The organism is Paraburkholderia phenazinium, assembly GCF_900100735.1.
Taxonomy (GTDB): domain Bacteria; phylum Pseudomonadota; class Gammaproteobacteria; order Burkholderiales; family Burkholderiaceae; genus Paraburkholderia; species Paraburkholderia phenazinia.
Window position 1 is genome coordinate 57187 of sequence record NZ_FNCJ01000012.1, and the last position, 54474, is coordinate 111660.

Annotated in this window: 58 protein-coding genes and 3 pseudogenes (2 of these 61 cut by a window edge); 31 read left to right on the plus strand and 30 right to left on the minus strand. The window is 62.1% G+C overall.

Annotated features, from left to right (window positions below):
- The 4 genes from BLQ92_RS24265 to BLQ92_RS24280 all read left to right on the plus strand — a co-directional run.
- A protein-coding gene (locus BLQ92_RS24265) for a BCAL1086 family glycoprotein (RefSeq protein WP_090687332.1) crosses the window boundary here: on the plus strand, positions 1-242 show its 3' portion. 169 nt of this gene lie to the left of the window's left edge; 242 of the gene's 411 nt are visible here — the last part of the coding sequence; the start codon falls outside the window, past its left edge; its stop codon occupies positions 240-242.
- Positions 243-387: 145 nt separating this feature from the next.
- The gene (locus tag BLQ92_RS24270; protein ID WP_090687334.1) at positions 388-843 is read left to right on the plus strand and encodes an Rrf2 family transcriptional regulator; all 456 of its coding nucleotides are present in this window, start codon (positions 388-390) and stop codon (positions 841-843) included.
- A 191-nt stretch (positions 844-1034) separates the two neighbouring features.
- Positions 1035-1682 carry an NAD(P)-dependent oxidoreductase gene (locus tag BLQ92_RS24275; protein ID WP_090687336.1) on the plus strand — a complete coding sequence of 216 codons (648 nt, stop codon included), beginning with the start codon at positions 1035-1037 and terminating at the stop codon, positions 1680-1682.
- A 353-nt stretch (positions 1683-2035) separates the two neighbouring features.
- Positions 2036-4486: a mechanosensitive ion channel family protein gene (locus BLQ92_RS24280; protein WP_425194923.1), complete on the plus strand. Its 2451-nt coding sequence runs from the start codon at positions 2036-2038 to the stop codon at positions 4484-4486.
- Here BLQ92_RS24280 and BLQ92_RS24285 read toward each other — a convergent pair.
- Entirely contained in the window at positions 4483-5148 is a 666-nt protein-coding gene (locus tag BLQ92_RS24285; protein WP_090687341.1) for a cysteine dioxygenase family protein, read from the minus strand. The genes BLQ92_RS24280 and BLQ92_RS24285 overlap by 4 nt on opposite strands.
- A 130-nt stretch (positions 5149-5278) precedes the next feature.
- On the opposite strand from BLQ92_RS24285, the gene BLQ92_RS24290 reads away from it, so the two are divergent.
- Positions 5279-5746: an Lrp/AsnC family transcriptional regulator gene (locus tag BLQ92_RS24290; RefSeq protein ID WP_090687832.1), complete on the plus strand. Its 468-nt coding sequence runs from the start codon at positions 5279-5281 to the stop codon at positions 5744-5746.
- Positions 5747-5912: 166 nt separating this feature from the next.
- Here the strand turns inward: BLQ92_RS24290 and BLQ92_RS24295 are convergent, their stop codons facing one another.
- Together BLQ92_RS24295 and BLQ92_RS24300 are read right to left on the minus strand one after the other, a co-directional pair.
- Positions 5913-6317: an Hsp20/alpha crystallin family protein gene (locus BLQ92_RS24295; protein ID WP_090687343.1), complete on the minus strand. Its 405-nt coding sequence runs from the start codon at positions 6315-6317 to the stop codon at positions 5913-5915.
- Positions 6318-6331: 14 nt separating this feature from the next.
- Positions 6332-6772 carry an Hsp20/alpha crystallin family protein gene (locus tag BLQ92_RS24300; protein ID WP_090687346.1) on the minus strand — a complete coding sequence of 147 codons (441 nt, stop codon included), beginning with the start codon at positions 6770-6772 and terminating at the stop codon, positions 6332-6334.
- Between the two features lie 263 nt (positions 6773-7035).
- Between BLQ92_RS24300 and BLQ92_RS24305 the strand changes: the two genes are divergently transcribed.
- On the plus strand, positions 7036-7422 hold the full coding sequence (locus BLQ92_RS24305; RefSeq protein ID WP_090687348.1) for a hypothetical protein: 387 nt from the start codon (positions 7036-7038) through the stop codon (positions 7420-7422).
- A gap of 479 nt (positions 7423-7901) precedes the next feature.
- Here the strand turns inward: BLQ92_RS24305 and BLQ92_RS24310 are convergent.
- Positions 7902-8297: pseudogene (locus tag BLQ92_RS24310) on the minus strand (SDR family NAD(P)-dependent oxidoreductase); the annotation flags it as partial.
- Between the two features lies 1 nt (position 8298).
- Here BLQ92_RS24310 and BLQ92_RS24315 point away from each other — a divergent pair.
- From BLQ92_RS24315 to dmeF, 3 genes and pseudogenes are all read left to right on the plus strand, one after another.
- Positions 8299-8925, plus strand: a pseudogene (locus tag BLQ92_RS24315) (AraC family transcriptional regulator); the annotation flags it as partial.
- Positions 8926-9147: 222 nt separating this feature from the next.
- On the plus strand, positions 9148-9423 hold the full coding sequence (locus BLQ92_RS24320; RefSeq protein WP_090687365.1) for a metal/formaldehyde-sensitive transcriptional repressor: 276 nt from the start codon (positions 9148-9150) through the stop codon (positions 9421-9423).
- An 8-nt stretch (positions 9424-9431) separates the two neighbouring features.
- On the plus strand, positions 9432-10709 hold the full coding sequence (dmeF, locus tag BLQ92_RS24325) for a CDF family Co(II)/Ni(II) efflux transporter DmeF (RefSeq protein WP_090687367.1): 1278 nt from the start codon (positions 9432-9434) through the stop codon (positions 10707-10709).
- A gap of 153 nt (positions 10710-10862) precedes the next feature.
- On the opposite strand, the gene BLQ92_RS24330 is transcribed toward dmeF, so the two are convergent.
- The 3 genes from BLQ92_RS24330 to BLQ92_RS24340 form a co-directional block, all read right to left on the minus strand.
- Positions 10863-11885, minus strand: coding sequence for a MerR family transcriptional regulator (locus tag BLQ92_RS24330; protein ID WP_090687369.1), 1023 nt, complete (start codon positions 11883-11885; stop codon positions 10863-10865).
- A 116-nt stretch (positions 11886-12001) separates the two neighbouring features.
- A complete protein-coding gene (locus BLQ92_RS24335) occupies positions 12002-12571 on the minus strand; it encodes a nucleotidyltransferase family protein (RefSeq protein WP_090687372.1) in 570 nt (189 codons plus the stop codon).
- A gap of 5 nt (positions 12572-12576) precedes the next feature.
- Positions 12577-12999, minus strand: a complete 423-nt coding sequence (locus BLQ92_RS24340) for a DUF3224 domain-containing protein (protein WP_090687374.1) — start codon at positions 12997-12999, stop codon at positions 12577-12579.
- Between the two features lie 70 nt (positions 13000-13069).
- Between BLQ92_RS24340 and BLQ92_RS24345 the strand changes: the two genes are divergently transcribed.
- The gene (locus BLQ92_RS24345) at positions 13070-13945 is read left to right on the plus strand and encodes an AraC family transcriptional regulator (protein ID WP_090687376.1); all 876 of its coding nucleotides are present in this window, start codon (positions 13070-13072) and stop codon (positions 13943-13945) included.
- Between the two features lie 8 nt (positions 13946-13953).
- On the opposite strand, the gene BLQ92_RS24350 is transcribed toward BLQ92_RS24345, so the two are convergent.
- On the minus strand, positions 13954-14925 hold the full coding sequence (locus tag BLQ92_RS24350; protein WP_090687378.1) for a tetratricopeptide repeat protein: 972 nt from the start codon (positions 14923-14925) through the stop codon (positions 13954-13956).
- Positions 14926-15322: 397 nt separating this feature from the next.
- Between BLQ92_RS24350 and BLQ92_RS24355 the strand changes: the two genes are divergently transcribed.
- The 4 genes from BLQ92_RS24355 to BLQ92_RS24370 all read left to right on the plus strand — a co-directional run bounded on the left by BLQ92_RS24355 (position 15323) and on the right by BLQ92_RS24370 (position 19248).
- Positions 15323-16597 (plus strand): MFS transporter, encoded by a 1275-nt coding sequence (locus BLQ92_RS24355; RefSeq protein ID WP_090687380.1) that lies wholly within the window; start codon positions 15323-15325, stop codon positions 16595-16597.
- Positions 16598-16891: 294 nt separating this feature from the next.
- Positions 16892-17719: an aminoacyl--tRNA ligase-related protein gene (locus tag BLQ92_RS24360; protein WP_090687381.1), complete on the plus strand. Its 828-nt coding sequence runs from the start codon at positions 16892-16894 to the stop codon at positions 17717-17719.
- A gap of 174 nt (positions 17720-17893) precedes the next feature.
- A complete protein-coding gene (locus tag BLQ92_RS24365; protein WP_090687383.1) occupies positions 17894-18352 on the plus strand; it encodes a hypothetical protein in 459 nt (152 codons plus the stop codon).
- Between the two features lie 182 nt (positions 18353-18534).
- Positions 18535-19248 carry a GNAT family N-acetyltransferase gene (locus tag BLQ92_RS24370; RefSeq protein ID WP_090687385.1) on the plus strand — a complete coding sequence of 238 codons (714 nt, stop codon included), beginning with the start codon at positions 18535-18537 and terminating at the stop codon, positions 19246-19248.
- Positions 19249-19325: 77 nt separating this feature from the next.
- Here BLQ92_RS24370 and BLQ92_RS24375 read toward each other — a convergent pair whose 3' ends face one another.
- The 9 genes from BLQ92_RS24375 to BLQ92_RS24415 form a co-directional block, all read right to left on the minus strand.
- A complete protein-coding gene (locus BLQ92_RS24375) occupies positions 19326-19712 on the minus strand; it encodes a BON domain-containing protein (protein WP_090687387.1) in 387 nt (128 codons plus the stop codon).
- A 30-nt stretch (positions 19713-19742) separates the two neighbouring features.
- Positions 19743-20888: a porin gene (locus tag BLQ92_RS24380; RefSeq protein WP_090687390.1), complete on the minus strand. Its 1146-nt coding sequence runs from the start codon at positions 20886-20888 to the stop codon at positions 19743-19745.
- Between the two features lie 92 nt (positions 20889-20980).
- Complete coding sequence (locus BLQ92_RS24385; RefSeq protein ID WP_090687393.1) at positions 20981-22609, minus strand: 3-(methylthio)propionyl-CoA ligase; 1629 nt, start codon at positions 22607-22609, stop codon at positions 20981-20983.
- A 42-nt stretch (positions 22610-22651) separates the two neighbouring features.
- Positions 22652-23014, minus strand: coding sequence for a Rieske (2Fe-2S) protein (locus tag BLQ92_RS24390; protein WP_090687395.1), 363 nt, complete (start codon positions 23012-23014; stop codon positions 22652-22654).
- Positions 23001-23561 carry an RBBP9/YdeN family alpha/beta hydrolase gene (locus BLQ92_RS24395; protein WP_090687397.1) on the minus strand — a complete coding sequence of 187 codons (561 nt, stop codon included), beginning with the start codon at positions 23559-23561 and terminating at the stop codon, positions 23001-23003. The genes BLQ92_RS24390 and BLQ92_RS24395 overlap by 14 nt, the downstream gene beginning before the upstream one ends.
- Positions 23562-23601: 40 nt before the next feature.
- Positions 23602-24450, minus strand: coding sequence for a TauD/TfdA dioxygenase family protein (locus tag BLQ92_RS24400; protein WP_090687399.1), 849 nt, complete (start codon positions 24448-24450; stop codon positions 23602-23604).
- A gap of 10 nt (positions 24451-24460) precedes the next feature.
- On the minus strand, positions 24461-25441 hold the full coding sequence (locus BLQ92_RS24405) for a quinone oxidoreductase family protein (protein ID WP_090687402.1): 981 nt from the start codon (positions 25439-25441) through the stop codon (positions 24461-24463).
- Positions 25442-25475: 34 nt separating this feature from the next.
- A complete protein-coding gene (locus tag BLQ92_RS24410; protein ID WP_090687404.1) occupies positions 25476-26792 on the minus strand; it encodes an MFS transporter in 1317 nt (438 codons plus the stop codon).
- A 30-nt stretch (positions 26793-26822) separates the two neighbouring features.
- The gene (locus BLQ92_RS24415; RefSeq protein ID WP_090687405.1) at positions 26823-27878 is read right to left on the minus strand and encodes a beta-keto acid cleavage family enzyme; all 1056 of its coding nucleotides are present in this window, start codon (positions 27876-27878) and stop codon (positions 26823-26825) included.
- 245 nt (positions 27879-28123) lie between these two features.
- Here BLQ92_RS24415 and BLQ92_RS24420 point away from each other — a divergent pair, with 245 nt between their 5' ends.
- The 4 genes from BLQ92_RS24420 (at position 28124) to BLQ92_RS24435 (ending at position 31842) form a co-directional block, all read left to right on the plus strand.
- Positions 28124-29125, plus strand: coding sequence for an AraC family transcriptional regulator (locus tag BLQ92_RS24420; protein ID WP_090687407.1), 1002 nt, complete (start codon positions 28124-28126; stop codon positions 29123-29125).
- A 112-nt stretch (positions 29126-29237) separates the two neighbouring features.
- The gene (locus BLQ92_RS24425) at positions 29238-29867 is read left to right on the plus strand and encodes a helix-turn-helix transcriptional regulator (protein WP_090687409.1); all 630 of its coding nucleotides are present in this window, start codon (positions 29238-29240) and stop codon (positions 29865-29867) included.
- On the plus strand, positions 29857-30828 hold the full coding sequence (locus tag BLQ92_RS24430) for an ornithine cyclodeaminase family protein (protein WP_090687412.1): 972 nt from the start codon (positions 29857-29859) through the stop codon (positions 30826-30828). The genes BLQ92_RS24425 and BLQ92_RS24430 overlap by 11 nt, the downstream gene beginning before the upstream one ends.
- A gap of 51 nt (positions 30829-30879) precedes the next feature.
- On the plus strand, positions 30880-31842 hold the full coding sequence (locus tag BLQ92_RS24435; RefSeq protein ID WP_090687414.1) for a threo-3-hydroxy-L-aspartate ammonia-lyase: 963 nt from the start codon (positions 30880-30882) through the stop codon (positions 31840-31842).
- A 157-nt stretch (positions 31843-31999) separates the two neighbouring features.
- Here the strand turns inward: BLQ92_RS24435 and BLQ92_RS24440 are convergent, their stop codons facing one another.
- Positions 32000-32803 (minus strand): DeoR/GlpR family DNA-binding transcription regulator, encoded by an 804-nt coding sequence (locus BLQ92_RS24440; protein WP_208449355.1) that lies wholly within the window; start codon positions 32801-32803, stop codon positions 32000-32002.
- A 32-nt stretch (positions 32804-32835) separates the two neighbouring features.
- Between BLQ92_RS24440 and BLQ92_RS24445 the strand changes: the two genes are divergently transcribed.
- Together BLQ92_RS24445 and BLQ92_RS24450 are read left to right on the plus strand one after the other, a co-directional pair.
- On the plus strand, positions 32836-33435 hold the full coding sequence (locus tag BLQ92_RS24445; protein ID WP_090687417.1) for an NUDIX hydrolase: 600 nt from the start codon (positions 32836-32838) through the stop codon (positions 33433-33435).
- Positions 33432-33809, plus strand: coding sequence for a DUF4406 domain-containing protein (locus BLQ92_RS24450; protein WP_090687420.1), 378 nt, complete (start codon positions 33432-33434; stop codon positions 33807-33809). The genes BLQ92_RS24445 and BLQ92_RS24450 overlap by 4 nt, the downstream gene beginning before the upstream one ends.
- Positions 33810-33819: 10 nt before the next feature.
- On the opposite strand, the gene soxR is transcribed toward BLQ92_RS24450, so the two are convergent.
- Positions 33820-34305 carry a redox-sensitive transcriptional activator SoxR gene (gene soxR / locus BLQ92_RS24455; RefSeq protein WP_175772357.1) on the minus strand — a complete coding sequence of 162 codons (486 nt, stop codon included), beginning with the start codon at positions 34303-34305 and terminating at the stop codon, positions 33820-33822.
- 85 nt (positions 34306-34390) lie between these two features.
- Between soxR and BLQ92_RS24460 the strand changes: the two genes are divergently transcribed.
- Positions 34391-35431, plus strand: coding sequence for a questin oxidase family protein (locus tag BLQ92_RS24460; protein WP_090687425.1), 1041 nt, complete (start codon positions 34391-34393; stop codon positions 35429-35431).
- A gap of 50 nt (positions 35432-35481) precedes the next feature.
- Here BLQ92_RS24460 and BLQ92_RS24465 read toward each other — a convergent pair whose 3' ends face one another.
- Entirely contained in the window at positions 35482-35862 is a 381-nt protein-coding gene (locus tag BLQ92_RS24465) for a tautomerase family protein (RefSeq protein WP_090687427.1), read from the minus strand.
- A 139-nt stretch (positions 35863-36001) separates the two neighbouring features.
- On the opposite strand from BLQ92_RS24465, the gene BLQ92_RS24470 reads away from it, so the two are divergent.
- Complete coding sequence (locus tag BLQ92_RS24470; protein WP_090687429.1) at positions 36002-36196, plus strand: hypothetical protein; 195 nt, start codon at positions 36002-36004, stop codon at positions 36194-36196.
- 90 nt (positions 36197-36286) lie between these two features.
- Here BLQ92_RS24470 and BLQ92_RS24475 read toward each other — a convergent pair whose 3' ends face one another.
- Entirely contained in the window at positions 36287-38782 is a 2496-nt protein-coding gene (locus tag BLQ92_RS24475; RefSeq protein WP_090687431.1) for an FUSC family protein, read from the minus strand.
- Between the two features lie 178 nt (positions 38783-38960).
- Entirely contained in the window at positions 38961-39602 is a 642-nt protein-coding gene (locus BLQ92_RS24480) for a VC0807 family protein (RefSeq protein WP_090687433.1), read from the minus strand.
- 206 nt (positions 39603-39808) lie between these two features.
- Here BLQ92_RS24480 and arfB point away from each other — a divergent pair, with 206 nt between their 5' ends.
- Positions 39809-40213: an alternative ribosome rescue aminoacyl-tRNA hydrolase ArfB gene (arfB, locus tag BLQ92_RS24485; protein WP_090687435.1), complete on the plus strand. Its 405-nt coding sequence runs from the start codon at positions 39809-39811 to the stop codon at positions 40211-40213.
- Between the two features lie 26 nt (positions 40214-40239).
- On the opposite strand, the gene BLQ92_RS24490 is transcribed toward arfB, so the two are convergent.
- Together BLQ92_RS24490 and BLQ92_RS24495 are read right to left on the minus strand one after the other, a co-directional pair.
- Positions 40240-41523, minus strand: a complete 1284-nt coding sequence (locus BLQ92_RS24490) for a sensor domain-containing phosphodiesterase (protein ID WP_090687437.1) — start codon at positions 41521-41523, stop codon at positions 40240-40242.
- A gap of 12 nt (positions 41524-41535) precedes the next feature.
- On the minus strand, positions 41536-41922 hold the full coding sequence (locus BLQ92_RS24495) for a hypothetical protein (RefSeq protein WP_090687439.1): 387 nt from the start codon (positions 41920-41922) through the stop codon (positions 41536-41538).
- Between the two features lie 39 nt (positions 41923-41961).
- Between BLQ92_RS24495 and BLQ92_RS24500 the strand changes: the two genes are divergently transcribed.
- Positions 41962-42252: a putative quinol monooxygenase gene (locus tag BLQ92_RS24500; RefSeq protein ID WP_090687441.1), complete on the plus strand. Its 291-nt coding sequence runs from the start codon at positions 41962-41964 to the stop codon at positions 42250-42252.
- Positions 42253-42375: 123 nt separating this feature from the next.
- Here BLQ92_RS24500 and BLQ92_RS24505 read toward each other — a convergent pair whose 3' ends face one another.
- The 3 genes from BLQ92_RS24505 to BLQ92_RS24515 all read right to left on the minus strand — a co-directional run bounded on the left by BLQ92_RS24505 (position 42376) and on the right by BLQ92_RS24515 (position 44130).
- A complete protein-coding gene (locus BLQ92_RS24505) occupies positions 42376-42633 on the minus strand; it encodes a DNA-binding protein (RefSeq protein WP_074264996.1) in 258 nt (85 codons plus the stop codon).
- 163 nt (positions 42634-42796) lie between these two features.
- A complete protein-coding gene (locus tag BLQ92_RS24510; protein ID WP_090687443.1) occupies positions 42797-43054 on the minus strand; it encodes a hypothetical protein in 258 nt (85 codons plus the stop codon).
- Between the two features lie 356 nt (positions 43055-43410).
- Complete coding sequence (locus tag BLQ92_RS24515) at positions 43411-44130, minus strand: YdcF family protein (RefSeq protein ID WP_090687444.1); 720 nt, start codon at positions 44128-44130, stop codon at positions 43411-43413.
- Positions 44131-44402: 272 nt separating this feature from the next.
- Between BLQ92_RS24515 and BLQ92_RS24520 the strand changes: the two genes are divergently transcribed.
- The gene (locus BLQ92_RS24520) at positions 44403-44717 is read left to right on the plus strand and encodes a hypothetical protein (RefSeq protein WP_090687447.1); all 315 of its coding nucleotides are present in this window, start codon (positions 44403-44405) and stop codon (positions 44715-44717) included.
- Positions 44718-45026: 309 nt separating this feature from the next.
- Here BLQ92_RS24520 and BLQ92_RS24525 read toward each other — a convergent pair whose 3' ends face one another.
- Together BLQ92_RS24525 and BLQ92_RS24530 are read right to left on the minus strand one after the other, a co-directional pair.
- On the minus strand, positions 45027-45278 hold the full coding sequence (locus tag BLQ92_RS24525; RefSeq protein ID WP_090687449.1) for a hypothetical protein: 252 nt from the start codon (positions 45276-45278) through the stop codon (positions 45027-45029).
- Between the two features lie 280 nt (positions 45279-45558).
- Positions 45559-45954: pseudogene (locus BLQ92_RS24530) on the minus strand (transposase); the annotation flags it as partial.
- Between the two features lie 410 nt (positions 45955-46364).
- On the opposite strand from BLQ92_RS24530, the gene BLQ92_RS24535 reads away from it, so the two are divergent.
- The 4 genes from BLQ92_RS24535 to rluB all read left to right on the plus strand — a co-directional run bounded on the left by BLQ92_RS24535 (position 46365) and on the right by rluB (position 52215).
- Positions 46365-47267 (plus strand): LysR family transcriptional regulator, encoded by a 903-nt coding sequence (locus BLQ92_RS24535; RefSeq protein ID WP_090687451.1) that lies wholly within the window; start codon positions 46365-46367, stop codon positions 47265-47267.
- A 214-nt stretch (positions 47268-47481) separates the two neighbouring features.
- Entirely contained in the window at positions 47482-48681 is a 1200-nt protein-coding gene (locus tag BLQ92_RS24540; RefSeq protein WP_090687453.1) for a pyridoxal phosphate-dependent aminotransferase, read from the plus strand.
- Between the two features lie 417 nt (positions 48682-49098).
- Complete coding sequence (gene scpB, locus BLQ92_RS24545; RefSeq protein ID WP_090687455.1) at positions 49099-50283, plus strand: SMC-Scp complex subunit ScpB; 1185 nt, start codon at positions 49099-49101, stop codon at positions 50281-50283.
- A 60-nt stretch (positions 50284-50343) separates the two neighbouring features.
- A complete protein-coding gene (rluB, locus tag BLQ92_RS24550) occupies positions 50344-52215 on the plus strand; it encodes a 23S rRNA pseudouridine(2605) synthase RluB (protein ID WP_090687458.1) in 1872 nt (623 codons plus the stop codon).
- A gap of 111 nt (positions 52216-52326) precedes the next feature.
- On the opposite strand, the gene BLQ92_RS24555 is transcribed toward rluB, so the two are convergent.
- Positions 52327-52584, minus strand: coding sequence for a hypothetical protein (locus tag BLQ92_RS24555; protein WP_143016661.1), 258 nt, complete (start codon positions 52582-52584; stop codon positions 52327-52329).
- Between the two features lie 112 nt (positions 52585-52696).
- Here BLQ92_RS24555 and rimP point away from each other — a divergent pair, with 112 nt between their 5' ends.
- Both rimP and nusA read left to right on the plus strand, forming a co-directional pair.
- A complete protein-coding gene (gene rimP, locus BLQ92_RS24560; protein ID WP_090687462.1) occupies positions 52697-53155 on the plus strand; it encodes a ribosome maturation factor RimP in 459 nt (152 codons plus the stop codon).
- On the plus strand, positions 53152-54474 hold the 5' portion of the coding sequence (gene nusA, locus BLQ92_RS24565) for a transcription termination factor NusA (RefSeq protein ID WP_090687464.1). 153 nt of this gene lie beyond the right edge of the window; the window shows 1323 of its 1476 coding nt (coding positions 1-1323); its start codon is at positions 53152-53154; the stop codon falls past the right edge of the window. Before rimP ends, nusA begins: the two co-directional genes overlap by 4 nt.

Below are 54474 nucleotides of genomic sequence, written 5' to 3' on the forward strand. Positions count from 1 at the left end.
TCGAGTCCGCCTCGGCGCCGGCCATCAGCGTCGATCCATCGGCACTCGCCTCGAGCGCACAAGCCAATCTGCAAGGCGCGGCCAGCGCGGCGAGCGCCGAGCTTGGCAAGGCGGCCTCGCTGACCGGCGCCGGCCTGCAGAACGCGGGCCGCAAGCTGCAGCAGTGGTCCGACAGCACCGCAGGGGCGTCGTCGGCCTCGGCCGCATCGAGCGACAGCAACAGCAACGACGCCCAGAAGTAGCTGGACAAATGACGACAGGGTGGCTGCAGCAGGTCGGCAAGGACGTCATGACGAGGCGCCGGCGGATCGGCGGTGGACGGGGTTTGACAACGGAATTAAATGTAATTACTATGGTTACATATTGTCGTAGCCGGGCAGGTGCGTTTTGAATACCAGTAGCCGGTTTGCCTTTGCGGTTCACGTGCTCTCGCTGCTGTCGTTGCAGGAGGGCGTGCCACTTTCGTCGGAGATGATTGCCGGCAGCGTGAACACCAATCCCGCGCTGATCCGGCGTCTGCTGACGATGCTAGCCGACGCGGGGCTCACCACCGCGCAGCTTGGCGCGGGCGGCGGCGCGCTGCTGGCGCGGCCACCTGATGAGATTACGCTGCTCGAGGTCTATCACGCGGTCGACGATGCGCAACTATTCGCCATGCATCGCGAGGAGCCGAATCCGGCTTGCATGGTGGGGCGCAATATTCAAACGGTGCTGCGCGGCATCATTAGCGAAGCACAGCAGGCCATGGAGGCATCGCTGGCGTCACGCACGCTGGCAGATGCGACCACTGACCTGGTCAAGGCCGAACGCCTGCGCGAACGCAAGCGTCGGCCGGCAGGATAGGGCGGTGAAACGGAACTACCGGCGTGCGCTGCGCGAGCAGGGGCGCCGGAGCGGTTCGAACAGCAGCACACACGGCAGCAATGCCGGTGGCAAGCTGGAAGCAAGCTACAAGCGGGGGGCTGAGCCCCTCTTTTTTCGACGTTATATGTAATCAATGTGGTTACATATAAGCAAATCACAGGAGAATATCCATGAGCAAGGCATTGAAGATCGCACTGATTGGCGCAACCGGCATGATTGGATCGCGGATCGCCGCAGAAGCAGCGCGTCGCGGCCACCAGGTGACGGCGCTCGTGCGCAATCCGGAACGGGTGCCGGCTGATGTCGCCAATCTGAAGGCAGCACAGGTCGATCTGCTGGACCCCGCCAGCGTCGCGGCGGCAGTGCGCGGCAACGACGTCGTGGCGAGCGCCTATGCGCCTCCGCGCGACGATGCAACGACCCTCACGAAGGCGACTCATGCGCTCGTCGAAGGCGTGCGTGCCGCAGGTCTGAAGCGTCTGGTGATCGTGGGCGGCGCGGGTTCGCTGGAAGTGGCGCCGGGCAAGCAACTGGTCGACACGGAAGGTTTTCCGGACGTCTATAAGGCGGTGGCGCTGGCGCACCGCGAGGGGTTCAAGTACCTGCGCACGCTGACCGATCTCGACTGGACCTTCTTCGCCCCTGCAGCCTTGATCGCCCCCGGCGAGCGAACCGGCACATTCCGCAGCGGCGCCAATACGCTGATCGTCGACGCCGAAGGCAATAGCCGTATCTCGGCTGAAGACTATGCCGTGGCGTTTGTCGACGAACTGGAACAGGGCCGTTTCGTGCGCCAGATCGCGACGGTTGCTTATTGATAGCAGTAGTGCGGGTGGGACGGGGCGGAGCTTGCTGGACGGGGCTTGCCGCGTAGGCTATGCGACGGCCGGTCGTCACATCCCACCCGGGCGCGCAAGCCCCCTAACATTCCGTTACGCATGCAACTGCGCTACTGCGGCAACTGAGGCTACACTTGGCGTCTCCCGTTTTGTTGCGGATTGCCATGAAGTCATGCCTACAGCGGTGTGAATCCGGGGCTGCGCCGTCTACCGGCGGGCCACGGGCGTTTCGCACTGCCGCTTATTTTTCTCGTCGTCTGGATTCCGACCCTCACAGCGGCCCCGCAGGGCCGGTGCGGTCGCGGTCGCTCGCATGGCCGCTTTATCTGTGGATGTGCGTGCTTGCATGTGTCACCTGTTTTTCGTGGACGCCGGCAGTCGCGCAGGCTGCCGCCACGCCCGTCATTCCGGCGTTGCAGAGTCTCATCAACAGCGCAACGGCCACGCCTGCCTCCGCGGCATCGGCGGCCGATGCCGCGTCCGCACCGTCGCCGGCCAGCCAGGCCGAGCTGACGCGCTCGCTCGATAGCGTCATCTCGACACTCGACAACGATCGCCAGCGCAGCGCGCTGGTCGCCCAGCTCAAGAAGCTGCGCGACGTCAGTCGTACCGTTGCGCCCGCGGCGCCGGCGCAACCGAGCCCCGGCCTGCTGGGCGCCATCGCATCCGGCATCGCTTCGTTCGAGACCGGCGTGCATCAGGGTCGCACGCCCTTGCGCTATTGGGCCGGGCGCTTTAACGCCGCCGGCAACGAGTTCTATACGATCGTCTCGAGCCAGGGGCCCGAGAGTCTCGGCAAGATCCTGCTCGACATGGTGGCGATGCTGGCCGGCTGGGGCGCCTGCGCATGGCTTTTGATCTACGGGCAGCGCCGGCTGCATACGCGCTATAGCGTGGATGCGAGCCTCAAACCGAATCCATCGACCGGCGAACTGCTGATCTTCGCGCTACGGCGAGTCGGCCCGTGGATCGTCGCGTTCCTCGCCGCGCTGCTGTTCGCGCGGGCCATGCCCGATGCACTTGGCCGCACGCTGGGGATGGTGGTGGCCTATGCGATCGTCGCCGGCGCGGTGTTTTCCGCGATCTGCCTGATCATGTTTTCGCTGTTCGGCTCAGGCCACCGGCGCGTCGCCGTGCGTGTGCTGCTCGAGCATGCGCGCCGCCTGCTGTTTGTGATCGGCGTGTGCGGCGCGCTCGGCGATGCCGCAGTGAACTACGACGTTGCCCATCAGCTCGGATCGAATCTCGCCGAACTGGTCTCGACCGTGGCGAACATGACCGCGGCCGTGCTGACCGCCTATTTCGCGCTGGCGTTTCGCCGGCCGGTGGCGCACCTGATCCGCAATCGGGCCTACGAACCGCGTCATGACCATAAAGCGGCAACCGACGCGTTCGATGTGCTCGCTTCGCTCTGGCATGTGCCGGTGCTGGTGCTCGCGAGCGCGTCGGTGGTCGCCGTGATCGGCGGCTCGGGCGCGAACGAGAACGTGCTGCAGATCTCCGTGGTCACGGCGCTGTTCCTGGTGCTGGCGTTCTTCCTGTCGGCCATCGTGCTGCGCGCGACGCGACCGCGCAATATTCGCAGGCACCGCCGCTCGCCTTATCTGAGGAGACTGCTGCGGTTTGCGGGGACGCTTGTGACACTGGTCATCTGGCTCGCCTTCATGGAACTGGCGGCGCGACTGTGGGGCGTCTCGTTGGCGAGCGTTATCGAGGAAAACGTCGCCGCGCGCGGCATCGCCCATGCCGTAATGGCGATTTTTGCCACCTTGTTCATTGCCTGGCTGCTGTGGATCCTGATCGACACTGCGATTACCGAAGCGCTGAGCCCTGGCGGCGGTCCACGCAACAAATCACGCAATGCCAGCACGCGCGCCCGCACCATGTTGCCGCTGGTGCGCAATGCGCTGTTCGTCACGATCGTGACGATCGCCGGCATTGTGACGGCGGCGAATCTGGGTATCAACGTGACGCCGCTGCTCGCCGGCGCGGGCGTGATTGGCCTCGCGATCGGCTTCGGTGCGCAGTCGCTCGTGACCGACCTGATCACGGGCCTCTTCATCATCATCGAAGACACGATCTCGGTGGGGGACTGGATCGATGTCGACGGCGGCCACGCGGGCACGGTCGAACATCTGTCGATCCGCACCGTGCGGCTGCGCGACGGGCAGGGCGCGATCCATGCGATTCCATTTTCGCAGATCAAGATCGTGAAGAACCTGTCGCGCGATTTTGCGTATGCAGTGTTCGAAGTCCGAATGAGTTTTTCGGCCGATGTGGATCAGGTGACGCAACTGATCCGCGAAGTGGGCGCGGACCTGATGGCCGACTTCCGCTACCGGCGTGAGATGCTGGGCCCGATCGAGGTGTGGGGACTCGACCGGTTCGACCCGAACTGGATGGTCGTGAAAGGGCAGATCAAGACGCGGCCGCTGCAGCAATGGAGTGTGGCGCGCGCCTTTAACGCGCGCCTGAAGCGCAAGATGGACGAAGCGGGCATCGAGATTCCGGTGCCGCAGATGCGGATCTATACGTCGTCGAAGGATGACGAGGGGCAGCCGTTGGCGGCGGATGAAGCGCCGCTGCATGGGCATGGCGCCGAGCCGGGTCATGGGGCGGCGCATGCCGCACCGCATGGCGGTCCGGCTGCGGGTGCGCGGGCAGCGAATCTGGCGGTGGCGCGTGACGTCTCTCATGAGCCGCGGCCCTCGCCACCGTCTACCGGCACCGCCCCGGTGTCGCCGCAGATTCCTACGGCGGGTGAGGCGGGGAAAACGTCTTAGGCGATGGCCTGTTCCAGGGCAGGCTGTGAGCGCTCGGCGACCTGCAGCAGATCGTTCACGTGGGTGCCGATCTGCGAACCTTCGACGCCGTAGATATGCAACGAGACGGCCGGCGCATCGCTCGCGTTGCCGAGCCGATGGATGCCGCTGCGGCCGGCGCGCACGAACGACACAGCGCCGCTGGCGCGCGGGTGCGTGCGGGTTTCGCTGGCAAGCTGTTGCGACTCGTCCCAGGCAAACACCGTTTCCGACAAGGTGCCGTCCAGTACGGCGTAGCCGCACCACGTGTGATGGGCGTGGACGTGGCTCGCCTGTCCCGGCATCCAGACCAGCGCGGCGATGGCATAGCGGCCTTGGGGATCGGCGGCGAGCAGATGACGCCGGTATGTTTCGGCCGATCCTTCGCGCTGCGACGGCGCGAGCAGCCCCGGGTCCGCGGCAGCCTCGGCGAGCGCGGTTCTGATGCGTAGTGCAAAGCCTGACCGTTGTGAGGGATCGGCGGCGCCGCGCTCTTGCTCGAAGGCGGCATCCAGTGCCTCGCACAGGCGAAGCACCGGTGCGGCCGCTGCCGGCGCCTGCGGCCGGGCTTCGCTGCGCATGGAGAACGGCGCGTGCGGGGCGGTGGAGCGGTCGATGGGCGACAGGGTGGTTTCGTGGCTCATGAGGGCTTGGGAGGCGCTTGAATTCGGTTATCGGGTACGGATATTTATACCGGTTTGCGCGGAGAAAGAGTTTTCATATAATTCCCCTTGGGTTGTCAAAAGTAGAATAATTTTCTACCTTGGGGTGCGTATGGGAATGGATGTCATCGATCGCAAGCTGCTCGAACTGCTTCAGGAGGACGCGACCCTGCCGATCGCCGAACTGGCGGAGCGCGTGAATCTGTCGCAGACGCCGTGCTGGAAACGGCTGCAGCGGCTCAAGGAAGCAGGGGTGATCCGGGCTCAGGTGGCGCTGTGCGATGCGCGTAAGCTGGGGGTGGGGACGACGGTGTTTGTTGCCGTGCGGACTAACCAGCATACGGAGGAGTGGGCGGCAACGTTTACACGGGCTGTGCAGGACATTCCTGAGGTGGTGGAGGTGTACCGGATGAGCGGTGAGACGGATTACTTGTTGCGGGTGGTGGTGTCGGATATCGACGATTACGATCGGGTGTACAAGCTGTTGATTGGGGCTGTGCCGCTTTATGACGTGAGCTCTAGTTTTGCTATGGAGCAGATCAAGTATTCGACGGCGTTGCCGGTGAGGTATCCGCGCTAATCGTTGATTTTACGATTAGCAGCGCCTTATCCGGTGCTGCTGCATCATCGGGGCATGTTGCCAATTTGGGGCGCCGACTCGCGTGCATGCCCGCGCGGGAATATCTGCGCAGCCGTCCACCGGACAGCTGCGCTCGTACCCGTGTCGGCCGCGGCCTTTCACTCCGTTAATCCACCCGTATATCAATGCGGCGCGGACGCGCTTCTTCGCGACGCGGGATGCTGAGTTTCAGCACGCCGCCCTGCAGATTGGCGTCGACCTTGGACGTATCGAAATCCTCGCTCAGGGTGAAGGCCCGCGCGAAATGCGGCGCGCGAATCTCTGCATGGTGCAGCCGCAGGTCGCCTGGCGTGGGCACCACTGCCTCCGCTTCGATATACAGCCGCCCATCGTGCACCTTCACATCAAGCTTGTCGCGCGACACACCCGGCAGGTCGGCCCACAGGGTGATGCCGTGGCTGTCCTCGATGATGTCGACGGCCGGCGTAAGCGTTAAACGGCGAGCGCTGTCCTGGTTACTACGGGCCACACTGCTGGTATCTCGCTGTGCGATTTGAGTCGTGTCGTTCATGGCATCCTCCTCGATTACTGGATGGTGATGGCGCGTGGCTTCGAGGCCTCGCGCTTGCCGATCCGGATGGTCAGGCAACCGTTCGAATAGCCAGCCTCGACCTTGTCCGGATCAGCGTTCTGCGGCAGCTCGATCACGCGTCGGAACGTGCCGAAAAAGCGCTCCTTGGCGTAGGCGCGGGTTTCGCTCCCCGCCGCCAACTCCGGCGCTTTGCGCTCACCGGCAATGGTCAAAGTGCCCTTGTCGACGGTCACTTCGAACGTGCCTGGATCAATGCCTGGTGCGAATGCAACGATGTTGATGGACTCGTCGGTAGTGCCGATGTTAAGAGGCGGGAATGCGTCCGTGCGGCTCGAGCGGATGCTCGATGGAAGGTTGCCGAACAGCGCAGACATCTGCCGTTGCAGACGATCGAGTTCCCCAAACAGGTCGTTGCCGAAGTAGAAGTCACTCATGATTCAATCTCCCGTGATGCGAAATGATCAAAGGCGTCCACCTGCCGCCGCGCCGCGTCGAAGCGCACGCGCTCGCACTTCCTGAAGACACTGTATGGGCGGCGCGCAGCGGCCTTTGCGGCCCAAAAATAGGCGCTTGCCCAAGACTTTCAATATCAGCAGATCGAATATTGACTGCGCCTCAATATATTCCGCCGGATATATTGAAACACCTGGCGGGAGCCCTTATTTGCACCGCGCGGATTGTTCTGGAAGGAGGCAATATGGAGTTCGATACTGACTGGGTGACGCTTGGCAAACACCGTGTCCGGCTGCATGCGACTCGCGGCTTTCCAGCCGAACGGCTGCGCGTCATGGCCGAGGTCGCGCGGCTGGCCATTGAAAGCAATATGAGCGCGCGGGCGCGCCTCGTGGAAGTGGTGTTTCGCGATCAGGACGGCGCGTATGACATCTCCGTCGGCACGACCATCGCCGAAGACCGCACGTGCGCGGCGCCGATCGAAGCTGCCCTTGCCACGATCCTCGGCCTCACCCCCGAACAGGTAGTGTTGACGGTAAAGGCCGTCTCTCAGGATGAGGTGGACTTGAGCTTCGGCACTTACGAGCGGTTGCTGGCGCAGAAGATCGGCGCCACCGCCCCGATCCAGTAGTTCGTTCGCGCTAGCGCGCGGCACTTGAGCGTTACCACGGAGTTCAATACGGCCGCTCTGACGCCGCGCTATTGTTGATTTCGTATCGACCTGGTCCGAACTTGCAGCGCCTGGCATCCGTTAGCCGGGTGCGCCTGCAGATTCGACCGGCAGTAGCAAGCTTGTGAACGGCCACTCAGGAACGCGGGGTGAACGTATCAAAGTGGCCGGTTGCCGTCGAACGGGTCATCGCCATCGGGAGGAGTCGCGGTGCCATGGAGGTGCCATGCGTGCGAGTCACGGAGCCATGCATCTGATCCGCAATGATTTTTTGGAGGAATCGAGCAGATCAAGTACTCGACGGCGCTGCCGGTGCGGCATCCGAGCTAATCGCTGGTTTTACGGATAGCAGCGCCTTATCTAAGCGCCAGCCCGTCATTGGCACGGGGCGCCGCTTTCTTGCAGCGAATCTGTCGAGATTGCCGCCCCGCCAGCGGTCCTCAGCCATCAGTCGAGACCGTAACAGCCTCCCAGTCACAGATCTCATTCTCCAACGCGGACAACTTGTCCCTCACGAGCCCGAGCGCATCGCTACCGAGCAAAAGGTGCGTGGGAGGGCGATCCGCGGCGATTGCGGCGAGCATCGCGCGTGCCGCTTTCTGGGGATCTCCCAATTGCTTGCCGCTTTTCTCCTCACGAGTTTTGCGGATGGGGTCGAAGATACGGTCGTAATCCGCAATCGAACGGGGTGTTCGTGTCATCGAGCGACCCGCCCAGTCGGTGCGGAACGAGCCTGGCGCGACGGCTGTTACGGCGATGCCGAAAGGCTTGACCTCTTTGCCCAGCGCCTCAGAAATACCCTCCAGCGCGAATTTGCTTCCGCAGTAGTAGGTGATTTTCACATTGGCCGCTGAACTGGCGGTACAGATCGACCGTGAAGACGCAACGGAATACGGGCAGGCGCCTCAGAGCATGACGTCAACCCCGATGGATGATGCGATGCAGGCGTCCGTGTTGCGCTTCCTTGAGGCGATGCATCGGCCGCTCGAAGCCGCTGTATTGGGCCCGGGCCTGCTGCGCGAACTCTATTTCCGTGTACTCACCGGAAAGCAAGGAAGCTCGATGCGCGAGTCTTTGGCGATGAGAGGGCAGTTCGGCCGGATAGGCAGATCGCTGCGCCTCATCCATGCCGGCTATGCGCAGCCGTTGGACGTGATGCAGTTGGCCGCGGAAGCGGGAATGAGTATTCCCAGCTTTCACAGCCACTTCAAGGCAATCACACGCGTCTCGCCGACGCAATACGTGAAGTCAACGCGTTTGCATCAGGCTCGTCTGTTGATGGTCCGCCAGGATTTGACTGCGGAGGCCGCGAGCCACGCAGTGGGTTACACAAGCACGTCCCAGTTCAGCAGAGAGTTCAAGCGGCTTTTTGGTTTGACGCCAGCGGCAGAGGCGAAGCGCATGCGCGAGAGCTTCGCCATTCCGGCAGCGTTCGGCGATGCGACGTACGTTGCGTCACACTGAGTTTTGACGGCTACACGCCTCAACCCGGTAACAAACGAGACGGTGGTTGTGTTCCATCTTCTCCCGAGTGCCCGGAATCAAGTGGACTGTCACGATTCCCTGGAAGGCGAAGCGAAGCCGAGGGCAAGCAAAATCTTTCAACAACCCTTCGGTCACGACGAATTTAGTATACCCCTCCACCCTATTTTTATATACTCCCCTAGGGTATATCGGAGGCCATCAATGAGTCACACCATTCGCGAGAAACAGAAGCTTCTCAACCGCGTCCGCCGCATCAAGGGACAAGTGGAAGCCATCGAGCGGGCGCTCGAGGAAGAGCGGGGGTGCGTCGACGTGCTGCAGCAGATAACCAGTTGTCGCGGAGCGATGAATGGCCTGCTGGCGGTAGTGCTCGAGGACCATATCCGCAGTCATCTCGTCGACGCCGACCATCACGAAGAGCCAGGCGGCAGCGCGACTGAGCAACTCATCGAAGTCGTTCACAGCTATTTCAAGTAGAGCAGAACATGAGTGATTTCAAAGACGCCGCGTTTGGCGCGGGACACGACCACATCTTTCTGGGTGCGGCCCATGAGCAGAATGAGCGTAGGACATGGGCGGTCATCGCGCTGTGCAGCGCAATGATGCTGGCTGAAATCGTCGGCGGCAGTATGTTCGGATCGCTGGCGCTCGTTGCCGACGGTCTGCACATGTCGACGCATGCAGGGGCAATGCTCATTGCGGCACTCGCCTACACCTACGCGCGCAAGCATGCGGCCGATTCCCGCTTCGTGTTCGGTACCGGCAAGCTTGGCGACCTCGCGGGCTTCACGAGTGCCATCGTGCTTGCCATGATCGCAGTGCTGATTGGCTACGAAGCTGTGGCGCGTTTTCTGTCGCCAGTGCCGATTCATTTCGGCGAAGCGATTCCCATCGCCGTGGTCGGCCTGCTGGTCAACCTGGCAAGCGTTTGGCTGTTGAGCGGCGACCATCACGGCCACAGTCATGGTCATAGCCATGGGCACGGCCATGGCTATGACGAGCACGCTCACGAAGACGAGGTGCAGAAGATTTTTGCTCCGTCAGGTGTGTTTGCGGTTTCCATCTTCGAAGAGGGTGTGCCTCCTGTGTTCCGCATTACGCCAGCGACGCAGCGTTCGCGCCTGGACTCGTCGGCGGTGTCTGTGACAACCGTGCGGCCTGATGGGACGCAACAGGTATTCGCTCTTGCGGACCGTGGGGGCTATCTGGAATCAATGGAAGACATTCCTGAACCACACGCCTTCAAGGCCATTGTGCGGATGCCGGACGGCGAGCACGAGGTCGAATTCGAAGAGCACGAGCACGGCCATGACGCTCAAGATGCCGCGACCCGGGATCACAATATCCGGTCGGCCTACATCCACGTAATAGCTGACGCAGCGGTCTCCGTGCTGGCGATCATCGGTCTCGTACTCGCGCACACGTTTGGTTGGCTTTGGATGGACCCGCTTGCCGGCGTCGTTGGCGCATTGGTGATTGCGAACTGGTCATACGGCTTGATGCGTGACACCGGGGCAATCCTGCTCGACATGAATCCGGATCGCCGCATGGCCGAGAACGTTCGCCACGCTATCGAGGACCGTGGCGACAAGGTGGTCGACTTGCATGTGTGGCGGCTGGGTCCAGGCCACATGAGCGCGGTCGTATCTGTCGCGACCAGCGAATCGCAGCGGGATTCACGTTTCTATCATACGTTGCTTGAACGCTTCAAGGGACTGTCGCACCTCACGGTCGAGGTCCAGCCTGTTCAGGCGCTGGCGTGATCCACGGCAGTCAAGTCACCGTGTATCGACGTGATTGTCGTCTCGCCGGGTTCTCGCGGAGGCGGCACGGCGAAGGCCAGTCGCCTCCACAACAATCGAACGGCGATCGATCAAACGCCCCTTCGACGCTCGTATGAAGTCGGAAGGCAGGGATCACGTCGTTTCAGGCTGACGCGCGATCCTCGCCCGTACCTCCGGTGATGCCAGGCACGTAGCCACAGCCTCGTAACCTGGCGCACCTGGGTAAGGTGCTACGCGAGTGGGAGGACTGTGATTCGCCGGGCAAAGAATAACGGCCTCGTCTGGTCCGATTGCCGCCAGGTCCAGAATCGCAGAAGAGCGCGTCAGCATGAAGATAGGCCGCCCCCCGGTTCTCGCCTGGTGGCGAAGATGGGTAATCAATGCCTCCTGAGTGGACTGTTCCAGATCCTGTTCGATCATGTCCACGACCAGGACGTCAGGGCCGTTACTTTCCAGAACGACGAGCAACGTGATCAGGGCGGCGGATTCTGTTGCGCCCTCGTCGACGAGCCACCCCAAGGCTCGATCGACGCGCGACTTGAGAGCCGGGTCGGCGTTCAGCAAATCAACTGCCGCGGCACCCCCATCTTCCAGTCGGTCCAGACCAAGGAAGACCGCATTAGGCAAAGTCTCTGCCAGACGACGGGCCAGCCTGGTCTTGCCACTGCCCAGCGAACCGATGATGTAATTCAATGGCCGGATATCGCGAAGTTCGAACCATTCACCACCCCACGGCCATGGAAGCTCAAATGCCACGCTGATCTCAGTTCGATCGAGCAAGCGCGGCAGCTCTCCGTCGGCAGGCATCTGACCGCGTGCAAGATCGGAGCGGATACTCCGGACCTTGTCGAGCTTACGAACAAGCTCATGAATTTCATCATCGAGTGCGGTCTCGTGCGCAGCTAAAGCAGTGCCCAAACTTTGAGGGTCACCATCCAGTACTCGTCCAACGTGGGCAAGACTAAGACCGAGCGCGCGCAGGGCCACGACCTCGGCAGCACGAGCCATAACGTCGGGTCCATACACTCGGTATCCTGCCGCGGTACGGCCGGGCGTTACCAGTCCTTGCTGCTCATATAGCCGCAGGGCTTTGATCGATACGCCGAGGCGTCTGGCCGCTTCCGACGCGTTCAAACAGGGGGTGGAAGAATACATCAGTCACCTCTTTGTTGTTGACGGGCAGAAGTCAGCATGAGGGTGACCCCAAGGGCCGGGTCAACGAGATTTTAGAACGTCTCTGAGGGGGCGTGCCGCAGCCTTACATTCACTGCCTACCAAGGTTCCCGCTGAAGATGTGGCCACTCGCGTTGCCAGCGCTCGGTTTTTTCGGCGTATACGTCAGGTATCGGAAGTGCGCGATTGGGTTTCAACGCACCTTCGAATAGAGCCGTTAGGCCGAAGGGGGAGTAGACCTCGAACTTCTCATGCACGCGCTTGATCCCGACTGCAACCGTCGCGCACGGGAATCGGTCTATGCCATCCGAGGCCTGGTTCACGGGGCCAAATGGAATTCCAAACTTCGTCTCGTACCACAGTGGAACACGGGCCTGGTTGCGCACCTGTACTTCAACAGGGATGTCAGAAAATATCTGCCTCGCTTTACAGATCGCGTCGTTTTCCGCATCCCATGATGTATCCGGATCGTAGTAGAACAGGTCGTAATCGCGAATGCCCGCGTGGACATCTCGTTCGCAAGCGAAATTCCAGATGGATTGCGCAATACAGCCGGCGGTCAACCACCAATCCTCAAAGCCAAGTTGTGCTGCTCTGCCCAGAATCAGCGCGTTCCATCGATTCGTTTGTACAACCTCAACAAGGCGGTGCTCCAAGGTCGCGGACATTCGCCTTAGCCTATGCGGTAATTTAACGTGTAGTGATGCGTGCCGGATTCGCGTCGTATGAGGAGTTCCCCGCGTATCCCGGCTAGTTCGCCGGTACCGGAGCCTGGCGCGATGCTGATACGCAACTCCTCACTGCCTGCGGACATTTGCCCGAGATGGGCCAGCGCGAATCCACCAACGCGACCGTTCAACGTACCAGAAAATGATTCGAGCGCGACGTATGTCGCTTCGCCCAGTTGCGGTTGGCCAGCAGTGAGCATTTCGCCGAAGGCGTGGCCTTTCAGGCCGCCGTGGTACTCTTTTTCGAGCGCATGACGGCCGACGGCGGATGCACCGGTCGGCACCGGAATCATATCTGGCGCGCCAATTTTCACGTCAAACTCGCCAACCGCGACTAACGACTCTGCATTGGAAGAAGCTACGCTCACAGGACCTCGCACAAGAAAATTGCAACCATAGACAAGACTGCTCCGACGTCGCTAATTGAAAGATTCATAGATGGCATCATCATTGATCAAAACTCAGCCTATGTCTTGTAGAAAGCCGACATCGGAGTTTGACACGACGCTGACGCAGCGCGCTGTGCTGTTGCCCCAGCACGTTGGTCAGCGATTCCGGATCAACCGGTATCCGGTGGGCGAGGCATTGGCCCCATGGGCGGAATTTCACTGGATCGTCGAATGGGATCTACTGGACAACGATCTGCACACCCAGCGCGTCATGCCGTATCCCAATGCCAATCTAGCCTTCGAGGCCGGGCAGACGGCCATTCATGGCCCATCCAGGGGGCTCTTTACGCGGCAATTGCGAGGTCGTGGAAGGGTACACGGCGTGCGATTCAAGTGTGGTGGCCTGCGCCCGTGGATCGATTGTTCGATGTCCACGCTGAGCGATACTCAGGTTTCGCCTCTGTACTGCCTGCCGCACAGTGCGGATATCACCGAGGTCGAGGAGAACATCCTGAATCTCAAGGATCACCGGGACGCTGTTGCGTACGTCGAGCGCTTGCTGTCGACGCAAATACCGTCAATTGATCCGTTAGTCGAGCGCCTCGACAATGCTGTCCAGGCAGTGCAAAGAGACAGCAGCATCACTCGCGTACCTGCGTTACAGGAGCTTCTGGATCTAGACGAGCGTGCGTTGCAACGCTGCTTCTCAAACTATTTGGGGGTGACACCCAAATGGCTCATTCAACGCGCCAGAATCCACGACGCGCTGCAGTCTCTTGCCGTGGACGCAGAAACACCGCTTGCCCATCTCGCCTTGCGCTTAGGCTTCTTCGATCAGGCGCACTTCAATCGTTGTTTCCGGCAGCACACCGGCCAATCCCCTCAGCAATATCGCCAGGCACTCCATCTAATGCATGGCGCATAAAATGCGTATCACTGATTGGTATCAGGGTGGGCTGCCTGGTACGCTTGCAGTCGGCTCGCGTATGCGGCGGCATCGCGCTCGTCGCCCGTGGCCCGATAGATTTCCTTAAGTTCATCCAGCACGTCCGGATTCGTTGTTCCGTTGGCGTCGTATTCAGCAAGCAGGTGTTGCTGGATCGCTAGCGCTTCGGCATTCCTGCCCAACAGGCGCAGCGTCCAACCGACAGAGCACCAGGCTTGACGGGTCGCCTCCGCGTCGCCGGCTCGTTCACGCAGCGCGAGCGCGATGCGGAATTGGTCGAGCGCTTCCTGGTGGCGATTGAGATCGTTGAGCGCGTTTCCAATATTGTTGCGCAGGGACGCTTCCCAATGCTGTGCCTTGGGATCGGAAGAGTCCAGAGCGAGTGACAGCGCGCGGTCGTCCCAGCGCAACTGATCCGCGGGAGCGGTATCGACGAAGGCCATCATGTGCAGAGCGTCCACGGCCAGCGCATCGAGATGATATTGGCGTGCCAGGCGAAAGGCGTTTGCATAGTCTTCGCGCGCTTCGCGCATCGTTTCCGGCGAGGCTCCTCCAGCCGTGGATACGGCCGAGGCGAACGTGCGGCCACGCTCCAGGTAGTAGCGTACTTGCGCCTCCGGTGAAACGCGGGCCAGTTTGGGTTTGAGATCATCGAGGATCTGGCGTGCCTGGGCGAACTGTCCACGTAAGCCATAGGTTCGCGCGATCTGGGTCTGCAAAATGAAGCTCTGGTTGGCATCGGCGCCTGCTAGTGCGGCGCGGAAGCGCTCCTCGCTGGTGGCCGGCGAATCCCAGTTCCAAAGCTGATCGACATCGATAGGGGCGGCCTGGAGCAGCCTGGAAAGGCTGATCGCGACGACGAACGCGAGCAGGGTATATAGCGGGAACAGGCCGCGCGATCGCGTTGCTGAATGGGCGCGATTGTCGTGCAAATCTTGGGTGGCTTTGGTCTGGTTCATGGGTTGCCAGTTTAGAGAGCCTGGGGGCAGGACCGTATGCTAACGCCGAATGACTGCGCAAAATATTCCGGGGCCATTCGGTTTGGTAAAGACTGCGTCGCGTGTATCGATTTCGATCATTCTGACTTGCGTAAATATTCGCATTGCATGAGGCAGGCGGGACCTAATTCGGTCATTCGATGCGGGCTCTGAAATGACGGTCTAACGTCTAACTGTTAGTCGACACGGCAGGCTGTATCGCCGATAATTTAGTGCATCTTCATCTGCCGACGCGAAGCGCGTCGAGGCCATCTCGGCAGTTTGCGAAACACGCGAATCTATTCAAGACTCGCTTGAATTCACGCTCCGCGCGAACCGTTAATCAGGCGTAGCCAATGCCGACCAGGGGTGTCGCTCCATGGATTCAGGAATAACTTCGGGCGGAGAAACGCGAGCGCCGGCGTTTCGCTGGTTCTGGCTCGCGAACCTGGCGATCCAGGTCGGCGGCCGCGCATGGACTCTGGCACTACCGGTTCTCGCCATCCAATACCTCTCGGCCGACAGTCGCCAGGTAGGCTACCTGACGGCGGCCGAAACGGTAGGCCCCATGCTGTTGCTGTTGCCCGCTGGCGTATGGATCGATCGAATGTCCAAACGTTACGCGATGATATTCTCGGCGGTGAGTCGCGCGTTACTGATCGGGACCGTCCCGGTCATATGGCTGAGCGGGTGGCTTGGCATGCCGTCTCTCTACGTCATTGCCCTGTTCGTCGGCGTGGCAAGCCATTTCTACGGTATCGCCTATCAGGCCTACGTACCGCTGCTCGTCGGATCTGGCGAGAGCTATCGGGCCAACACGCTGCTCACGACATCATCCAGAGCGGCTGATGCGAGCACTCCCATTGTGATCGGGTTCGTGATGAAACTCATCGGCGCACCTGTCGTGGTTCTGCTGGATTCCGTCGGGTATCTCGTCTGCGCAGCGATCCTCACGCGCGTACCGCATAAAGAAGAGGTGCACGCCGATACGAGCAAGCGGGGTCTGCGTCAGGGAATGATAGAAGGGCTCCGTTTCGTCTGGTCCGAACCTGCCTTGCGCGTCATCGCACTCGCTATGCTTCTCTCGAACTTCTTTGCAACGGCGATCACCACACTGACGCCCATCCTGGTGCTTGAGACCCTACGTCTTGGGCCAGCCGGGTTGGGGGTCGTCTACTCATCGGTCACGGCAGGTGGCCTGGTGGGCGCACTGCTTCTCGGTCCAGCGCGGCGCAAGTTCGGCATCGGTACGCTGCTCACGGGGGGATTGGTCGTCGCGGCCGGCTTCTGCATACTGACGCCGCTCGCCGCGAGCCTGCCGGTCAATGAAGCGCGGTTTGGCCAGGCGGTGCTGATGGTCTCGATGTTCGGCACGGCCTTCGGCGGGGTCTTCTTCGCCGTTTCCCAGATCAGCCTGCGCCAGATGTTGTGTCCAAAGGATCTGATGAGCCGCGTCAACGCAACGATGCGGTTCGTGGTTTGGGGCACGATGCCCCTCGCTAGCATGGCGGCCGGCCTCAGCGCACATATGTTCGGTCTTGTGCCGACGATGTGGATTGCCGCGCTGGGTACGATCGTCACGGTGTTTCCAATCCACGGCATCTCCCGGCATGTCCCGTCGCAGTTCGGCGACGCGGCGAAATCCCTTGGCTGATACGCTGATACTCGGACGTTCGGGCGATTGATTCCTTGCAAATGAGCCGATATCCAGGTATTTTTGTGGAACAGCGGGTGTGTTCCTGCTGAATAGCAAAGGGAGCAAGCAATGGACGCTATGCGTCATTGGGTCAACCAGCGAGGTTTTGGCGGTACATAACCGCCAACGCCTGTTTTTGCTTGTTTGTTTTGCACAATTTCGGCGCTGGCAAGGCGCCGAATTCTTTTGCTTTCCATTTTCTGCGTCTTGCGAGCTCCGGTAACCACCGACGATCTCATGAGGCGTAATCAAATGGAACAGGTCTATGAATTGAACAATTTCCTCTTCTATGACGAGGAGGACATCCGCTTGCGAGAGCAATTCACGCGTAGCATGCCGGCGCAGATTTCAACGATTCTCACGCAACTGAATTCGGCATGGACCTTCGAACGAATAGAGGCGCCGTCGCTGATTCCCCGTGACCTGTTGAGCGCGGAATACAGTGACAACGATATTTGGGCGCAACCCATCAGAGAGCAAGAGACTCCCCTGGCGCTCAAGCCTGAGACCACACCATCGACATATGCTTGGATGGTCAAAAAACTGGAAGCACGCTCACGAAAGCTGCCTTGGTGCGTTTGGCAATTATCCAAGAGCTTCCGTAGGGAGCAGGACCAGCCCAGCCGGCACATGCGTCTGAAGGAGTTTTGCCAAATGGAGTTTCAATGCCTGTACGCCGTCGATTCCAAGTGCGACTACATGCGGGAAGCCATGGAGCCACTCGCGGAATGGTTCTCTCGTGAGCTCTGCGTGCCGACTCGTGCGGTTCAAAGCGATCGCTTACCGGCCTATTCCGAGAGGACATGGGACATCGAAGCGTGGAATGCCGACAAATGGATGGAGGTCTGCTCTGTCTCGTTACGCAAGGATTTCCCCATTCAACCGAGAGTGAAAGATCGTGCGGTCGAATGCCGGGTTCTGGAAATCGCCTGCGGCCCGGATCGGATGGCGTACTGCAAGAGACAGTCGCTTTTGGCGGTGCCTGCGCTGCGGCCTCACATGCTGCTGGATATGGCGGTTGATGCGCTTAGCCAAGAGGCGCCAATAGAATGCTCGGCGGACTTAACGCTCCGAACGTAAAGGTAGCCGCGGAATTCAGATGGTCTACGCGGTCTATGGGTGTTCGAGCGGTAGGGACGGCCATGGATCGGCGTTCGCCAGCACTGCCGCACGGACGTTTAGGTGGCCGTCAGCCAACCCACTGCGAATGACGGTTACACTGGATACCCCATCTTCATGTGCCAGGAGACTGCTATGAGCAAGCGTACCCTTGTATCGACTGCCGCCACGTTGCTGTGCGTGGGTGCCCTGACGGGCTTGACCGCCATCCCGGCTCAGGCAGGCGGCGCGCCGGTGAAATGCCATCTGACCTTCAGCATGTCCGGATGGTCGGCGATTTATCAGCATGCCGAAGGACGGGGCAGAGTAACTTGCGATAATGGGCAAAGGGCCGCTGTCACGATCAGCGTGCATGGCGGTGGCCTGACGGCCGGCAAGTTTCACGTCAACGGCCACGGCGATATCACCAATGTCTACAGCATCAGGGATGTGTACGGCAGTTATGCGCAGGCCGGTGCTTCGGCCGGTGCGGGAAGTAGCGGTACTGCCCAGGTGTTGACCAAGGGAACGACGTCGATGGCGTTGAGCGGCAGCGGCGAAGGCGTAGACCTTGGTGTAGCGGTCGATGCTTTCAAGATCGAACCGGTCCACTGAGACACCAGAGATGCTGTGATGTATTCCCTACGCCGGGCGTCATAGCTTTCAATCACTATTTTCGCCCAGTGCTCGAGTCGAGCATCGGGCAATATGGATGGCACCTGAAAGGTGTTTCGAACCGCCGGGATGTTGGAGCACCGAGATTCTCGGCGGCCGGCTATGTCACTGGAACGGATTGGATGAAAGTATCGACAATGGAAATGCCAAAACCCCTGGCCGTTCATCGGGTTGATCCGCTGATCGTCGAGGCGTGGGTGACGGGCTGGACGCTGTCGCGAAGAACGCCCGCTCCGACGGTGTTACCAATTGGTTTTCGGGTCGACGTCGGATTGCCTCAAGAAAAAACACGTTACGTGCTGCCGGAATTTCGACCAGAAGTCGTTACGGATCTGGCTTCCCGCATCCATACTCCATGGACTTTCATCAAGGTTTGCGCCGAGCCGAGGACTGTGGCTGAGGTCCTTCCGCAGGCCTGGACCGTACAAGCGCCTTTATTCATGATGGCGACAGCGTTGGCCGGCAACGAAGCTTCGCAAGGCGAGGGCATCCTCCCAAAAGGGTATGTCGTGCGCGTATTTGACGAGGGGCCAATTATCCGGGTGCAGGTCGAGGACGCTGCGGGTGAGATAGCCGCGAGCGGTCAGTGCGCCCTGAACGGAGAGTCGTGCATATTTGACCAGATCGTCACGCATGAGTTACACCGAAGACGTGGCTTGGGAAGCGTAATCATGACGCTATTGAGCGACGAGGCTGTGGCGCGGGGAAAGCGGCAAGGCGTTCTGGTGGCGACGGCCGATGGGCTTGCGCTGTACCGTGCCATCGGATGGACTGTCCACTCGCCCGTCACCTCTGCCGTAATCATTCCCGCTGATGAACGCGCAGCCGGGAAATAGCTCTCCGGCAGCGGCCGTGAAATCTTCCACGCCCCAGGTGGAGGACCTCACCGCACTCCGCACCAGACTAAGGCCGCTTACATTCCGCCCAACGGTTTCTTCACCGTCAGCTTGTTGGTGACAGATGTCACCCCGGAAACGCTCCTCGCGATCGCCTCAGCCTTGCCGATCTGGGCGGCTTCCGTGACCGTGCCATTTAGTGTCACTGCGCCGTCTTTTGCGATAACACTGATGTCGCCGGCACTGATTTCCTTGTCCTTCCCGATAGCGGCATAAACCCTGCGGCGCAGGGCACGGTCCGCTTTCCGGCCCGCGGGGGCCGCGGCGCCCGATGCCATCATCCCGGACGCACCCTGCGCACTGTTGGGTGCACTGCTTGCTTCACCGGATTGGGACCATGCCGTTGTGGATGCTGCAACAAACAATGCGGCGATCGCCAGCTCGAGTGTCTTGATTGTTTTCATGGATGACTCCGGTTCATTAAGGTGACGAAATCAGAAGCTATGGCGAATGCCGATCATGGCCGCAGTAGTGGAGACACCGGGTGCAACCGGGGCTCCATAGATGATCGTCTGGTTCATCGTCCCCTTGTTGTTGACATACCCGACCTGTGCATACGCCTTGGTCCTCACGGACAGGTTGTATTCCGCACCCACTGCGAACTCGCTCGAGTGATTCGCTGAATTGTTGCGGTCCTTGAGGTAGTAGTAACCGGACGTGATCTTGAAGGCGGGATTGAACTGATAGCCAAGGCCGCCCGACGCCATTTCGAAGTCGACGCTATTGCTCTTCGCCGGGTTTCTGGCAATGGCATACGAGGCGGATACCGAAAATCCGCTGATCGTGTACATCGCACCGAAGTAGTAGAAGCGGTTATTGTCCAGGCCTGTCGCTGGCGTGGCCGGAGCCGCTGGATACGTCAGCGGAAACGGGTTGGTGTCGTGTCCGTTGTAGTACACCGCAGACAGGTTCAGACCGTAATTCGAATACTTGAGCACGGCCGACTCGCGTGTGCCTCCCTGGAACTGTCCCGCGACCCCGCCCGGCGCGTACTCGAGCGCAAGCGTCGTGCCATAGAATTTCGGCGAATTGTAGACCAGCGCGTTGCTGTCATACAGGGCGCCAATTGGAGCGTTCGTGCTGGTGCCGGGCCAGCCGGCCGCCTGATTGACGCCCAGCCATGCAGTCAGGATGCTGCCGAAATACTGTGCGCCGCGTACGTCCGTTTCCGCCATCGCATAGATCATCGGGACGATCTGCCGACCGGCGTCGAACGTGCCAAACGGCCCGCTTGCCCCAACCGTCGCATACTGGTTGAAAATTGCGGTCGTGCCGGGCGTGTCGGATAGCCCAAACTTGCCGTTCGTGGTGTTGAACGTGCCTTGCAGCTTGAACGTGATCTTGTAGCCGCCGCCGATGTCTTCGCTTCCCTTCAGGCCCCAGTAGCTGGAGTAGATGCCGCCGTCCTTGAGTTCATAGACATGCCCCTGATTCGGTGCGTGTGGCTGAAATGTTGCGGCCGAAGTGCTCTGATACAGGAGTCCACTGTCGAGTACGCCGTAGAGCGTAACCGAGGACTGGGCATGAGCTGTCGCCGAAAAGACGATCAGCACTGCCAGGCTACTTGACTTGAATTTCATTGCGTCTCCTCCAGGTGTGGGGCGCGCCGGGTGGCCCCGGCTGCTAATGGCTTGTTGCTCGAATGAAACTGGGCTGTTACTACGTCGGTGTCTCAGGCCGACAGGTAGTAATCGCCAAACTGATTCCGTAACTGATTCTTGAGCACCTTGCCGGTTGCGCCGAGCGGAACCGAGTCCACGAACACCGCGGCGTCTGGCTTCCACCACTTCGCAACCCGGTCGTCAAAGAACGCGAGCAGTTCATCCGCGGCGAGCGCGCTGCCGGGTTTCTTCACGATCAACAGCAGCGGTCGCTCGTCCCACTTCGGATGCCGCGCGGCGATGCAAACCGCCGTCATGACTTCGGGGTGCAGATACGCGACATTTTCGATGTCGGTCGAACTGATCCATTCCCCGCCGGACTTGATGACGTCCTTGCTGCGATCCGTAATCTGCATGAAGCCGTCGGGATCGATCTTTGCGACGTCGCCGGTCGGAAACCAGCCGTCGCGCAGTGGCGATCCGCCGTCGTCGCCGAAGTACTCCTGGGCGACCCAATGACCGCGCACAAGAAGGTCGCCCGTTGCGCTGCTATCCCACGGCAGATCGTTGCCTGCGGGGTCGACGATTCTCATGTCGATGCCGAACACAGGGCGCCCCTGTTTTGCCTGAAGGGCGTAGCGCTCCTCCATAGGCAGGGACACCTGATGCGCCTTGAAACTGCAGACGGTGCCGAGCGGGCTCAATTCCGTCATGCCCCATGCATGCATGACCTCAACGTGATGGCGCTGCTGGAACGCCGTCGTCATGGCTGTGGGGCAGGGAGCTCCGCCGATAATCGTGCGCTTCATCGACGAAAACGAACCCCCGATTGCGTCGACATGCGCGAGCAGTCCCTGCCAGACCGTCGGCACGCCGGCCGACAGCGTGACCTGTTCGTCCTCGATCAGGTCATGGAGCGACTTGCCGTCCAGCGCCGGACCCGGAAACACCAGCTTCGCACCCACCATGCACGCGATATACGGCAGTCCCCACGCGTTCACATGGAACATCGGCACGACCGGAAGAATCACATCGCGCGCTGAACAGTTCAGTGAATCCGGCAACGCTGCGGCGTAGGTGTGCAGCAGCGTCGAGCGGTGGCTGTATAGCACCCCCTTCGGATTGCCGGTCGTCCCCGACGTGTAGCATAGCGATGACGCGCTGTTTTCGTCCAGCATCGGCCAGTCGAACGCGTCGCTGTAGCCGTCGATGAGATCCTCGTAGCACAGCAGCATGGTGGATAGGCCATGATCTTGCGGCATGTGCTTGCGATCGGTCATGGCAACAAAGACCTTCGGGCTCTTGACCCGCGGCGCGACGCTCTCGATCAGCGGCAGAAACGTCAAATCAAAGAACACGATCTGATCTCCCGCATGCTCGATGATGTACGCGAGTTGATCGACGTGCAGACGGGGGTTGAGCGTGTGCAACACGGACCCGGTCCCAGACGCGGCGAAGTACAGTTCCATATGCCGGTAGCCGTTCCACGCCAGCGTCGCCACCCGCGCGCCGGGCCGGACGCCGAGGCCTGCGAGGGCGTTTGCCATGCGGCGCGCGCGCTGCGCAAGCTCCCGGTACCGATACCGGTGGATGTCGCCTTCGACCCGTCGCGACACGATTTCCTGTGCGCCGTGGTGGCGTTCAGCGTGCATGAGCAGCGATGCGACCAGCAGCGGTTGCTGCATCATCAAACCTTGCATCCTTGTTCCCCTGAATAACTGCATGTTCCCGCGCGGCCCGGATCACGGGGCCGCATTGCACACCGATGCCTGCGCGGCACTGGCGGCCGGATCTTCGAGACTCACGAACAGCTTTCCGTCGATGGTCCGGACCGGGAAAGTCGTCAGGCTCAACCCGCCCGCGCCCGGCATGCAACCGGTGCGCACGTCAAAGCGCAGACCGTGCGCCGGGCAACTCAGCACACACCCGTTGAGATGACCGTTTGCGACCGAGGCCCCTTGGTGAGGACACGAGTCGTCAATCGCGTGGATCGTGCCGCCGATATTGAACAGGACAACACTGCGGCCTTTGATCAAGGCCCGCTTTCGCTGGCCTGGCGCGAGTTCATCGACCGTGCCAACCGGTACCAGATCAGATGAGTTCATGGATCAGTGTCTCCGCCATCGGCCATTCACCAAACCCTGCAGCCGGATTCAGGTGGCCGACTTCGCCAAGATCGACGAGCCGGCTGCCCCAGGCTTTCGCCATCGCCACGACGCGCTCGAACTGCGCGAGCGGATCGTTGCGGCTCGCACCGACAATGCTCGGAAACGGCAGCGGCTTGCGTGGAATCGGCTGCCAACCGTTCTCAGCCAACGCATCGAAGGCCGGGTAGCCTGCCGGCAGCGGCACTTCGAGGTCGGCCGGAGCGGCGAGCAGTGCGCCGTGAATCTTGCGGCTGTGCTGCTGGGCCCAATGCACCGTGATCATCACGCCGGCGCTATGCGCGACGAGGATTACCGGACCATCGATTTTCGCGAGGGCGGCATCGAGCGCGGCGACGCGTGCGGCGCAACTGAGTTTGTCGTGCTCGAGCGGCGGCACCGAGGCCACTTTGGGCAGTCTCCGTTCCAACAACGTTTGCCAATGCTCTGCAACGTAGTCGCGCAAGCCCGGCACCAACAGGATGGTGGGTGTCATATCGAGGGTCATGAAGTGGTCTGCGATCCCATGCAAGATGCTTGCTACGCGATCAGTACGGCTTGTCGCCGACAATTCCGGCGCGCTCCATCTTGCGGTGACACGGCGGGTAATCCATCACTGCATAGTGCTGCGTGCTGCGGTTGTCCCAGATCGCGATGCTGTTGGGTTTCCAGCGCCAGCGGACCTGGTACTCGGGGATGTAGGCCTGGCTGATGAGATAGCGCAGCAACTCACCCGCACCCGGATTGGCGTCCTGCCCGAAGCGCACGCGTGCCGGCGTGTGGTAATTGGTGAAATGGGTGGTGAAGGCGTTCACGAACAAGAGCTTCTCACCGGTCTCGGGATGCGTGCGCACAACAGGGTGTTCCGCGTCCGGGAATTGCGCCTTGAGAGCGAGACGTTTTTCGACCGGCATCGCGGCACCGAAGCTCGCCTCGATACTATGCCGGGCTCGCAGGTCGGCAATCTGGGTCTTGATGTGCTCCGGCAGGTTCTCGTAGGCGAGGACCATGTTTGCCCACATCGTGTCGCCGCCGACCGGCGGGCACTCCACGCAGCGCAGGACAGCACCGAACTGCGGCGCCTCGCGCCAGGTGGCATCCGCGTGCCACGCGTTTTCATACCGGTCGTTGGGCTGTTCCGGGTCTTTGTAGATGCGCACGAGGCCCGGATGTTCCGGATCGCTGCCGGCGACCGGATGGTCCTCCAGTTCGCCGAAACGGCGCGCAAATGCAACATGCTCGGCGCGCGAGATGTCCTGGTCGCGCAGGAACAGCACCCGGTGTTCGAGCAGTGCCGCACGGATCTCGGCAAACAGGCCGTCATCGTCGATGGCGTCGGCGAGATTCAAGCCGGCCAGTTCGGCCCCGATGGCGCACGTCAATTGTTCGACTCGCATCGCGTTCTCCTCAGATGACGAACACCGACGAGCCCGTCGTCTTGCGCGATTCAAGGTCGCGGTGGGCCTGCGCCGCGTCCTCCAGCGCGTAACGCTGGTTGAGTTCGATCTTGATGCGTCCTGCGGCGACATGCCCGAAGAGTTCGCCGGCGAGTTCGTCCTTCTCGGCGGGATCGGCGATATAGTCTGCCAGCGCGGGGCGCGTCAGATAGAGCGAGCCCTTCATCGCCAGAATCTGCGGATTGAACGGCGGGATTGGCCCGGACGCCGTGCCGACGCAGACCATCAGGCCACGGCGCCTCAGCGAATCGAGCGATGCTTCGAAGGTATCCTTGCCGACGCTGTCGAACACGACGTCCACGCCAACGCCGTTGGTCAGTTCACGCACGCGCTTCGCGACGTCCTCCCGGCTGTAGTAGACGATGTGGTCGCAGCCATGCGCGCGGGCCACTTCGCCCTTGGCCTCGTTCGAAACGGTGCCGATCACGGTGAGACCCAGCAGCTTTGCCCACTGCGACACAATCAGGCCGACACCGCCGGCGGCGGCATGCAGCAGGACGGTGTCACCCGCCTTGAAATCGTGAATGCGGCGCATCAGGTACGACGAGGTCAGGCCGCGCATGGTCATGCCGGCAGCCGTTTCGCAGGAAATTGCATCCGGCAGCTTGATGAGCGGCGCCGCCGGGACCAGGCGTTCAGTGCTGTAGGCGCCGAGCGTGTTGAGAAAGCCGGTGTAGGTCACGCGATCACCGAGCGCGACGTTGCTCACATTGAGGCCGATTGCCTCGACCACACCTGCAGCCTCGACGCCCATACCTGCAGGCATGGGCACGGGGTATAGGCCGGAGCGGAAGTAGGTGTCCGCGAAATTCAGGCCCACTGCCTCATGGCGCAAGCGAACCTGTCCGGGGCCGGGGTCGCCCACTTCAACATTTTCATAGCGCAAGACTTCGGGACCGCCCGTCTCATGGAAACGCACTGCTTTCGCCATTTCGAATCTCCTATCCTTTTTTCGAACTACAAATTTATTTGGCCTGTTCACGCAGGGCATTCACGCGATCGAGGTCGATGCCATAGTTCCGTTTGCCAATGAAGAAGGCGATTGCCGCGACGAGAGGTGCAAACGGCACGAGTTGCAAGGCGCCGAGTAGCCCGATCCGGTCAGCCACAATGCCCGTCAGGACGGCTGCGGGTGCGAGACCCAGCAGGTTGTTCGCCAACGTCAGGGTGGCAAACGCCGACGCATGGATCGACGGTGGGGTAAGGTTCGCCACCATCGCGCCCGACGGGCCCGTCGCGCCTGCGCAAAAGAACATGCCCGCGCCGATCATGACGAGTTGTGCCGGACCTGCCGGCATCCGGAAGCCGATCGTGAGCAACACGAAGCAGATCAGGCAGAAGGCGAGGGCAGTGCTCCACTTGTTTTCCCGCTTATGCTTGCTGAGCCGGTCAGCCAGATTGCCGCACACCACCATGCCGAAAGCGGTGGCCAGTACGAACACGGCCGCGCCCATGGCCGCCTTGCCGGTGGACATGCCGTAGTAGCGGTTCAGGAAGCTAGGCATCCACGCCCATACAGCGGCCGGAACCAGCAGGTGAATGCCGCTACCCACGTAGGCACACACAACCGACTTCGTCGAAAAGAGTCCTTGCATCAACGCGCGCAAGCTCATGCATACACCGGCGCCCTGCATCCGACGGCCCGCGTTTGCCGGTTGCAGCGGCGCGAGCCGCTTTTCGGTGATGACAGCCCGGTAGAGAACGACCAGCACGATCCCCAAAGCCGCCATTGCGCCGAACGCCGCGCGCCAGCCCAGGTGGGCCGCGACTGCACCGCCCAGCGCCATGCCCAGCACTGAACCGAACGCCCCGCCGGCCATGAACGCGGCGGTGAGTGTAGCGCGCAGCCGTGCCGGAAAGATGCTAAGGACGACCGCGATGCCGACACTGCCGTAGGCCGCTTCACCGACGCCGACGAAGGCGCGCGCGAGCAGCATCTCGCCATAGCTTGTCGAGAGCGCACAGCCGAGCGTCGCGAGACTCCACATCGCTGCCATCAGGACAATGCTCTTCACCCGGCCCCAACGATCGGCGAGCACTGAAAGCGGAAAGGTGAGCACGCCGACCATCAGCGCGACCACACTGCTCAGCGAACCCAGCCGCGTGTCCGAAAGGTGCCACGTGGCCTTGAGCATCGGAAACACCGCATTCAACACTTGCCGCGACATGTAGTCGGAGAGCAGCAAGCCCACCGTCAGGACAAATACCACCCACGCATACGCTTGCACGTCTTTTTGCGTCGTCGAAATGTCGGCCGTCGTGGGCTCAGCGTGCGTGAACATGAGTCGTCTCCTTCGTGTCCAGCTTGTCTCTTACGCCGTGCGTAGCGGCAGGTTCTTCACGCCGGCGTTGCGGTTCGGCGCCATGCCGTTGGCCGCGAGCGTCTCGTCGGCCGTTTCGTACTGCACGCCGATGCGGTAGATGTCGCGCGCTTCCATGCCGGAGGCAATCTCGCGGCCCAGTTCGCGCGCCACGCGTACGCACTGTTCGATCTGCTGCACTGAAGTCATCCTGTTGCCGTGCTGGTCGATGATCGTGTCTTCGATGCCGCAGCGCGGATGCAGGCCCATGGCCATCGCCATCATGTTGAACGGCAACACGTTCTTGAGCAACGACTCCGCCGTGAGCGTACAGCCGTCCGGCGCGCGGTGCACGAAGTTAAAGAAGTTGAACGGATTCGGGCCATCGAAGCCTCCGCCAATACCGATCCATGTCAGGTTGAGCGGGCCCTTGTAGGCACCCTTGCGCACGAGACGATCGAGTGTCTCGAGCGCATGGATGCCCGTGAGCTGGAAGTGCGGCTGGATGCCCGAGGCCTGCAGGCGACGCAGGTGCTCCTCGACCCAGGCCGGACCCGCAGGTACCGTCATTTCGCTGTAGGCAGCCATCAGCGCGGGGTTGGACAGCGACGTGCCTTCCAGGTACGCGGGATAGAGCAATTCCATGATGTTCATCTGCGTGGTGTTGATCGCGACCGTCACCTGATCGGGCTTCGGGTCGAGATCGGCCAGCATGTGGCGCGTGTCGTCGGACAGCCACTTCGCGGCCTGGCCGTCATCTTCCGGTGCAAACGAGATCGAGCCTCCGACCTGGATGATCATGTCAGGCACGGCCGCGCGCACACCGGCGATGAGTTCGTTGAATTTCGACAGACGCTTGGAGCCCTTGCCATCCAGTTCACGCACGTGCAGATGCAGGACGGTCGCGCCGGCGTTGTAGCAGTCCACGGCCTTCTGGATCTGCTCCTGCATCGTCACCGGAATGTCTTCCGGAAAATCCTCAGGCATCCATTCCGGGCCGTACGGAGCGGTCGTGATGACGACCTTGTCCTGGTTCTCGGGGTGCAGCGAATCGTCGAGGAATTGCATCGTGTTCTCCAATAAGGGGACGGTATTCCGACGCTCGCGGCACGGCTGCCGCATGAAAACTGGTCGGAACATGATGAACCGTTGAGGCCCACAATACGGCAATCCTGCGTTACACTTTTGTGATTGGACGCCATTCTTTTAGTATTTCATGCCACTGCGCGTTAACACCGACGTTAGCGCGCAGTGGGCATTTTCACTACCGGACGGCGAGGGGTAGCCCGTCCGACGCGCGCGGAGGCTTGTTGATGGAATCGATGCTGCGATCGGTAGCCATGAGCGGCTATTTCGACGTGACGCGGCGGCTCGGACTGAACCCGGTCGAGCTTGCGCAGCAGGTCGGGATCGATACCGCGGCGCTTGCGAATCCGGACGATCGCATTCCGGCCGCCGCCGCGTGCCGGCTGCTGGAAGTGACGGCCGAAAAGGCGTCGTGCCCGACCTTCGCGCTGCAGATGGCCGAGACCCGGCAGAAATTCGGTACGGGTGTGGTCAATGTCCTGCTCGCCCACAAGCGCACGCTGCGCGAGGTGTTGCTGGCGACGGCCGAATACCGGCATCTATTGAACGAAGCCCTGGCTGTGTACGTCGAGGACGTAGGCGAAACGGTCACCATCCGTGAAGAATTGGTCGTCGAACCGGGTACCCCAACGAATCAGGCGATCGAACTCGCGGTCGGGGTCCTGTGGCGCCACTCCAGCGCGCTGCTCGGCGATCACTGGAAACCACGCTCCGTTCATTTCGTGCATCAGGGACCGAAAGACCTGACGTTTCATCGACGATTCTTCGGCTGCCCGCTGGAGTTCGGCAGCGATTTCAACGGCTTTGTGTGTGCGGCCGCCGAACTCGACTACCCGAATCCTGCCGCCGACCCGGAACTGGTGCGATATGCCGAGAGCCTCGCGGATTCACTCAACGCGGCGGGTGTCGATTCGACCGCGCTGGAAGTGCGCAAGGCAATCTACTTGCTGCTGCCCCTCGAGCAGGCCACCGTCGAGCTGGTTGCCCGCCACTTACGTCTGAGCGTTCGCACCATGCAGCGCCAACTTGAAGTGGCGCATACCAGCTTCTCGCATCTGGTCGAGGAAGTCAGGCGCGAACTGGCCGTGCGCTATATGAGCAACCCGCGCTATCCCATCGGGCGAGTTTCCGCACTGCTAGGCTATTCACAGCAGGGCTCCTTTACGAACTGGTTTAATTCACGCTTTGGCGTGACGCCGCGCGACTGGCGCAATAGCCATTTGAAATGACGGCAGTGTGCCTGCGAAGATTTCGGCCGCGACGGCCTGTTCTCTATCGGACGTCCAACGCCATGAGTTTTGGGAATTTGACAGAAATTCCAGTAATGGATATTATGTCTAAATGCCAAATCCATCCAAAGAGCAGCAACTTCTGGTCGAGCAACTGAAGCAGGTAGCGAAAGGGTTGGGAGAAACCTTCGCGCCATTCTGCGAGGTGGTGGTCCACGATCTGCTGCATGCCGACCACGCAATCGTCGCGATCCACAACAACCTGTCGGGAAGGGAGGAGGGCGACCCCGTAACCGAGTTGGGTCTCGCACGGATTGCAGACGAGACGTATCCGCAGGTCATCGCAAACTACGGCAACCTGTTCGCCGACGGCCGGCAAGTAAAAAGCACGTCAATCGGCATCAAGGACTCTGCCGGCCGCTATGTGGCCGCACTTTGCCTCAACGTCGATCTAACGCTGTTTGGCACCTTGCAAAACATGCTCGGCCAGTTCGTGAGTACCGATGACACGGCGGGCGTCAAGGAGTCTCTCGACCCGCCGGGCGCGGATGGAATCAGGCAGCGCATCGACCAGTTCGCCGCCCGCCTCGCGACTACGCCGCGAGCGTTGAAGGCGGCAGAGCGGCGCGCGCTCATGAACGAGCTTCGGGAGTCAGGCAGCATGGAAGTGCGGCGTGCGATGGAAATCGTCGCGCTCCATTTGGGCGTATCGCGAGCGACGGTGTACAACGATGCCAAATGACGCGCGCTTAGTACTGCTAGACAAAAACGTCGTCGAGTCTCTGTTGCTCCCTGACGATGTGCTCGCGGCGGTACGCGAAGCCTTGGTTCTACACAGCCAACGAGAAGGGCGTGTTTTTCCGGTCGTCCGGGAGCGGCTTGCCACGGGCGGTGTATTTGGCATCAAGTCGGGCGACGTACCGGCTCAAAACCTGCTTGGCTTTAAGGCCGCGGGGTTCTGGCCAGGCAACCGGGGGCTCGGTGGTGAGACTCACCAGGCCACGATCGTTTTGATCGACCCCGCAACCGGACGCCCCGCTTGCATCGTCGACGGCAACGCGGTAACGACCCTGCGCACCGGCGCGGCAGGCGGTTTGGGCTTGCAGCAACTTGCTCGCCCTGACAGTTCGAGCGTTTGTCTGTTCGGCACAGGCGTGCAAGCCAAGGTGCAGTTGACGTTCGCTCTCCGGCTCATGCCAACGCTGGAAAAAATCCGCTATGTGACCGCGACGGGTGAGCGGGATCCGGCATTTGAAGCGTCCTTCGCCGCTCGTTGCGACATCGCGCTGGCGCCGGAGCGCAATGCTGCGGTTGCGCAGAGCGACGTGGTCATCACTGCGACGCCAGGCGCCGCAGCGCTCTTCGATCTGGAGGCGGTACGGCCAGGAACGCACCTGAACTGCGTGGGTGCCGACACCAAAGGAAAACGTGAGCTTCCCGATGGTCTTCTGCAGCGCGTTCACCTGTTCGTCGACGATCGCACGCAAGCGAGCCAGATCGGCGAGGCCCAGTGGGCGCCCGATACACCGAGCATCGAACTCGGCGATCTGTTGACCAACCATGCTCAATTCAATCGCGGGCGCGATGACATCACCGTATTCGACATGACGGGTCTCGCGCTTCAAGACTTGACCGTCGCCCGCATGCTGTTTGACCGCGCTCGCGAGTCAAATCTTGGCAGCGCACTTTCATGGCCGTGGTGACAGGCCGGGACCCACGCGTCGTCCGACGCACCGAACTATTGATGGAATGACATGCTGAATCTTCCGACTTACATGGACGTTGCCGCCGCCGCAAAGCGAATCGAAGGCAAGGCGAACCGGACTCCTGTCATGACTTCGCGCACAGCCAACGAGGAGATGGGCGCCGAAGTTTTCTTCAAGTGCGAAAACTACCAGCGCATGGGCGCATTCAAGTTCCGCGGTGCGATGAACGCGCTGTCGAAATTCGACGAGCGCCAGCGTGCTGCCGGCGTGGTTGCCTTTTCCTCCGGCAATCATGCGCAGGCCATCGCGCTGTCGGCGAAACTGCTTGGGATTCCCGCGACCATCGTCATGCCGCTCGATGCTCCCGCCGCCAAAGTCGCAGCGACCAAAGCTTATGGTGGAAACGTGGTGACCTACGACCGTTATACCGAAGATCGTGAAGAGATCGGCCGGAACCTCGCTGTTAAACACGGAATGACGTTGATTCCGCCGTACGACCATCCGGATGTCATCGCAGGCCAGGGCACCGCAGCCAAAGAGCTGATCGAAGAGGTCGGGAGCCTCGACGCGTTGTTTGTCTGTCTCGGTGGCGGTGGCTTGCTGTCAGGATCGGCGCTCGCGGCGCGCGAACTTGCGCCGGACTGCAAGATTTATGGCGTGGAGCCGGAGGCTGGCAACGACGGTCAGCAATCGTTCAGATCCGGCTCAATCGTTCACATCGAGACCCCGAAGACGATCGCAGATGGCGCTCAGACCCAGCATCTGGGCCAATATACCTTCCAGATCATCAAGCGGGATGTCGATGACATTCTTACCGCTACGGACGATCAGCTAGTGGCCTGCATGCGATTCTTCGCAGAGCGTATGAAAATGGTCGTCGAACCCACCGGTTGTCTCGGCTTCGCGGCAGCGCGTGAAATGAAGAGCCAGTTGCAGGGCAAGCGGGTCGGTGTGATTGTGAGCGGCGGCAATGTCGATATGGAGCGGTACAGCGCCTTCCTTGCCGGCTAGAACCAGCCTATCAAACCGGGGGCAAACGCGGTGGCGTGGCCCCAGTCATTTTTTTGAACCCAGCGCCGTTCGTCCGCGCCATTGGTCAGTACGCGACGGTGGCACTGCCCTGTCTCTGACCCACTAAATTTCCGCCTGGCACCGCGTAGACAAGACATCAAGCGCGAACCACGCTCACTCCGGCGGCTTCGAGTGCGTCTGTCAACGCGGTATCGGTCTCCCGCTCGACCACGATCGTCTGCGCAAGCGTCACGTCGCCTATCGAATAGGCCGACGCGGCATTGAGCTTGTCCATCGAAGCCAGCACGACGGTCTCAGCCGCCCGTGCGGCAAGCGCTCGTTTCACATAGGCCTCTTCGAGATCGCCCGTACTCAACCCCGCCGTGGGATGAACGCCGGTGACGCCCATGAAGTAGATATCGGCGTGGATGTGCGACATGGCTTCGATCGCTGCTGCACCGACGTTCACGATCGAGTGCTTGTACAGCCGGCCGCCGATCATGATCACGTCAATCGACGGATGATCGACCAGCGCAACCGCAACCGTCGGACTGTGCGTGACGACAGTCGCCGCCAGCGAGCGGGGGATGTGCTTCACGAGTTCGGCGGAGGTCGTTCCGCCATCGATGATGACAATCTGCCCCGGCGCAATCATGGACGCGGCCGCGATGCCGATGGCGCGCTTGCCTGTCGACTCGAGCGCACGTCTTTCCGAGAACGAAGCAACCGCCGACGAGGCGGGTAACGCCCCGCCGTGAACCCGTTGCAGCAGTCCCTCGGCAGCCAGTTCGCGCAGGTCGCGCCGGATGGTGTCCTCCGACACGCCGAAGGTCGCCGCTAGCGGTGCGGCCAGCACCTGTCCGTCTTGAGCCAGCAATTGCAGGATCGTCTGCTTGCGTTGTGAGGTCAACATGGGTTTGCACGTTTTTTCTTGATATTGCACGAAACTGCACGATATCATGAGTGCTCCTCTTTCGCTAGTTGGAGCATTCCGTGACTGCAACGCAAGACCGTGTGCGCATCATCGATACCACCGTGCTGTCGGACGATTGGTATGTGTTGAAGAAGACCACCTTCGATTTCCAGCGGCGCGATGGCAGCTGGCAGCGGCAGAGCCGCGAAACGTACGATCGCGGCAACGGTGCGACGATCCTGTTGCTCGACCGCGCAAGGAGGACGGTGATACTGACTCGCCAGTTCAGGTTGCCGGCATTCGTGAATGGCCACGACGGGATGATGCTGGAAGCTGCGGCGGGGCTGCTCGACAACGCGTCGCCGGAGGAGCGTATCCGTGCCGAGGCAGAGGAGGAAACGGGCTATCGGGTGCGCGACGTGCAGAAGGTGTTCGAGGCGTACATGAGCCCGGGCTCGGTGACGGAGAAGCTGCACTTTTTCATCGCTGAATACGACGCAGCGTCGCGCATCGGTGCTGGCGGCGGCATCGAAGCCGAGGGAGAGGATCTCGAAGTGATCGAGCTAACGCTTGACGAGGCGCTCACGGCAGTGCGCCACGGGGAAATCGTGGATGCCAAGACGATCATGCTTTTGCAGCATGCGGCGCTGAGCGAACTGATGGAGCCGCGTACAAAATGAGTCCACAACTGATCCTTATTGCCGGCCCGTATCGCAGCGGCACGCAGGGCGACCCCGAACGCATCGCACTGAACCTCAAGCGGCTGGAACAGAGCGCGCTGCAAGTCTATCGGCGAGGCCATATGCCGATGATCGGCGAGTGGGTGGCGCTTCCTTTGGCGGCCGTGGCCGGTTCGCAAGCGCTCGACGATGCAATTAGCGAGGCATTCCTGTATCCGGTCGCCGCCCGGCTGATTGAGCAGTGCGACGCCGTGTTGCGCATTGAAGGCGAATCGACCGGCGCGGACAATGACGTGCGGCTAGCGCGTCAGCTCGGCAAGCCAGTGCATTGGAGCGTCGACGATATACCGGCTGCCCACGGACCTTCCTCCTGAACGCAGCGCGCTACCGCGCTTCCTTCTGATGTTCCTCCGCCAGCACCGCGCGCGAGGTGTCGCCCATCAGATACCGGGCGCCGCTCCCGCGCCGTTGGACAATGTCTTCGGGGTTGTAGAGCGCGCACGATTTCAGTGACAGGCATCCGCAGCCCACGCAGGACGCCAGTTGGTCGCGCAACGCGATCAGCCCGTCTATGCGTTGCTGGAGCAGAGGCTGCCACGCGCGTGAGAGACGCTCCCAATCGTGTTTGGTCGGCGTGCGCTGCCCGGGCAAGGTATCGAGAGCGGAGCGAATCTCCGAGAGGTCCAAACCCACTGCCTGCGCCGCGCGGATAAAACCGATCCGGCGCAGCGTGTCCCTCCGGTACTGACGATGACCGCCGTCGGTCCGGGTACTGCTGACCAGTCCTTGCGCCTCATAGAACCGGATCGCGCTCGGCGCCACGCCCGAGCGTTTTGCAAGCTCGCCAATGGTGAGGATCGTCTCGGTCATGAAGCATCCAGGTATTTTCGCTTGACTTAAAGTCTACTTTAACTTTGACAATGAGGCTTCCTTCCTGTGATCGTGAGACCGCAACATGCCAAACGACGCTGTTCGCCTCAAACTGCGTGAGCTTCTGGACGCCAATGCACGCTTTAGCCTTGCGGCTAGAGGCACGACCAACCATTGTCCGATGGCGCTGGTTGCATTGGCCGAGATGGGGGCGTCGACAGCCCGCTTGCAGGCGTTCTTCGATATGTGGGAGCGCGAGTACGCGTTGACTGCGCCGCGTGTCGAGACGGTTATTTCGCGCGATGAATGGGCGCAGCATGTGGGCGAGAGTTCGGCGTTCGGGTCGTTGCGGCTTTGCTTTCTCGGCTGGATCGCTGACGTCGGCTACCTTCCTGTGATGACTGCGGTATTCGAAGAGATTCCCTTCGCTCCGGCAAGCGGTGCATTCCATGCGCTGATCCGGCTGGCTTACGGCATCGAGGCAGCGCACGCCGGCGAGATTGCCGCCGGTCTCGCAGCGTTGGTGTCGTCGCATCTGTATGTTGACGCACCCATCGACGCAAGGGACCCTGCAGTGAGTGCTACGGCGGGATTCGAACGCGTTGCCAAGGCGATGGGCGAGGGCGTTGTCGCCGGCAATTCCATCACATCGCGGTTGCGCGCCGTTGCTGCGGACGTGCGATTCAAGGAGGCCCTGCTGGTGCCGCCTGCAGCTTCGCCGTTGCTCGACGAACTCGCTCGGGCGACGATCAATGCGTATTGGCGGCGCCCCGACTTCACCGTGCTGCACACCGTGACCGGGACGCACGCTGCACGAATCGTCTTCGCCGAGTTGCCGGAGACGCTGGTCAACCGGTTACTGCCGGGCTTCTGGGTGGCACTGTGCGCCGCCTATGCAAGCGTCGGGACGGGGGCCAGCGTTCGGACCGGGGCGGATACGCGGGACGTCGCACTTGACTGGCGTGAGGTGTGCCGGATGGCGGTCGCTTCGGACGACGACCACGTGATCAAGATGACCTACACGTGCCTGTGCGAAGACCGTCGATCTCCATCGCCGCTGTACCTCGCGTCCGCAACGAGGCTGGTATCGGCATCGCTGGTGGAATCGGACTCTGCGCGAAGATAGGGATGCACTGCAGATGGTCGCTCATAAACTGGCCAGGCTGCCCTTACGCCTCACGACGGATGTTGGCGCCGGTACTCTTGCGTAACTCCACCGTACCCATACCCCGTCGCGCTGCACTCGACCACATGAACGTTTGAATGCGGATGGGCGTTGCCTAAAAGCTTCGACAGTAGTTCGAACGCGGCCTTGTGATAGTCCGCGATCTGAAACCTGGTGTTCGTCCCTTCCGCAATCGACACCGTCAGGCGGAACGAGTTTTTAGCGAGTTCGGCGAGCGAGCGTTCATTGATGAACCAGTGTTCGGGCGCAAAGTACTGAATCGCCACTGTCGTGTTCAGCGGCTTCTTGTCGAGCAGCGAACACGTAAGGCAGGTCAGTTCGCGCGCTACCGTCCGGGAAAGTTCTGGATTGGCCGTACCGGAGAGATTCATCTGGGGTCGGGTGCCAAGCCGTGGGACAGACGTGCGATTGCAGGCAGATGCCGGCTATGTGCGTATGCAAGCCACGTGCAAGCCGGGTGGGCGTAGAATGCCAGCCTTCCAGGACATTACCCGAGAGTCGAGCCGCCTCATGAACGAACCGCGCAAGAAGAACCCGACCTTTGGCATCGCCGTGTTTATCGTGATCGCGGTATTGCTGGTGATTGCGACGCTTCTCTACAACGCGATCAGCGGCAAGCGCGAGTTCGACCGCGAGAACGCCGAGACCCCGGTCGTTGCTTCAACCGCAGCAGCGGCAGCCGCTGCGAGCGGCGCGTCGCAATGATGCGCTAAGCGAGGCGCGCAAGCGGTTGTGTACGTACGCACCGCTTTAGCGCCGCTTTGCCTCCATTATGCGAGCCTAACCCAAGCTCGCTTACTCGTCCGGTAGCCGGATCACGCTCGCGTCCTTGCGGATCAGGTTGGCTGCCGCAAGCATCTGCTTGCACTGGTGCGCGAGCAGTTTCAGTTCATGCACGGCGTCTGCAGAGTAGTCCGCCGATTTCTCGGCTTCGACCACCATTGCATCGAGTTCGCGCCCGAGCTGTTTGGTGAGCTCGACCTGCTCGGCCGGCGCTGCCGTGCCGGCCTCGGCTTCGGTGAGGTTGTCCCGCACCACGCTGAGCACGCGTTGCAGCGGTTGCAGGGAGATGCTCTCCTGCTGCTGTGCCGAGGTCCGCAACAAGGGCGCGGCCGCCGTGATCTGCGAGGCCAGCGCGTGACTGCGCACCAGCAGATCGTTGAGCTCAGGGACAAACTTCTGTGCCGCCTTTGGCTCCAGCATCATCCGCTGGAATGCCTGTCCCAGATTGGCAAATGCCACATGCACGTTTTTGCGTGCGAGGCGGTAACGGTAGTCGCGCTCGAGCGCAACCGCTGCGGCAGAGGCGGCGGGCGTGGTTGGCGCGGCAGATGCGGCTGCCGGGGTGGGTGACGAGGCTGGCGGGGTTGGCGGGGTTGGCGGGGCTAAAGGGGCCGCCGAGCCAGGTGCGCTTGATGTACCGCCGCCGCTCGCCCCAACCGAAGCAAGCTTCGCCGCCCCAAAGCTCGCCCCGCCAAATCCTGCGGCGCCGAAACTCCCCGCCGGGTCCGCCATCGCTGCCGCGGGTGCGCGTGCACCGGCCTCGGTCACGACCGCCGTGGCGACCGGAACCGGCTTGCCACCCCACCACCAGCTTGCTTCCAGATATTGCCGGGTCGCAGCAATCATGCTGTTGACGAGCTTGCCCATCAACCGGTATTCCCAGTAGGGGAACAGGTGGCTGGCAGCAATCGCTATCGCGCAGCCGACCACCGTGTCGATGGCCCGCTCGCCGATGATGCGCATGCTGCCCGGCGCAAGCAGGTGGAACATCAGCAGCACGTACGCCGAGGTGAACACGACGCTCGCCGTGTAGTTGAAGAGCAGCAGGCTGTAGCTCATCACCATCGAGGCAAACATCACGACCAGCAGGATGTGCGGTTCCTTCACGAACACCATCAACGCGATACTCGCCGCGCAGCCGATCAGCGTGCCGATAATCCGCTGTCCGTTACGCTGCTTGGTGAGCGAATAGCCGGGCTTCAGAATGATGACGGTGGTCATCACGATCCAGTACGCATTGGTGAGCGGTAACAGCCGCCCGAGCCAGAAGCCGACGGCCACCGCGATCGTCACGCGCAACGCGTGACGGAAGCTCGGCGAGGCCATGGTCAGGTTCGAGAAGATCTGCCCGAACGGCACCCGCCGGCTCGACACGAAGCGCGTCAGCGCCTGGTCGAGGCGCAGTTCGGTTTCGGTGGTGCGGGCTTCGCTGGAGAGGCTCTTGCGCATCTTGTCGATCAGGCGCGTCGCGCTCCAGATGCGCCGGAAGGTAGCCGACACCGCCGAATACGCTTCCGGGTTCTTCGCCGGCATATCGTGCTTGCGCATCAGCTCGATTTCGAACTCGATGGCGCGCAATTCGGCCTTTACATTGACGCGGTTGCGCGGCGGCTGGTTCTGCAGCACGGCGAGGCCGATTTCTTCGAGGTCGGCCGCCGCCTTGCGGATCAGGTCGCGATAGAACGTCAGCATGTCCGAGCCGCCGAAGGTGTTGCGCACCATCGGGTAATCGGTATGGGCGCCGACGAACAGTTCGTGCAGGTCGACCGTGTTGATGAACAGGTTGAACAGCATGGCGCGGCGCGGTTCGAGCTTGCCGGTCTTGAGCTTGGGCAGGTTGCGCAGCACGATGTCGCGCGCCGCGTCCTGACGCTCGACCGCGGCGATCTGCTTGGCGACCAGATTGCGGTAGCACTCGTCGAGCTCGTTATCGAGGTCGTAGAAGTCGGACCGTGCGAGCAGATAGTCCGCGCAGGCGAACACACTTTCGGCGAGCGCCTGCTGTTCGATGCGGTGCATCTGCCAGCGGCTCACAAAGGTGGACCAGTAGGTGTACCACAGACCGCCTGCCAGAATCCAGGCTGCGTTGACGAGTGCCTGCAGCGGGGTGAAGTGCTCTTCAAGCGTCATGATCATCATGAAGAGCGTGGCGAAGCTGATCTGCGGCCAGCGGTTGCCATACACGACGATCAGCGAGAGCACGAAAGTGAGCGGCACCACCGTGCACCACAGGGCGACCGGGTTGACGGTGGCGAGGCCGGTAGCGAGCGCCGACAGGAAGCCGATCACGCTACACGCCAGCATTTCGTTGTGCTTGTACTTGAGCGGACCCGGCATGTCGACCACGCATGCGCCGAGCGCGCCGGTCGCAATCGTGAAGCCTAGCTCCTGATCGTGGAACAGCAGCAGGCAAATGACGGCCGGTAACGAGACGCCGACCGCGATCCGCAGGCCGCCATAAAAGTACTGGCTATATAGGAATTTTTTGATCTCGACCGAATAGCGCATCGACTGCCTGGAGTTTTCGTACCACGACAAAAATGAGACTGCAGGGAAGCCCCAAACCGGTGATGAGTCTAACTGATTTTATGGCTCATCTGACCTCGTCCGTTCGGCCAGCTTATGTCGTGTCGATGCGTTTGCTATGCTGTTCTTCAAGCGTCGTGCGAAGGGTTGCCGGCGCGGCTCAGCCGGGCATGCTGTTCGCCTGCGCCGTCGCGACGGCGCGCTCGCGCAAGGTTTTGCGGTACCACAGCGTCCAGACCATCAGCGCGCCGTAAATGCCGTAGCCGATGAAAGGCGAGATCACCAGGAAGCGCTCGATCGGCCAGGTCCACGCCATCCAGGAGCGTAAGAGCGTCTCTCCTGTGAGACCCACGCCCCACACTGCGGTCATCATACGCATCGCCGTGGCGAAGGAAGGGCGCTCGTCGATCAGCGCGGTGAGCCGCGCGGCGCCGTCCGCCTGTTCGCGGGCCACCGTGGCGCGGGCCAGATAGAAGATGAGTGGGCGGCGCAGCGGCAGCGAGAGCAGAAACGCCACGCCGATCGCACCGGACACCAGCGATTCGCGTAGCAGCAACATGCGCGGGCTGCCGCCCAGCGCCATCGCGCAGATCGACAGCACAATGCCTGCCAGCACGATCACGCTAAGTGCGTCGACGCGCCTGAAGCGCGCCAGTTCGACGAGGCTCCAGATCACCGGCGGCACGGCCGAGGCGATCAGGCCGCCGGTCTCGCCCCAATGGGGCGCCGCGAACCGGTAGGCTAGCCACGGCAGCAGGAAGTTGACTACCAGCTCAAGCAGGAAAGCAGGGCGCAGTTTCATATTAATTTACGTTGTAAGCGATAGATGCGAGTATCGGCGAGGTCGCAACGTTCGGCAACTTTTTTTGTGCATCGGTTCGGCTTGCCGATAGTGCTTTGCGTGGCGCTCGCGAGAGTCCCGCCGCGCCGCGCTCCGCGGGTTTCGTCGTGCGAGACGGCCGCCGGGTGCGTGTGTACACTTGCGGTTCGTTGCTCCCTATCCACGCCATGACACCCCGTTATCCGATCCCGCCCAATGAAGTCGAACTGACCGCCGTCCGCGCGCAAGGGGCGGGCGGGCAGAACGTCAACAAGGTTTCCAGTGCGATTCATCTGCGCTTCGATGTGCGTGCGTCGTCGCTGCCCGACGTTCTGAAGATGCGCTTGCTCGCCCTGTCGGATCGCCGGCTCACGCGCGATGGCGTGGTCATCATCAAGGCGCAGGAACATCGCACCCAGGAGATGAATCGTGCCTCAGCGCTGGCGCGGCTCGACGAACTGATTCAGAGCGTCAGCGTGACCCGCACCCCGCGCGTCGCCACCCGCCCGACGCGCGCCTCGAACCGGCGCCGGCTCGATACCAAGGCGCGGCGCGGCGAGATCAAATCGGGGCGCTCGCGAGTGGAAGATTGAGCGAGGGAGGCGGGGAGGGCTGTGGCTCAGCGCCTGCGCGGGCTGGGCGTGCTGCGGGCGCCGGGAATGAAATCGACGCACAGTATGATGGTCTTGCTGTCGCGCTCGAGCGTGACGGCAGCCGTGTAGCAATCTTCGCCGTCGATCAGCGAGTAGTGCGGCCCCATCATGGCGACCCGGCCCGGTGCGGCCAGCGCATGCTTGAAGTAAGCCCGGCGCGACCAGTTGCTGCGCGTCGTCGCCAGAAGCGGTGCGAGCCGCTGGGGAGGCGGCGGCACGGAAGGGGCGCAGATGGACGGCAGGGTTTGCTCGCCCTGGTCGTCGGTGACGAACACGCGGCGCGCTTCGGGAATCGGAAACACGAGTTGTGCTGCCTGCGCCAGGTCGCCGCTCGCGGCGAAGCGGTGGGATGCCGCCAGCACTGCTTCGGCAAAGCCCTCGAAGCCGAGGCGTTGGTGGCGCGCGTGCTTGCGTTCGAAGTCGGCGAACTTGCGCCACATCGAGTCGATCAGTGCGGGTACCTTTGCACATGCCGCCTGCACGGAGCCCTTCGGCTGGCCGAGCCAGAAGCCCTGCACGAAGTCCACGTCGGCCTGCATCAGGATCATCAGTTCGTCGTCGGTTTCGACCCCTTCGGCCAGCACCAGCGTTCCCGACTGATGCAGCATGGCGATCAGGTGGCCAATCAGCGACTCGTCGCCCTGGCGTTTGCCGGCGCGCGCCACCAGCGAGCGGTCCAGCTTGACGATGTCGGGACGGAAGCGCCACACCCGGTCGAAGTTCGAGAAGCCGGTGCCGAAGTCGTCGATCGCAATCAGAAAGTCGCGCGGCTGGGACGCGGCCAGCATGCTGGCGACGGCCGATTCGTCGTCGGCCGGCTGCTCGAGCACCTCGATCACAATGCGTTCCTGCGGCAGTCCGAAATGTGATGACAATTCGTCGATAAAGGCCCGTTGCGGCCAACCGGTTTCGAACACCTGTGGCCGGGTGTTGAGGAACAACCAGCCGACCGGAACGTTTTGCTCCATGAAGTTGGCGACGTGCAGGCAGCGGGCGATCCGATCCAGCTCGCGCGCCTCGCTCGCCGAACGGGTGCCCGAGAACAGCACGTCGGGCGAGACCGGTAGCCCGACCGGGTCGACGGCGCGCAACAGCGCTTCATAACCGACGATGCGTTGATGGGTAATGGACAGCACGGGCTGAAACACGCTGTGCAGCGTGAGGGCCCGCCATGTGGCGGTCCAGCCGGATTCTTCGTGCACCAGGTGGGGCAGAAGGCCGCTGAGCGTCAGTTCTTCGACTGTGGGCATGGTGGCGTGGTCTCAGGCGTGCGATGCGATGCGCAACGAAGTCCTGCGCCGCACCGGCACGCAGGCCGTGGCGTTGGCAGGGCGAAGACGCTGCCCGAAGAGACGGAGCTCGATTCCAGCCACGCTGGCCTCCGACTGATTGGTCGAAAAACAGTCTAGCAGCTCGAACTTCGCGTGAATGTACGGGTTATCACACTCGCACAAAGCCCGCTGCCATATGGGTTCAACGCTAGCACGCGGGTGCGGCGGATGCACGCCAAACTCCAGGCTGCGTCCTCGGCGGTCCGGTGTGCTGCGTCCTTTGTGCAGATGTTTGCGGCGCTCGCCTACCACCTGCGCATTGTCGAATTCGCCTGCCGGATCTGCCTGCCGTAAGCGCTGCGCCAGCAGGTTTGCCACCCGGCAGGTATCCTGCTGATTTCCAGGACGGAGCTCAGCATGACGGAAATTGCGGTAGTGGCAATCTCAGTGGCAAAACCGGGTCATGAAGAGAAATTGCGCGTGGCGCTTGAAGGTATCGTCGGTCCGACACGCAAGGAGCCGGGCGCGCTTCAGTACGACCTGCATCGCGATGTAAGCGAGCCGCGCCGCTTTGTGTTCGTCGAACGTTGGGAAAGCAGGGAGGCGCTTGCCGCGCACGCGAAGTCAGCCCATATCGAGGCCTACATAAAGGCCGTCGCGGATTGGGTCGAACATTCGGAACTTCGCGTCATAGAGAAGATTGCCTGACGCGGGATCTTGTCTGCCAGGGCGGCAGCCAGTCAGGCAACGCAGGCGGTCAGTCGGGCGGGACGCCGCGCGAGGCAAGCGGCGGCCGTTGCAGCCAGCCCGCCCGCCGTGTGTGACTGGCGCTTAGTGCGTCGACTGCGGGACGTCGAGGATCAGGATGATGGTCCAGTCCGCATCGCCGTCGTGGTGATACTGTCGTTCCGCGACGATAAACGGTTGCTGTTTGCCGTCCGGGCCGAGAAACAATACGTCGCCTTCCATCGGCAGGCATTCAACCGGCGGCAATGCCAGATACGCTTCCTGACCGCCGCGCGGCATCAGCTTTTCGATTTTGCGGGATGCTGCTTCGGTCCATTCGATGTCCAGCTGGATGTTGCTCATTCTGTCCTCCGCACCAAGGTGCGCACGGGTTGGGGGTGGTTCTTCGGTGCGCGACTTTAGCATACCGTCAGTCGACCCCGGACAACAAAAAGCCGAAGCCGGCATGACCGGGTTCGGCTTGACATCGTAGCGACTGGAGCGGGCCTGCCGCCGCCAGCCGAGCTTACTCGCTCGCTGCCTTATCCATCTTCATGTTCATGGCCGGCTTCTTGTGATGCGGGGCCATCTTGTGATGTTTGGCCGGCATGGCGGGCTTCTCGCTCTCCATGGCTTGCTGCTGGGATTGCAGCTGTTGCGCACGTTGCTCGACATCGGCTGCCTTGGCCGGATCGGTGCTCATCATGACGCCGTTGTCCTGCGCATACGCGGTGCCCGCCAGGGCCGAGAGGGAAACCAGGATCGCCAGGGACACTTTCTTCATCTTTACCTCCGTAGAGTGGTTGTGGCTGATTACTGCCTGTCCGATCGGAAGGACAATGCATTCTAGCGAGCAATATCCGCTCCAACAGAATCTTTGTAACAGGTTTGACAGATAGTTACATTTGGTTACGTTTGCGCCGTCTCGCCGAAATGTTAAACCTCGTCATAACGGATGTTATTGCCACATGGACATGCTAGTTCCTCGTCTATCGGCACAAGCTACGAGGTGCAGGCCCGAGGTGTTCGCGCCGCTCTTGAGGCAGCAAGAAAAGCCGAAAAGCAGCAGCCAGGATATCAGTATGCACAACTGAATAAATACCAGGAGGCGAGCCCCCGTTTTGCGGGGGCTATGCCGTCTCAGAACCAGCCGAGCAGGCGGTACACGTGAAACTGCGCGATACCGATCAGTTCATGCAGCGCGAGCTCCGCGCTTACCAGATTCTCATATCGCGGCAGCAGGCCGATGCGTACCTGGCGTGTATTTGAGATAACCGGCTCAGGCGCGAGTCCGAAGCGGTGGAAGTCGAGCAGGGCGCGCCGCATGTGGTAGGCCGAGGTGACGAGGATCAGCGAGTCGTAGGGGGTTGACTGCAGGAGTGCCGCCACATTGCGGGCGTTTTCGTAAGTGTTGAGGCTGCGGTTCTCTAGAACGATGTCCGGGCGCGGCACCTGCTTTCTCAGCAGGTAGGGCAGGTAGGTGTCGGCCTCCGAGGCTTCGTGGTGCTGTGGGTTGCCCCCGCTGACGATCACGCTGCAGTTCGCGCCGCTTCGTTTGCATGCCGAATAGATGGCGGCACTCGTCGCGATGCGTGCCAAGGCGTCTTTTTTGGGCACCAGCTGGTTAGTGTCGTCGTAGTAGGTGCCGCAGCCCAGCATCACGATCGTGGTGCGTGCAGCGTAGGTTGCCGGTGCGACGGCGCGTTGACTGCGCTGGGCCCGGTCGAGTAACGGTGCGCTCAACCAGCCCGCTGCCAGCGCCCAGAACAGGGCGAAAGCGGCGCATGCGAGGGGGAGGCGCGCCCGCGGCCTTAGCACGATTGCTGCAAAAAAAAGCGCCAATAAAGTGAATAGAATCAATTTAAATGGGGTAACGTATAGTTTTTGGGGATATTCACGCTGCCGCTATCGCGCCATGTCGGTCGCATCACAGGCTCGTGAAGGGAACGCTAACACGCGGTTCGAACGGGGACCTCAAAAATACGGAATAACAGGTGGCGCCTGGCGGGAGACGGTGACATCGCCCTTGCGATGAGGCTCTCCGCCATGGGTGGGTGCTACGCGCGTCACTGGTGGCGCGGTGATGTGCTGCGCAAAGATGTGTCATGGCTGCACTTTAAGAAAGAAGTGAGATGACCACGTATTCCAACGAAGCAGTTCTTGAAGCGCTGCGGCGGGCGCAGTATCGCCAGGTCCCGTGGGCCCGGCGTCCGGGAGTATTCGAATATTTGCGCGCGCTCGGCTTGATGGAGACGGTCCGGCAACGCACCGTCGCACCCGCTCCGGGTTTTCATGCGCCGGTCGACATCGCTGTGTTGACCGATCGGGGACGGGCCGAGTTTGCCCGCCTCGAACGCGACGAGCGATCGCTGAACTGGACTGCGCGCAAGATGACCGATTACGTTGCCGCGGAACACCGCACGGCCGATCTGGAAGTTCGTCCGTAGCTGCGCCGCTTTCGGGCAGGGTCCGGGTGCCAGGCGCCGGCATGCCGCCGTCTGGCCGCGAGCGCGGCCGGACGTTGACGGGCAGCGCGAAAAAAAGCCCGTATCGCAAGGATACGGGCGTACCGGAATTACTACTGCCACGCTGTGCTAATGGCATAGATCAGACTGTCTCGTTCCCAGGTGGTTCCCGCAAGTTCCGCTGAGGTTTTCCCGCGCTTTTGTCAATTTCCGGTCACGTCAGTCGTGTCGTGCACGTCGTATCCTGACTGCAGCCCTAAGCCCTAAGCCCTAAGCCCTAAGCCCTAAGCCCTAGCGGCGGGGCGGCGCTTCCTCGCGCACCGGCTCTGGGCGTGCGCGCACATTGCTGGCGATATCGCCACGCAAGTCGCCCCGCGGCGCGGGCGGCGTGAATTCACGAGGGTGTTCGCCCTGTTGCGCAGCCTTGAGCGTGGTAGACCGGTCGGGCTGCCAGTTCCAGCCCGAAGGTTTTTGCTGTGCGAAAGCAGGTGCGGCAATCAATGAAACGACAATGCCGCACAGAAGCAGTGACATTGGTTTCACGCTGGGCTCCGTTCACACCTGACGAGTCAGGCCTGTGTGCATATTCGTACGGTATGCTCAGGAGCGAAAGCGTGCTGTAAGTAATCGTAAATGGATGTTTCACTGCGTGTCAGCGGTCCGGCGGACGCAAACGCATCGCGGCGCTGGCGAGCAGCATACCGCGCACGTAGGTCCACGCTCGCAGGGGGGCGCCGTTGCTGGCGCAGCCCAAGGCGGATTCCGTCTGGCAGATACACACCGGGCGCCCATAGGCGCCCGGCGGCATAGCAACAGTGTGTCAGGCCATCTTGACCGGTGCGCGCCAGGATTCCGGATTGGTCCAGAAGGCGCCGCGCAGGCGGTCGCGGCTCGGCGGTGCAGGCGGCTTGGCAGCCGTTGCGCCGATACGGCCGCGCAGCGAAATTTCCCGGCCGCTCGTGCCGAGTCGTTTCACTATTTCGGCGAGTGTGCCATCGGCTTGCCACTCGTCAAAGCGGCGGCGGCACGTCGGCGGCGAGGGGTAGCGACCCGGAAGCTTGGACCAGCCTTCTCCTGTCGACAGCACCCACAGAACCGCATTGACAACCGCGCGCGCTTCCACGCGTGGCCGACCGCGCCGTTCGCTCCGTGCTGGCTCCGCACAGAACAACGCCTCGACCAGCGCCCACTCGTTGTCTCTCAAATCGTCGAACAGCATCATGTCTCACCTCAGCGAAGCTAACTCCGGTGCGCTGCCCCGCGCCGCGCACTCTCCATGCACTCAATCCTGAGTGCCAGGCGGGGTCGGGCTTGCCACGGTTCTGGTTATGCAATCAGTTCCATGGCGCCGACCCCAGTGCGCATCTAAATGCACGAAGCGTGCCATCTCATAAAAAACTACCTCGAAGCCCCGTAACTTCGGGCCAGCGCGGGCGTTAGTCAGGGGCGTATAAGAATCCAAAAAACCCGTCCCGCAAATCGGGACAATCACCAATCTTGTGCAATCAAGCCCGCGCAGCGTGCGTTTGCGCCTTATTGCTGCATCGCAGCGAAACAGTTGATAGTGTGTGGAGCGCCACAAGAAACAATACAATGCTCATCAAACACCATTATTGATGAGACGCCGAAATGAATGTCACGCTGCGCCAGCTAAGGGTTTTCATTGAGGTCGCACGCTTGCAGAGCTTTAGCCGCGCGGGCGACGAGATCGGCCTGACCCAGTCGGCGGTGAGCCGTTGCGTGCGGGAGCTGGAGGGGGAAATCGGCCTGAAGCTGATCGACCGCACCACCCGCGAGGTGCAGTTGACGGACGTGGGCGGCAACCTGGTCTCGAGCGTGTCGCGCCTGTTGACCGATCTCGACGACGCGCTGCGCGAGATTCGCGAGATCGGCGAGCAGCGGCGCGGGCGGGTGGTGGTGGCCGCGAGCCCCACGGTGGCTTGCCGGCTGATGCCGCAGGTGGTGGCGGCGTGCGGGCAGCAGTTTCCGTTCATCACAATGGGGCTGCGCGACGATGTGCAGAGCGATGTGATCCGCAAGGTCAAATCGGGCGAGGTGGATTTCGGCGTCGTCATCGGCCCGTTTGCAGCGGACGATCTGCTCAGCGAGCGGCTGATGACCGACTCGTTCTGCCTGGTCTCGCGCGCCGATCATCCGCTTGCGGGCCAACCGCAGGTCGCGTGGACGGATCTCGAAGGGCAGCGGCTCGTCATGCTCGATTACGCGTCGGGCAGCCGGCCGATTATCGATGCCGTCATGAACGAGTACGGCGTGAGCGCCAGTGTGGTGCAGGAGCTGGGGCATTCGGCCACGGTGTTCGGGCTGGTGGAGGCGGGGGTGGGGGTGAGCGTGCTGCCGTGGCTGGCCTTGCCGCTACCCGCCGATACCTCGCTGGTCGCGCGGCCGTTGGTGCCGCGTGCCGAGCGCACGGTCGAAGTGGTGCGGCGGCGCGACCGCTCGCTCTCGCCGGCGGCGGAGGCGGTGTGGGGCTTGATCCGGCAGTTGCCGGCGCGGGCGGAGGATCTGCGGTAGAGCGAAGGTGGGGCGCGGCGGGAATTGCCAGCGCTGCGGTCGCGAAACCGTGCGGCACGCTAAACTGTCGGCCTGCGTGGCGCGCGCCCGTGAGCGCACTTTAGTGATGCACGTCACTGACGTACATCACTGAGGCCACGCACACTAAGCGCACGCCCCTGAGCGCAAGCCGTACGACCTGCTACCGCCCGAACCCACCTGCCTGGATGTCTTGATGAGCGAATCCGATCTGCCCACGCCCCTTTTGCCCAACGCGCGCGAGGCCGTGCGCGCGTTACGGCCGTCCCAGATTCGCGAAGTGGCGAACGCTGGGTTCGGTGTCGAGGACGTGCTGCCGTTCTGGTTCGGCGAGTCCGACCGCGTAACGCCGGAATTCATCCGCACGGCGGCGAGCGAGGCGCTTGCCGCGGGCGCGACCTTCTATACGCACAATCTCGGCATCGCACCGTTGCGCGCGGCGCTCGCCGATTACGTCACGAGCCTGCATGGCGCGACCTCGGTCGACCACATCGCGGTCACGAGCGCAGGCGTCAACGCCTTGATGCTGGCAGCCCAACTGGTGGTCGGCGCGGGCGACCGGGTGGTCGCGGTCACGCCGTTGTGGCCGAATCTGGTCGAAATCCCGAAGATTCTCGGCGCCCATGTCGAGACCGTTGCGCTCGGCTACGGTGCGCAAGGCTGGACGCTCGACCTCGAACGCCTCCTGAGCGCACTCACGCCCGATACGAAAATGCTGCTGCTCAACTCGCCGAACAATCCGACCGGCTGGGTGATGAGCGCGGCGCACCAGCGCGCGGTGCTCGAGCATTGTCGGCGCCACGGCATCTGGATCGTCGCCGACGAGGTCTACGAGCGCCTGTACTACGCCGAGGATGCGGCGCCGAGTGCGCCGTCCTTTCTCGATCTGGCGAGCCGCGACGAGCGCGTGATCTGCGTCAACTCGTTTTCGAAGGCATGGCTGATGACCGGCTGGCGGCTTGGCTGGATCGTCGCACCGGCTGCGCTGATGGACGACCTTGGCAAGCTGGTCGAGTACAACACCTCGTGCGCGCCGGCCTTCGTGCAACAGGCGGGCGTCGCCGCCGTGCAGCACGGCGAGCCGTTCACCCGGCAACTGGTGGCGGACCTGAAGGCCTCGCGCGATCATCTGGTCGGCGCCTTGTCCGCGCTGCCGGGTATCGACGTGAAGGCGCCGCCCGGTTCCATGTACCTGTTCTTTTCGCTGCCGGGCGCGGCGCAAAGCCTCGCGCTATGCAAGGCGCTGGTGCGCGAAGTGGGGCTCGGCGTCGCCCCGGGCAGCGCCTTCGGTCCGGAAGGCGAGGGCTTCGTGCGCTGGTGCTACGCCTGCGATACCGCCCGGCTCGACGCCGGCGTCGCGCGGCTGCAGCAGTTTCTCAGCCGCCACCCGGCGTGAGGCGCACAGGCGTCGCGGAGCTGGCGGTTGAGCCGCAGTTCTCCTGCAGTTGGGCCGCCGTTTCTGCGCATTTGTCCTGCCGTTGTTTGGCCGTTGCCCATCCGGCTGGCCGCGTAGCTCTTTTGCGCCGGATTTGACGCTTTTTGAACCTATTCGGCATCAACGGCTGAAAACGGGCGAATCAGCGGGATTTCGTCTTTACGCACCGGATGTTTTTGCGTAATATGGCGTTCAGTCACGCGATTCCCTTCAGGAATATCGCTGCTCCGTCCGGCTGGGTTTGGCTCGATTGCCTGTTTCGCCTCCCCCCGGTGCGTGCTCCCATCAATATGACCGATCAGAATCGGGCGAGCGCGTCTTCAGTTCCACATCGTCTGTTTGATCCGGTTCTTTGACCACAGGGTCTGACCTAGCTGCATGAATACCCAAGAGGCGAAGATCGTCCTCGAGACTGCCTTGATCTGCGCGCAGGAGCCTTTAAAGCTCGGTGAGCTGCGCAAGCTCTTTGCCGACGGCGTGTCGGCAGATACGGTTCGCACGTTGCTCGAAGACCTGAAGCAGGATTGGTCTGGACGGGGTGTGGAACTGGTTGGGCTGGCGTCGGGCTGGCGCTTTCAAAGCAAGCCCGCGATGCGTTCGTATCTGGATCGTCTGCATCCCGAGAAGCCGCCGAAATATTCGCGCGCCGTTCTCGAGACGCTGGCGATTATTGCGTATCGGCAACCGGTCACACGCGGCGATATCGAAGAGATTCGCGGCGTGACCGTGAACACGCAGGTGGTGAAGCAACTCGAGGATAGGGGCTGGATCGAAGTGATCGGCCATCGTGACGTGCCGGGCCGTCCCGCACTGTACGCGACCACCCGGCAGTTTCTCGACGACCTCGGGTTGAGGGCGCTCGACGAATTGCCGCCGCTCGACGACCCGTCGGCGCAACTGAACGCGGACCTGCTCGGTCAGCATGCGATCGAGTTTCCGGACGCTGTGGCGCAAGATGCCGTCGAGCCGGCGATTGAAGAGCCGGCGGTCGAAGAATCGCCAGCCGCGCTGTCAGCCGAAGAGGCTTCGGTCGCCGCGCTGCCGGTTGCGCTATCAGCCGGGTTGCCAGCCGAAGAGCTGGCCGCCGGTGAGCAGGCCGCCAACCCCGTCTTGGCGCAGCATGCCGATGAGGCGCTGCCCGCAGGAACGGAGCCAGCGCCCGCAGGAACGGAAATAGCTGGGGTTGCAGAGCCGGGCGACGCGCCGGTCAGCGCCGCAGCCGGGGAAACACACGCTGAAGCGCACGCCGACGCCGCTTTGAATGCTGCAAGCAGCGCTACAAGCGCTAGTGAGGCAGTTATAGAGTCAACTGCGGAGTCAACTGCGGAGTCAACTGCCGAGGTAACGGCGGAAGCAGCGTCAGAGGCAACACAAGATCAGGACCCGGTCTCCCAGGCCGGTCCCGCAATACCCGCGCACGACTCGGGCGAGTTCCGTACCACGGAGTACGCCGTCGAGTCGAACCCGACACGTGTGGCGCACGGCGATCCGGAAGATCGTCACGATGCCGCACAGGACGCGGGCGTACTGACCGACGACGAAAAAGAGTCGCGCAGCGCCTGACGTAACCGAACTTTGCCGCGCCCGCAACGGGCGCGCGCGACCTGACATTTTGAGGTTGTTTTGACAGATACCCACGATACCGATTCGTCCGAATCCGAGCGCGCCGTGCACGCCACGCGCGCCGGCGAAGCGCGTACTTCGCAAACGCCCGCAGGCGAGTCCGATCGCCCGGCGCATGCTGAAGGCGCCGAGGGCGAAGAACGTCCGCGCCGCGGACTGCGCCGCGGGCCGCGTAGCCTGATCGCGCGGCGTCGCGCGGGGGCGAAGAACAAAGCTGCGGAAGGGGCGTCCGAGCCGATCGTGACCGAAGCGCCGCCGGATGGCGAAGTGGTCGCGCAGGTGCGCATGCCGCGCAAGGAACCGGGTTCCAAGGGTCAAGGCCCGCGCCGCAATGCGGGCGCGAAGCGCGAAGGCGCGGCGAACCGCGAGAACGGCCCCCGTGAGGGCGGCGCACCCCGCGAGGGCGGCCCGCGCGAAGGCGGCCGCGCGCGCCAGAACCGCCGCGGCGAAGCGCCGGCAGCGGCGGCTGCAGCGCCGGAAGCAGGCCAGGACGATCTGTTTTCCTACGTCACTTCGCCCGCGTTCGACGCGGACAACAGCGCCACCGGCGGCGTGCGCGCCCCGATGCTGCGCCGTGGCAAGCCGGCCGCGCCCAAGCGCGTGCTGTCGCCGGACGACGACGCGCCGAAGCTGCACAAGGTGCTCGCCGAAGCGGGCATGGGCTCGCGCCGCGACATGGAAGAGCTGATCATCGCCGGCCGCGTCTCGGTCAATGGCGAGCCCGCCCATATCGGTCAGCGCATCATGCCGACCGACCAGGTCCGCATCAACGGCAAGCCGGTCAAGCGCAAGCTGCAGAACAAGCCGCCGCGCGTGCTGCTGTATCACAAGCCGACTGGCGAAATCGTCAGCCACGCGGATCCGGAAGGCCGTCCGTCGGTGTTCGACAAGCTGCCGCCGATGAAAACCGCCAAGTGGCTCGCGGTTGGCCGTCTCGACTTCAACACCGAAGGTCTGCTGATGCTGACCACCTCGGGCGATCTGGCGAACCGCTTCATGCACCCGCGTTACAGCGTCGAGCGTGAGTACGCGGTGCGCGTGGTCGGCGAACTGGCCGAAGGGATGCGCCAGAAGCTGCTGCACGGTGTCGAGCTCGAAGACGGTCCGGCGAACTTCCTGCGCATCCGCGATGGCGGCGGCGAAGGCACCAATCACTGGTATCACGTCGCGCTGGCCGAAGGCCGTAATCGCGAAGTGCGCCGTATGTTCGAAGCGGCCGGCCTGATGGTCAGCCGCCTGATTCGTACCCGTCACGGCCCGATTTCGCTGCCGAAGGGTCTCAAGCGCGGCCGTTGGGAAGAGCTCGAAGACAATCAGGTGCGCAGCCTGATGGCGTCGGTCGGCCTGAAGGCCACTAGCGAAGAGAAGGGCGGTCGCAGCGCGGCCCCCGAGCGCAAGCAGCCGGATCCGATGCAGACTTCGATGGGCTTCATCAATCGTGAGCCGGTGCTGATGTCGCACGGCCGCTTCGACCAGCAGCCGCCGCGTGGCGGCGGTCAGCGCCGCGGCGCGGCCGGCGGTGGTTTCGGCGGTGGCGCGGGTGGTTCCGGCTTCGGCGGCGGCTATGGCCGCGGTGCGGGGCGCGGCGCGAGCGGTGGCGGTTTCAGCGGCCCGATGAGCAGCGGCAGCAGTGCGAATGTGACGCGCGGCGGCCGTGACGTCGACGGCAATCGTGCTCCGTCGGGCAATGGCAATCGCGCAGCGGGTGGCGGCAAGCGCGCTGGTGCGGGCGGCGGTAACCCCAGCGGCGGTGGCGGCCGTGGTCCGGGCGCCGGCAATCGCGGCGGCAACCCGGGTCGCTCGGGCGGCGGCAATCCGAACGCCGGCGCGAATCGCGGCGGTGCGCCGCGTGGGCGCTCGCGTGGACGGTAAGGCCAGTAACGCCAGGTAAGGCGCAGCGCGCGGCGCAACGTAGGCGCAGCATGCCGGCCGGGGTAAAACCCGGCGCAAGAATTCGGGGCAATATCCGCAGTCGGGCCTGGGCTATCCGGGCCATGCGATCGTGCCCCACAGCCTGCGCCGAAGCGCTTGCAAAACATGCTGCGCGCCACCATCCCGGCAAAAGATTGCAGTGAAATCAAGCGGAAATGCGTGTTTTACGCGTTCCGCCGGTTTGCGTTTGTCCTGAAAAATGGCTACAATCGCAGAGTCGCTGGGCGTGCGGCTTTTCAAGTGCGGCTCAGATGCGACCACCGGCAATAAGATGATGGGCGTTTCGCCCATTTTTTTTTGCCGCTTCATTAGTGGTTCGGCATCTCGGGTAGCAGGAACGTGCGCCGGCTTGGCGCGCGGCCCGCAGGTTGTTTGCAGGTAAAACCGGCAGGCTTGCCGCGCGAACATCTTAGAGGGCACTGTGCAACTGACGGAACTGATTGAAACCACGGTCGTGGGCCTCGGCTACGAGCTCGTCGATCTGGAGCGCACCGGGCGCGGCATGCTGTGCATTTATATTGACCAGCCGGCCGGCATCGCAATCGAAGATTGCGAAAAGGTCACGCGTCAGCTCCAGCACGTTCTGACGGTCGAGAATATCGATTACGAGCGGCTTGAAGTATCGTCGCCGGGTCTTGACCGCCCGCTGAAGAAACTGGCGGATTTCGAACGCTTCGCAGGCAGCGAAGTGGCAATTACATTGAAAAAGCCATTGGACGGACGGAAATCGTACCGGGGCATTCTGCATGCTCCGCAAGGCGAGACGATCGGTCTGGAATTTGAAGGGAAGGAAGGCGCCGCGATGCTCGATTTCACGCTCGCGGACATCGATAAAGCACGCCTCGTTCCGAAGTTTGACTTTAGGAGCCGCAAACAATGAGTCGCGAAGTGTTGATGCTGGTGGATGCGCTGGCACGCGAGAAGAACGTCGATAAAGACGTGGTATTTGCCGCGCTCGAAGCGGCTCTCGCTTCGGCCTCCAAGAAACTCTTCGAAGAAGATGCGGACATCCGCGTCCATATCGACCGTGAAAGCGGCGAGCACGAAACGTTCCGCCGCTGGCGCGTGGTGCCGGACGAAGCCGGTCTGCAAGAGCCGGATCAGGAAATCCTGCTGTTCGAAGCACGTGAGCAGAAGGCCGACGCGCAGCTCGACGAGTTCATCGAAGAACCCGTGCCGTCGATCGAATTCGGCCGTATTGGCGCCCAGGCCGCCAAGCAGGTGATCCTGCAGAAGGTGCGCGACGCCGAGCGCGAGCAGATCCTGAACGACTTCCTCGAGCGTGGCGAGAACATCATGACCGGTACGGTCAAGCGTCTCGACAAGGGGAATTTCATCGTCGAGTCGGGCCGTGTCGAAGCGCTGCTGCGCCGCGACCAGCTGATTCCGAAGGAAAACCTGCGCGTGGGTGACCGCGTGCGCGCCTATATCGCCAAGGTCGATCGCACCGCTCGCGGTCCGCAGATCGAACTCTCGCGTACGGCGCCCGAGTTCCTGATGAAGCTGTTCGAGATGGAAGTGCCGGAAATCGAGCAAGGCCTGCTCGAAATCAAGGCCGCCGCGCGCGATCCGGGCGTGCGCGCCAAGATCGGCGTGGTCGCTTATGACAAGCGCATCGATCCGATCGGCACCTGCGTCGGCATCCGCGGTTCGCGCGTGCAGGCGGTACGTAATGAGCTCGGTGGCGAAAACGTCGACATCGTGCTATGGTCAGAAGATCCCGCCCAGTTTGTGATCGGCGCGCTCGCGCCGGCAGCCGTGCAGTCGATCGTCGTCGATGAAGAAAAGCATTCGATGGACGTCGTCGTCGACGAGAACGAACTGGCGGTCGCAATCGGCCGTAGCGGCCAGAACGTGCGTCTTGCCAGCGAACTCACCGGCTGGCAGATCAATATCATGACGCCGGACGAATCTGCGCAAAAGCAGAATCAGGAACGTGGTGTTCTGCGTGACCTGTTCATGGCGCGTCTCGATGTCGACGAAGAAGTGGCTGACATCCTGATCGACGAGGGCTTTACGAGTCTCGAAGAGATCGCTTATGTGCCGCTCAACGAGATGCTCGAGATCGAAGCGTTCGACGAAGACACCGTTCACGAACTGCGCAATCGCTCACGCGATGCACTGCTGACGATGGCGATCGCGAATGAAGAAAAGGTCGAAAATGTCGCACTCGACCTGAAGAGCCTGGACGGCATTGAC

What these genes read in the sequence shown, in the direction of transcription:
- BLQ92_RS24420 (WP_090687407.1), top strand. Translation starts at nt 28,124, where the DNA reads ATGGAATCGATGCTGCGATCGGTAGCCATGAGCGGCTATTTCGACGTG.
- BLQ92_RS24415 (WP_090687405.1), bottom strand. Translation starts at nt 27,878, where the DNA reads ATGCAATTCCTCGACGATTCGCTGCACCCCGAGAACCAGGACAAGGTC.
- BLQ92_RS24360 (WP_090687381.1), top strand. Translation starts at nt 16,892, where the DNA reads ATGGAACAGGTCTATGAATTGAACAATTTCCTCTTCTATGACGAGGAG.
- BLQ92_RS24370 (WP_090687385.1), top strand. Translation starts at nt 18,535, where the DNA reads ATGAAAGTATCGACAATGGAAATGCCAAAACCCCTGGCCGTTCATCGG.
- BLQ92_RS24555 (WP_143016661.1), bottom strand. Translation starts at nt 52,584, where the DNA reads ATGAAGCGGCAAAAAAAAATGGGCGAAACGCCCATCATCTTATTGCCG.
- BLQ92_RS24385 (WP_090687393.1), bottom strand. Translation starts at nt 22,609, where the DNA reads ATGCAAGGTTTGATGATGCAGCAACCGCTGCTGGTCGCATCGCTGCTC.
- soxR (WP_175772357.1), bottom strand. Translation starts at nt 34,305, where the DNA reads ATGACCGAGACGATCCTCACCATTGGCGAGCTTGCAAAACGCTCGGGC.
- BLQ92_RS24475 (WP_090687431.1), bottom strand. Translation starts at nt 38,782, where the DNA reads ATGCGCTATTCGGTCGAGATCAAAAAATTCCTATATAGCCAGTACTTT.
- BLQ92_RS24380 (WP_090687390.1), bottom strand. Translation starts at nt 20,888, where the DNA reads ATGAAATTCAAGTCAAGTAGCCTGGCAGTGCTGATCGTCTTTTCGGCG.
- BLQ92_RS24405 (WP_090687402.1), bottom strand. Translation starts at nt 25,441, where the DNA reads ATGGCGAAAGCAGTGCGTTTCCATGAGACGGGCGGTCCCGAAGTCTTG.
- BLQ92_RS24465 (WP_090687427.1), bottom strand. Translation starts at nt 35,862, where the DNA reads ATGAATCTCTCCGGTACGGCCAATCCAGAACTTTCCCGGACGGTAGCG.
- BLQ92_RS24440 (WP_208449355.1), bottom strand. Translation starts at nt 32,803, where the DNA reads ATGATATCGTGCAGTTTCGTGCAATATCAAGAAAAAACGTGCAAACCC.
- BLQ92_RS24280 (WP_425194923.1), top strand. Translation starts at nt 2,036, where the DNA reads ATGTGCGTGCTTGCATGTGTCACCTGTTTTTCGTGGACGCCGGCAGTC.
- BLQ92_RS24520 (WP_090687447.1), top strand. Translation starts at nt 44,403, where the DNA reads ATGACCACGTATTCCAACGAAGCAGTTCTTGAAGCGCTGCGGCGGGCG.
- arfB (WP_090687435.1), top strand. Translation starts at nt 39,809, where the DNA reads ATGACACCCCGTTATCCGATCCCGCCCAATGAAGTCGAACTGACCGCC.
- BLQ92_RS24290 (WP_090687832.1), top strand. Translation starts at nt 5,279, where the DNA reads ATGGGAATGGATGTCATCGATCGCAAGCTGCTCGAACTGCTTCAGGAG.
- BLQ92_RS24395 (WP_090687397.1), bottom strand. Translation starts at nt 23,561, where the DNA reads ATGACCCTCGATATGACACCCACCATCCTGTTGGTGCCGGGCTTGCGC.
- BLQ92_RS24480 (WP_090687433.1), bottom strand. Translation starts at nt 39,602, where the DNA reads ATGAAACTGCGCCCTGCTTTCCTGCTTGAGCTGGTAGTCAACTTCCTG.
- BLQ92_RS24285 (WP_090687341.1), bottom strand. Translation starts at nt 5,148, where the DNA reads ATGAGCCACGAAACCACCCTGTCGCCCATCGACCGCTCCACCGCCCCG.
- BLQ92_RS24355 (WP_090687380.1), top strand. Translation starts at nt 15,323, where the DNA reads ATGGATTCAGGAATAACTTCGGGCGGAGAAACGCGAGCGCCGGCGTTT.
- BLQ92_RS24450 (WP_090687420.1), top strand. Translation starts at nt 33,432, where the DNA reads ATGAGTCCACAACTGATCCTTATTGCCGGCCCGTATCGCAGCGGCACG.
- dmeF (WP_090687367.1), top strand. Translation starts at nt 9,432, where the DNA reads ATGAGTGATTTCAAAGACGCCGCGTTTGGCGCGGGACACGACCACATC.
- BLQ92_RS24320 (WP_090687365.1), top strand. Translation starts at nt 9,148, where the DNA reads ATGAGTCACACCATTCGCGAGAAACAGAAGCTTCTCAACCGCGTCCGC.
- BLQ92_RS24345 (WP_090687376.1), top strand. Translation starts at nt 13,070, where the DNA reads ATGGCATCATCATTGATCAAAACTCAGCCTATGTCTTGTAGAAAGCCG.
- BLQ92_RS24505 (WP_074264996.1), bottom strand. Translation starts at nt 42,633, where the DNA reads ATGAGCAACATCCAGCTGGACATCGAATGGACCGAAGCAGCATCCCGC.
- BLQ92_RS24435 (WP_090687414.1), top strand. Translation starts at nt 30,880, where the DNA reads ATGCTGAATCTTCCGACTTACATGGACGTTGCCGCCGCCGCAAAGCGA.
- BLQ92_RS24430 (WP_090687412.1), top strand. Translation starts at nt 29,857, where the DNA reads ATGCCAAATGACGCGCGCTTAGTACTGCTAGACAAAAACGTCGTCGAG.
- BLQ92_RS24535 (WP_090687451.1), top strand. Translation starts at nt 46,365, where the DNA reads ATGAATGTCACGCTGCGCCAGCTAAGGGTTTTCATTGAGGTCGCACGC.
- BLQ92_RS24470 (WP_090687429.1), top strand. Translation starts at nt 36,002, where the DNA reads ATGAACGAACCGCGCAAGAAGAACCCGACCTTTGGCATCGCCGTGTTT.
- BLQ92_RS24300 (WP_090687346.1), bottom strand. Translation starts at nt 6,772, where the DNA reads ATGAGTGACTTCTACTTCGGCAACGACCTGTTTGGGGAACTCGATCGT.
- scpB (WP_090687455.1), top strand. Translation starts at nt 49,099, where the DNA reads ATGAATACCCAAGAGGCGAAGATCGTCCTCGAGACTGCCTTGATCTGC.
- BLQ92_RS24305 (WP_090687348.1), top strand. Translation starts at nt 7,036, where the DNA reads ATGGAGTTCGATACTGACTGGGTGACGCTTGGCAAACACCGTGTCCGG.
- BLQ92_RS24490 (WP_090687437.1), bottom strand. Translation starts at nt 41,523, where the DNA reads ATGCCCACAGTCGAAGAACTGACGCTCAGCGGCCTTCTGCCCCACCTG.
- BLQ92_RS24330 (WP_090687369.1), bottom strand. Translation starts at nt 11,885, where the DNA reads ATGTATTCTTCCACCCCCTGTTTGAACGCGTCGGAAGCGGCCAGACGC.
- BLQ92_RS24510 (WP_090687443.1), bottom strand. Translation starts at nt 43,054, where the DNA reads ATGAAGAAAGTGTCCCTGGCGATCCTGGTTTCCCTCTCGGCCCTGGCG.
- BLQ92_RS24540 (WP_090687453.1), top strand. Translation starts at nt 47,482, where the DNA reads ATGAGCGAATCCGATCTGCCCACGCCCCTTTTGCCCAACGCGCGCGAG.
- BLQ92_RS24400 (WP_090687399.1), bottom strand. Translation starts at nt 24,450, where the DNA reads ATGCGAGTCGAACAATTGACGTGCGCCATCGGGGCCGAACTGGCCGGC.
- BLQ92_RS24275 (WP_090687336.1), top strand. Translation starts at nt 1,035, where the DNA reads ATGAGCAAGGCATTGAAGATCGCACTGATTGGCGCAACCGGCATGATT.
- BLQ92_RS24460 (WP_090687425.1), top strand. Translation starts at nt 34,391, where the DNA reads ATGCCAAACGACGCTGTTCGCCTCAAACTGCGTGAGCTTCTGGACGCC.
- BLQ92_RS24500 (WP_090687441.1), top strand. Translation starts at nt 41,962, where the DNA reads ATGACGGAAATTGCGGTAGTGGCAATCTCAGTGGCAAAACCGGGTCAT.
- BLQ92_RS24365 (WP_090687383.1), top strand. Translation starts at nt 17,894, where the DNA reads ATGAGCAAGCGTACCCTTGTATCGACTGCCGCCACGTTGCTGTGCGTG.
- BLQ92_RS24410 (WP_090687404.1), bottom strand. Translation starts at nt 26,792, where the DNA reads ATGTTCACGCACGCTGAGCCCACGACGGCCGACATTTCGACGACGCAA.
- BLQ92_RS24350 (WP_090687378.1), bottom strand. Translation starts at nt 14,925, where the DNA reads ATGAACCAGACCAAAGCCACCCAAGATTTGCACGACAATCGCGCCCAT.
- BLQ92_RS24335 (WP_090687372.1), bottom strand. Translation starts at nt 12,571, where the DNA reads ATGTCCGCGACCTTGGAGCACCGCCTTGTTGAGGTTGTACAAACGAAT.
- BLQ92_RS24425 (WP_090687409.1), top strand. Translation starts at nt 29,238, where the DNA reads ATGCCAAATCCATCCAAAGAGCAGCAACTTCTGGTCGAGCAACTGAAG.
- BLQ92_RS24390 (WP_090687395.1), bottom strand. Translation starts at nt 23,014, where the DNA reads ATGAACTCATCTGATCTGGTACCGGTTGGCACGGTCGATGAACTCGCG.
- BLQ92_RS24375 (WP_090687387.1), bottom strand. Translation starts at nt 19,712, where the DNA reads ATGAAAACAATCAAGACACTCGAGCTGGCGATCGCCGCATTGTTTGTT.
- BLQ92_RS24295 (WP_090687343.1), bottom strand. Translation starts at nt 6,317, where the DNA reads ATGAACGACACGACTCAAATCGCACAGCGAGATACCAGCAGTGTGGCC.